General features: G+C 67.7%; 55 protein-coding genes (2 of these 55 cut by a window edge). 28 read left to right on the top strand and 27 right to left on the bottom strand.

The features are described from left to right. A protein-coding gene (locus QQA12_RS01995; protein WP_226050494.1) for a M13 family metallopeptidase crosses the window boundary here: on the top strand, positions 1–1,930 show its 3' portion. 173 nt of this gene lie to the left of the window's left edge; the window shows 1,930 of its 2,103 coding nt (coding positions 174–2,103); the start codon falls outside the window, past its left edge; the stop codon is at positions 1,928–1,930. Positions 1,931–2,014: 84 nt separating this feature from the next. On the opposite strand, the gene QQA12_RS01990 is transcribed toward QQA12_RS01995, so the two are convergent. Then, positions 2,015–2,938 (bottom strand): oxygenase MpaB family protein, encoded by a 924-nt coding sequence (locus QQA12_RS01990; RefSeq protein WP_226050495.1) that lies wholly within the window; start codon positions 2,936–2,938, stop codon positions 2,015–2,017. A 329-nt stretch (positions 2,939–3,267) separates the two neighbouring features. Between QQA12_RS01990 and QQA12_RS01985 the strand changes: the two genes are divergently transcribed. After that, positions 3,268–3,870 (top strand): hypothetical protein, encoded by a 603-nt coding sequence (locus QQA12_RS01985; RefSeq protein ID WP_054661868.1) that lies wholly within the window; start codon positions 3,268–3,270, stop codon positions 3,868–3,870. Positions 3,871–3,906: 36 nt separating this feature from the next. Here the strand turns inward: QQA12_RS01985 and QQA12_RS01980 are convergent, their stop codons facing one another. The 9 genes from QQA12_RS01980 to QQA12_RS01940 all read right to left on the bottom strand — a co-directional run bounded on the left by QQA12_RS01980 (position 3,907) and on the right by QQA12_RS01940 (position 11,347). Continuing rightward, positions 3,907–4,251, bottom strand: a complete 345-nt coding sequence (locus tag QQA12_RS01980; RefSeq protein WP_054661865.1) for a hypothetical protein — start codon at positions 4,249–4,251, stop codon at positions 3,907–3,909. Between the two features lie 33 nt (positions 4,252–4,284). Next, positions 4,285–5,058, bottom strand: a complete 774-nt coding sequence (locus tag QQA12_RS01975; protein WP_182212606.1) for a LytTR family DNA-binding domain-containing protein — start codon at positions 5,056–5,058, stop codon at positions 4,285–4,287. Continuing rightward, positions 5,048–6,334: a histidine kinase gene (locus tag QQA12_RS01970; RefSeq protein ID WP_056931063.1), complete on the bottom strand. Its 1,287-nt coding sequence runs from the start codon at positions 6,332–6,334 to the stop codon at positions 5,048–5,050. The genes QQA12_RS01975 and QQA12_RS01970 overlap by 11 nt, the downstream gene beginning before the upstream one ends. Positions 6,335–6,542: 208 nt before the next feature. Continuing rightward, entirely contained in the window at positions 6,543–8,192 is a 1,650-nt protein-coding gene (locus QQA12_RS01965; RefSeq protein ID WP_226050612.1) for a M28 family metallopeptidase, read from the bottom strand. Positions 8,193–8,327: 135 nt separating this feature from the next. Continuing rightward, complete coding sequence (locus tag QQA12_RS01960) at positions 8,328–9,581, bottom strand: RNA polymerase sigma factor (RefSeq protein ID WP_226050496.1); 1,254 nt, start codon at positions 9,579–9,581, stop codon at positions 8,328–8,330. A gap of 50 nt (positions 9,582–9,631) precedes the next feature. Next, positions 9,632–9,988, bottom strand: coding sequence for a DUF1428 domain-containing protein (locus QQA12_RS01955; RefSeq protein ID WP_054661853.1), 357 nt, complete (start codon positions 9,986–9,988; stop codon positions 9,632–9,634). 60 nt (positions 9,989–10,048) lie between these two features. Further along, a complete protein-coding gene (locus tag QQA12_RS01950; protein WP_054668538.1) occupies positions 10,049–10,459 on the bottom strand; it encodes a VOC family protein in 411 nt (136 codons plus the stop codon). Continuing rightward, positions 10,456–10,893 (bottom strand): VOC family protein, encoded by a 438-nt coding sequence (locus QQA12_RS01945; RefSeq protein WP_226050497.1) that lies wholly within the window; start codon positions 10,891–10,893, stop codon positions 10,456–10,458. Before QQA12_RS01945 ends, QQA12_RS01950 begins: the two co-directional genes overlap by 4 nt. Before the next feature lie 22 nt (positions 10,894–10,915). Next, entirely contained in the window at positions 10,916–11,347 is a 432-nt protein-coding gene (locus QQA12_RS01940; RefSeq protein WP_056931111.1) for a YciI family protein, read from the bottom strand. A gap of 167 nt (positions 11,348–11,514) precedes the next feature. On the opposite strand from QQA12_RS01940, the gene QQA12_RS01935 reads away from it, so the two are divergent. After that, positions 11,515–11,886 (top strand): YciI family protein, encoded by a 372-nt coding sequence (locus QQA12_RS01935; protein ID WP_054661844.1) that lies wholly within the window; start codon positions 11,515–11,517, stop codon positions 11,884–11,886. Between the two features lie 296 nt (positions 11,887–12,182). Continuing rightward, positions 12,183–15,287, top strand: a complete 3,105-nt coding sequence (locus QQA12_RS01930; protein WP_226050498.1) for a TonB-dependent receptor — start codon at positions 12,183–12,185, stop codon at positions 15,285–15,287. Between the two features lie 177 nt (positions 15,288–15,464). Here QQA12_RS01930 and QQA12_RS01925 read toward each other — a convergent pair whose 3' ends face one another. Further along, complete coding sequence (locus tag QQA12_RS01925) at positions 15,465–17,573, bottom strand: gluconolaconase (protein ID WP_226050499.1); 2,109 nt, start codon at positions 17,571–17,573, stop codon at positions 15,465–15,467. 93 nt (positions 17,574–17,666) lie between these two features. Between QQA12_RS01925 and QQA12_RS01920 the strand changes: the two genes are divergently transcribed. Further along, positions 17,667–18,131, top strand: coding sequence for a hypothetical protein (locus tag QQA12_RS01920; protein ID WP_226050500.1), 465 nt, complete (start codon positions 17,667–17,669; stop codon positions 18,129–18,131). A 28-nt stretch (positions 18,132–18,159) separates the two neighbouring features. Here the strand turns inward: QQA12_RS01920 and QQA12_RS01915 are convergent, their stop codons facing one another. Both QQA12_RS01915 and QQA12_RS01910 read right to left on the bottom strand, forming a co-directional pair. Further along, on the bottom strand, positions 18,160–19,233 hold the full coding sequence (locus tag QQA12_RS01915; protein WP_226050501.1) for a chitinase: 1,074 nt from the start codon (positions 19,231–19,233) through the stop codon (positions 18,160–18,162). A 245-nt stretch (positions 19,234–19,478) separates the two neighbouring features. Then, on the bottom strand, positions 19,479–20,381 hold the full coding sequence (locus tag QQA12_RS01910) for a hypothetical protein (protein WP_226050502.1): 903 nt from the start codon (positions 20,379–20,381) through the stop codon (positions 19,479–19,481). A 219-nt stretch (positions 20,382–20,600) separates the two neighbouring features. Here QQA12_RS01910 and QQA12_RS01905 point away from each other — a divergent pair, with 219 nt between their 5' ends. After that, entirely contained in the window at positions 20,601–21,443 is an 843-nt protein-coding gene (locus QQA12_RS01905) for an SAM-dependent methyltransferase (protein ID WP_056931056.1), read from the top strand. A gap of 9 nt (positions 21,444–21,452) precedes the next feature. On the opposite strand, the gene QQA12_RS01900 is transcribed toward QQA12_RS01905, so the two are convergent. Then, on the bottom strand, positions 21,453–24,122 hold the full coding sequence (locus QQA12_RS01900) for an EAL domain-containing protein (protein ID WP_226050503.1): 2,670 nt from the start codon (positions 24,120–24,122) through the stop codon (positions 21,453–21,455). A gap of 679 nt (positions 24,123–24,801) precedes the next feature. Between QQA12_RS01900 and QQA12_RS01895 the strand changes: the two genes are divergently transcribed. Together QQA12_RS01895 and QQA12_RS01890 are read left to right on the top strand one after the other, a co-directional pair. Continuing rightward, positions 24,802–25,047: a hypothetical protein gene (locus QQA12_RS01895; RefSeq protein ID WP_152984938.1), complete on the top strand. Its 246-nt coding sequence runs from the start codon at positions 24,802–24,804 to the stop codon at positions 25,045–25,047. A 246-nt stretch (positions 25,048–25,293) separates the two neighbouring features. After that, positions 25,294–25,581 (top strand): hypothetical protein, encoded by a 288-nt coding sequence (locus tag QQA12_RS01890; RefSeq protein ID WP_054661820.1) that lies wholly within the window; start codon positions 25,294–25,296, stop codon positions 25,579–25,581. Positions 25,582–25,600: 19 nt separating this feature from the next. On the opposite strand, the gene QQA12_RS01885 is transcribed toward QQA12_RS01890, so the two are convergent. From QQA12_RS01885 to QQA12_RS01870, 4 genes are all read right to left on the bottom strand, one after another. Next, on the bottom strand, positions 25,601–26,893 hold the full coding sequence (locus tag QQA12_RS01885; protein ID WP_226050504.1) for a diguanylate cyclase: 1,293 nt from the start codon (positions 26,891–26,893) through the stop codon (positions 25,601–25,603). Continuing rightward, on the bottom strand, positions 26,881–27,645 hold the full coding sequence (locus tag QQA12_RS01880; RefSeq protein ID WP_226050505.1) for an EAL domain-containing protein: 765 nt from the start codon (positions 27,643–27,645) through the stop codon (positions 26,881–26,883). The genes QQA12_RS01885 and QQA12_RS01880 overlap by 13 nt, the downstream gene beginning before the upstream one ends. Before the next feature lie 84 nt (positions 27,646–27,729). Continuing rightward, on the bottom strand, positions 27,730–28,395 hold the full coding sequence (locus tag QQA12_RS01875) for an oxidoreductase (protein WP_226050506.1): 666 nt from the start codon (positions 28,393–28,395) through the stop codon (positions 27,730–27,732). An 11-nt stretch (positions 28,396–28,406) separates the two neighbouring features. Next, positions 28,407–28,538 carry a DUF2256 domain-containing protein gene (locus QQA12_RS01870; RefSeq protein WP_198422024.1) on the bottom strand — a complete coding sequence of 44 codons (132 nt, stop codon included), beginning with the start codon at positions 28,536–28,538 and terminating at the stop codon, positions 28,407–28,409. 210 nt (positions 28,539–28,748) lie between these two features. Between QQA12_RS01870 and QQA12_RS01865 the strand changes: the two genes are divergently transcribed. The 4 genes from QQA12_RS01865 to folE all read left to right on the top strand — a co-directional run bounded on the left by QQA12_RS01865 (position 28,749) and on the right by folE (position 32,438). Next, a complete protein-coding gene (locus tag QQA12_RS01865) occupies positions 28,749–29,336 on the top strand; it encodes a lipocalin family protein (protein ID WP_225546673.1) in 588 nt (195 codons plus the stop codon). After that, on the top strand, positions 29,333–30,085 hold the full coding sequence (locus QQA12_RS01860) for a hypothetical protein (RefSeq protein ID WP_226050507.1): 753 nt from the start codon (positions 29,333–29,335) through the stop codon (positions 30,083–30,085). The genes QQA12_RS01865 and QQA12_RS01860 overlap by 4 nt, the downstream gene beginning before the upstream one ends. Further along, entirely contained in the window at positions 30,082–31,611 is a 1,530-nt protein-coding gene (locus tag QQA12_RS01855; protein WP_226050508.1) for a cryptochrome/photolyase family protein, read from the top strand. The genes QQA12_RS01860 and QQA12_RS01855 overlap by 4 nt, the downstream gene beginning before the upstream one ends. 107 nt (positions 31,612–31,718) lie before the next feature. Then, positions 31,719–32,438, top strand: a complete 720-nt coding sequence (gene folE / locus QQA12_RS01850) for a GTP cyclohydrolase I (protein WP_226050509.1) — start codon at positions 31,719–31,721, stop codon at positions 32,436–32,438. A 62-nt stretch (positions 32,439–32,500) separates the two neighbouring features. Here folE and QQA12_RS01845 read toward each other — a convergent pair whose 3' ends face one another. Together QQA12_RS01845 and QQA12_RS01840 are read right to left on the bottom strand one after the other, a co-directional pair. After that, complete coding sequence (locus tag QQA12_RS01845) at positions 32,501–33,169, bottom strand: ChrR family anti-sigma-E factor (protein WP_226050510.1); 669 nt, start codon at positions 33,167–33,169, stop codon at positions 32,501–32,503. Continuing rightward, on the bottom strand, positions 33,166–33,804 hold the full coding sequence (locus tag QQA12_RS01840; protein ID WP_056931109.1) for a sigma-70 family RNA polymerase sigma factor: 639 nt from the start codon (positions 33,802–33,804) through the stop codon (positions 33,166–33,168). Before QQA12_RS01840 ends, QQA12_RS01845 begins: the two co-directional genes overlap by 4 nt. A gap of 144 nt (positions 33,805–33,948) precedes the next feature. Between QQA12_RS01840 and QQA12_RS01835 the strand changes: the two genes are divergently transcribed. From QQA12_RS01835 to QQA12_RS01770, 14 genes are all read left to right on the top strand, one after another. Continuing rightward, positions 33,949–34,914: a fatty acid desaturase gene (locus tag QQA12_RS01835; RefSeq protein ID WP_226050511.1), complete on the top strand. Its 966-nt coding sequence runs from the start codon at positions 33,949–33,951 to the stop codon at positions 34,912–34,914. Between the two features lies 1 nt (position 34,915). Next, positions 34,916–36,163 (top strand): FAD-dependent oxidoreductase, encoded by a 1,248-nt coding sequence (locus tag QQA12_RS01830; protein WP_226050512.1) that lies wholly within the window; start codon positions 34,916–34,918, stop codon positions 36,161–36,163. Beyond that, the gene (locus QQA12_RS01825; RefSeq protein WP_056932868.1) at positions 36,160–36,936 is read left to right on the top strand and encodes a DUF1365 domain-containing protein; all 777 of its coding nucleotides are present in this window, start codon (positions 36,160–36,162) and stop codon (positions 36,934–36,936) included. The genes QQA12_RS01830 and QQA12_RS01825 overlap by 4 nt, the downstream gene beginning before the upstream one ends. A gap of 65 nt (positions 36,937–37,001) precedes the next feature. Beyond that, a complete protein-coding gene (locus QQA12_RS01820; RefSeq protein WP_082595151.1) occupies positions 37,002–38,186 on the top strand; it encodes a cyclopropane-fatty-acyl-phospholipid synthase family protein in 1,185 nt (394 codons plus the stop codon). Beyond that, positions 38,183–38,719, top strand: coding sequence for a DUF2878 domain-containing protein (locus QQA12_RS01815; protein WP_054661789.1), 537 nt, complete (start codon positions 38,183–38,185; stop codon positions 38,717–38,719). The genes QQA12_RS01820 and QQA12_RS01815 overlap by 4 nt, the downstream gene beginning before the upstream one ends. After that, positions 38,716–39,489 (top strand): DUF1295 domain-containing protein, encoded by a 774-nt coding sequence (locus QQA12_RS01810; RefSeq protein WP_226050513.1) that lies wholly within the window; start codon positions 38,716–38,718, stop codon positions 39,487–39,489. Before QQA12_RS01815 ends, QQA12_RS01810 begins: the two co-directional genes overlap by 4 nt. A gap of 22 nt (positions 39,490–39,511) precedes the next feature. Then, positions 39,512–40,591 carry a cyclopropane-fatty-acyl-phospholipid synthase family protein gene (locus tag QQA12_RS01805; RefSeq protein ID WP_226050514.1) on the top strand — a complete coding sequence of 360 codons (1,080 nt, stop codon included), beginning with the start codon at positions 39,512–39,514 and terminating at the stop codon, positions 40,589–40,591. Positions 40,592–40,971: 380 nt separating this feature from the next. Continuing rightward, on the top strand, positions 40,972–41,760 hold the full coding sequence (locus QQA12_RS01800; RefSeq protein WP_226050515.1) for a hypothetical protein: 789 nt from the start codon (positions 40,972–40,974) through the stop codon (positions 41,758–41,760). A gap of 139 nt (positions 41,761–41,899) precedes the next feature. Then, complete coding sequence (locus QQA12_RS01795) at positions 41,900–42,463, top strand: fasciclin domain-containing protein (protein WP_226050516.1); 564 nt, start codon at positions 41,900–41,902, stop codon at positions 42,461–42,463. Positions 42,464–42,756: 293 nt separating this feature from the next. Then, positions 42,757–43,473 (top strand): NAD(P)-binding oxidoreductase, encoded by a 717-nt coding sequence (locus QQA12_RS01790; protein ID WP_226050517.1) that lies wholly within the window; start codon positions 42,757–42,759, stop codon positions 43,471–43,473. Between the two features lie 417 nt (positions 43,474–43,890). Then, positions 43,891–44,187 (top strand): hypothetical protein, encoded by a 297-nt coding sequence (locus QQA12_RS01785; RefSeq protein ID WP_054661773.1) that lies wholly within the window; start codon positions 43,891–43,893, stop codon positions 44,185–44,187. Positions 44,188–44,433: 246 nt separating this feature from the next. Further along, entirely contained in the window at positions 44,434–45,525 is a 1,092-nt protein-coding gene (locus QQA12_RS01780; RefSeq protein WP_226050518.1) for a histidine kinase, read from the top strand. Then, complete coding sequence (locus QQA12_RS01775) at positions 45,516–46,262, top strand: LytTR family DNA-binding domain-containing protein (RefSeq protein WP_226050519.1); 747 nt, start codon at positions 45,516–45,518, stop codon at positions 46,260–46,262. Before QQA12_RS01780 ends, QQA12_RS01775 begins: the two co-directional genes overlap by 10 nt. Positions 46,263–46,908: 646 nt before the next feature. Next, positions 46,909–47,100, top strand: coding sequence for a hypothetical protein (locus QQA12_RS01770; protein WP_226050520.1), 192 nt, complete (start codon positions 46,909–46,911; stop codon positions 47,098–47,100). Between the two features lie 4 nt (positions 47,101–47,104). On the opposite strand, the gene QQA12_RS01765 is transcribed toward QQA12_RS01770, so the two are convergent. Beyond that, on the bottom strand, positions 47,105–47,662 hold the full coding sequence (locus tag QQA12_RS01765; RefSeq protein WP_226050521.1) for a hypothetical protein: 558 nt from the start codon (positions 47,660–47,662) through the stop codon (positions 47,105–47,107). A 525-nt stretch (positions 47,663–48,187) separates the two neighbouring features. On the opposite strand from QQA12_RS01765, the gene QQA12_RS01760 reads away from it, so the two are divergent. Together QQA12_RS01760 and QQA12_RS01755 are read left to right on the top strand one after the other, a co-directional pair. Further along, positions 48,188–49,672: a hypothetical protein gene (locus QQA12_RS01760; RefSeq protein ID WP_226050522.1), complete on the top strand. Its 1,485-nt coding sequence runs from the start codon at positions 48,188–48,190 to the stop codon at positions 49,670–49,672. Between the two features lie 233 nt (positions 49,673–49,905). Beyond that, positions 49,906–50,619 (top strand): MobA/MobL family protein, encoded by a 714-nt coding sequence (locus QQA12_RS01755; RefSeq protein ID WP_226050523.1) that lies wholly within the window; start codon positions 49,906–49,908, stop codon positions 50,617–50,619. 144 nt (positions 50,620–50,763) lie between these two features. Here the strand turns inward: QQA12_RS01755 and QQA12_RS01750 are convergent, their stop codons facing one another. The 6 genes from QQA12_RS01750 to QQA12_RS01725 form a co-directional block, all read right to left on the bottom strand. Beyond that, the gene (locus QQA12_RS01750; protein WP_226050524.1) at positions 50,764–52,224 is read right to left on the bottom strand and encodes a YfjI family protein; all 1,461 of its coding nucleotides are present in this window, start codon (positions 52,222–52,224) and stop codon (positions 50,764–50,766) included. Continuing rightward, entirely contained in the window at positions 52,224–52,580 is a 357-nt protein-coding gene (locus QQA12_RS01745; RefSeq protein WP_226050525.1) for a hypothetical protein, read from the bottom strand. Before QQA12_RS01745 ends, QQA12_RS01750 begins: the two co-directional genes overlap by 1 nt. After that, positions 52,580–52,927: a hypothetical protein gene (locus QQA12_RS01740; RefSeq protein WP_226050526.1), complete on the bottom strand. Its 348-nt coding sequence runs from the start codon at positions 52,925–52,927 to the stop codon at positions 52,580–52,582. Before QQA12_RS01740 ends, QQA12_RS01745 begins: the two co-directional genes overlap by 1 nt. Before the next feature lie 1,235 nt (positions 52,928–54,162). After that, entirely contained in the window at positions 54,163–54,960 is a 798-nt protein-coding gene (locus QQA12_RS01735; RefSeq protein WP_226050527.1) for a hypothetical protein, read from the bottom strand. A 2-nt stretch (positions 54,961–54,962) separates the two neighbouring features. Then, on the bottom strand, positions 54,963–55,175 hold the full coding sequence (locus QQA12_RS01730) for a hypothetical protein (RefSeq protein WP_226050528.1): 213 nt from the start codon (positions 55,173–55,175) through the stop codon (positions 54,963–54,965). Between the two features lie 69 nt (positions 55,176–55,244). Next, positions 55,245–56,008, bottom strand: the final stretch of a protein-coding gene (locus tag QQA12_RS01725; protein ID WP_226050529.1) for a DnaJ domain-containing protein. 1,024 nt of this gene lie beyond the right edge of the window; the window shows 764 of its 1,788 coding nt (coding positions 1,025–1,788); its start codon lies off the right edge, out of view; it ends in the stop codon at positions 55,245–55,247.

The following is a 56,008-nucleotide window of genomic DNA, read 5'->3' as shown; positions in this document are numbered from 1 at the left end:
CAGCGTGGCCGCCGGCGACAACTTCTTCGACTTCGCCAACGGCCAGTGGGTGCAGCGCACCGGGATCCCGGCCGACCGTTCCAGCTTCGGCAGCTTCAACATCATCTACGAGAAGACCCTGGGCGATACCCGCGCGATCCTGGAGGAAGCCACCCGCGCCAGCGACGGCGATGCGCGCAGGATCGGCGACTACTACGCCGCGTTCATGGACGAAGCCGGCATCGAGGCGCGCGGCGTGGCACCGGTGCAGCCACAGCTGCAGGCCATCGCAGCCATCGCCGACCGGCAGGCGCTGGCACGGACCCTGGGCGCCAGCCTGCGTGCCGACGTCGACCTGCTCAATGCCACCAACTTCTACACCCCGCACCTGTTCGGCGTCTGGGTGTCGGTGGACCTGCTGCAGCCGGACCGCAACGTGCCCTACCTGGTGCAGGGCGGACTGGGCATGCCCGACCGCGACTTCTACCTGGAGGGCGGGCGCATGGCCGAACTGCGCACGGCCTACGAGGGCTATGTCGCCCGGCTGCTGGAATTGTCCGGCGACAGCGCCGCCGCGGCCAAGGCCGCGCGCATCGTCGCGCTGGAAACCAGGATCGCGCGCGCGCATGCCACCCAGGAGGAGACCAACGACGTGGAGAAGGGCGCCAATGCCTGGAAACAGTCCGATCTGGCGGCGAAGGCGCCGGGCATGGACTGGGCGGCGTTCCTGGATGCGGCCGGGCTGTCGGCGCAGCAGGACTTCATCGTCTGGCAGCCCCGGGCGGTGGCCGGGTTGTCGAAGCTGGTCGCCAGCGAGCCGCTGGACACGTGGAAGGAATACCTGGCGTTCCACGCCCTGGACGAGGCCGCACCGTACCTGCCCAAGGCGTTCGCCGATGCGCACTTCGCCTTCCACGGCACCGCGATGAGCGGTACCCCGCAGCAGAGCGAACGCTGGAAGCGCGCGGTCAGCGAGACCAACAACGCCATCGGCGAGGCGGTCGGCAAGCTTTACGTCGAGCGCCATTTCGACGCTGCCACCAAGGCACGCGCGGACGAGATGGCCCGGAACATCATCGCCGCCTTCGCCAAGCGCATCGATGCGCTTGAATGGATGTCGCCGCAGACCAAGGCGCACGCACAGGCCAAGGTGGCCGGGCTCAAGGTCGGCATGGGCTACCCGGACAAATGGCGCGACTACGGCGCACTCGAGGTGAAGCGCGACGACGCGCTGGGCAACGCGCAGCGCGCGGCGCTGTTCGAGTACCGGCGCAACATCGCCAAGCTCGGCCAGCCGGTCGACCGCGGCGAATGGGCGATGCTGCCGCAGACCATCAATGCCATGAACGTGCCGCTGGAAAACCGCCTGGTGTTCCCGGCCGCGATCCTGCAGCCGCCGTTCTTCGACCCGGCGGCCGACGATGCGGTGAACTACGGTGCCATCGGCGCGGTGATCGGCCACGAGATCAGCCATGGCTTCGACAACGCCGGCGCGCTGTTCGACGAGACCGGCAGGCTGCACAACTGGTGGACGGCCGAAGACCTGAAGCAGTTCAACGCCGCCGGCGACGCGCTGGCCGCGCAGTTCAGCAGCTACGCGCCGTTCCCGGGCGTGCACGTCAATGGCCGCCTGACCCTGGGCGAGAACATCGCCGACGTGGCCGGGCTGGCGACCGCCCATGATGCCTACCGCATGGCGCAGCAGGGCAAGCCGGCGCAGGACCTGGAAGGCTTCACCCCGGACCAGCGCTTCTTCCTCGGCTTCGCCCAGGCCTGGCGCAGCAAGATGCGCGAGCAGGCACTGCGCAATTCGCTGCTGACCAACGTGCATGCGCCGGGCCAGTTCCGCACGCTGACCGTGCGCAATCTCGATGCGTGGTATCCGGCATTCGGGGTCAAGGAAGGCCAGGCCCTGTACCTGGCGCCGGACAAGCGGGTCAAGGTCTGGTAACGCGGCGCTGGTTGGCAGGCGCAGCACGGGGTCGGAGCCGGGTCGTGCGGGTGGCGATCCGACCCTGACCCCGGGCTTGGCCGGTCACGCTGGCCAGTGCAGCAGTGACTGCGGGTCGCGTCCCATGCGCTGGCAGGCGCGTGCGGCGATGCCGTCGCCCAGCGCGGCGCGGAACAAGGGCGCCGACCCGCGCAGCAGGCGTGCGGCGAGCGCCGCACGCAGGCGCTGGCCGCGGCGGTCACGGCCGAGCAGCGGCGGTGCCCAGTCCGGCAACAATGCCGCGCCCGCGGCCAGGAACAGGTCGCGCGATGCCCCGGGCAACGGTACCGGCAGGCGCACGCCCTCGAGCACCGCCAGCACCTCGCGCGAACGCGCGTCCATGTGCAGTTGCGGCTGCCGTGCGGCGAAGTACGCGCGCACCTGTGCCTGGCTCGCCGGTACCGCACGCGCGCCCAGCGCCTCGGCCACGCGCCGGTACTCGTCGTAGTAGCGGTCGGCGATGGGCTCGGGCACGTCGCGGCAATAGCGGCGGCAGCCCTCGAGGAAGCCGTAGGCTTCGGTGACATGCACCCAGGTGAGCAGTTCCGGATCGTCGGCGGCATAGGCGCGGCCATCGGGCAGGGTGCCGGCCACGCGCACGTGGATCCGCCGCACCCGCCCGACCAGTGCTTCCACCTCCGCCGCCGGCGCGTAGCTGGTGCCGGCCACGAACGCGGTGGTGCGGCGCAGGCGCCCGACCAGGTCCTGGCGGAAGTTGGAATGGTCGTAGACGCCGGCCAGCGCGCGCGGGTGCAGCAACTGCAGCATCAGCGCGCACAGGCCGCCGGCGAGCATGCCCGGGAATTCGGAGTGGATGCGCCAGGTCACGCTGTCGGGGCCGAACCAGCCCGGGTCGCCCGGCGGCGCGTCGTAATCGATGCCGCTGCGGTCGCGCGGGAAGGCATCGAGCACCCAGCGCCGGATCTGCGCGGTGGCGGCCGATGACACGGGGGCGGACAGGAACGACATGCGGATATCGTAGTGGAACGGCCGCGCACGCCGGCCGCGGCCGCGGCGGCGCGCAGCCGGGCGCGGCGCCCCCGGGTTGGCCGCCGGCCACCGCCCACGCCATGTGCGTCCGCAGCATGCCGATGCGCTTTCGATTTCTGATTCCGCCACTTGCACGATGACGCGCCGCAAAAAGCCGGGGCCATGCAGGCGCCCGGCAACGCCGCCGCGCAGGCGTCGTCGCATCGCGCCCATTGCCAAGCCGCATGAAAGTGCTAGAACTGGAACCGCCAGATCGTTCCACGCCGTATCCGTCGCTCGTTCCAGCCAGTATCTGCAAGGAGCTCCACATGATCGCGTTGTTCAAGGGTTTGGGTTTGTTGCTGCAGGACAATGAGCTGTACCGCAGTCCGTTCGAGAAGCAGGTCGCGCACTGGAAGAACCTCAGCGACGAACAGATACGCGACGAGGTGGCGGTACTGGCCAAGGCCAAGTGCCAGTGGCTGATGGCGTCCATCGTGCTCTGGCAGGCGGCGTCGCTGCTGATCCTCGGGCTGATCACCAACTACCTGTGGCGCGACGATTTCCATATCACCTTCACCCGCGTGGTGATCGTGTTCGGCTCGTGGGTGTCGATCCTGTTCGTGATCTGGTTCATGGCCAACATGTTCGACCATACCGCCGGCTTCGAGCGCTGGATGAAGGCCTTCAACAGCCGCGCACGGATCAGCTCCGACGCCGACAGCGTGGAAACCGTGGCCGAAGCGCTGGAGATGGCCCGGCACTACCCCGAAGTACTCGACTACAAGCAGGCGGTGGCGTCCCGGCGCGAACTGCGCCACGAGGACATCCGCATCATGCGCGAGCTGGGCCGCATGCGGCAGCATTCGGAACTGGTCGGCAAGCTCAACCACATCGGCGACGACGGGCTGCGCCTGCAACCGGCGTTCTGATCCCGCTGCCGCCGCATCGCTCCCGCAACGCCGCGCTCAGTCGCGGCGTTGCGCATTGCGCGCGCGCACCTGCTGGCCGAAGCCGGCCGGCAACCCCTGCACGTCGCGCACGCCGCCGACCACCAGGCTGAAATCGCCAAGCGCCTGGCGCTGGCATAGTTCGCCGCCGGGCTGTTCACGGCAGTGCTCGCGGTAGAGCCGGTAGAAGCAGTTGCCGCTTTCGCTCTGCAGGCACTGGAAGCGGGCGTGGTCGCCGGACACCGTGGTGCGGCTGAGCACGGCCTGTTCGCCGCTGACACGCACGATCGACGTGTGCCCCTGCGGTTCGCGGTAGCCCAGCATCGCCATCAGGCTGCCGAGCAGGAAAGTCAGGTACTGCATGGCACTTCTCCTTGTACGCCCGCAGGCAGGGACTCACATGCCGCGGAACAGGCTCATGAACGGTTGGCTGACCACCAGCGTCTCGCTGCGGTTCTTCAGCCGCAGTACGCCGCGCCCGCTGTCGTCGCGGCTCACCGCGGCCACCGCCTTCATGTTGACGATGCTGGAACGGTGCACCTGGCGGAAACACTGCGGGTCCAGCACCTGCGCCAGTTCGCGCAGCGAACTGCGCAAAAGCAGTTCCTCGTCGGCGGTGACCACCGCGGTGTACTTGCTGTCGGCGCGGAAATACAGCACGTCCTCCAGCATCACCAGCCGGGTCTCGCGGCCGTTGCTGGCGGTGATCCAGGCCGGCGGCGGCACGGCGCCGGCAACGGCCGGACGCCGCGCCAGCTGGTCCAGCAGCTGGTCAAGCAGCTGCCGGTCCGGTGCCCCGGCCTGCACCCGCGCGAGCACCCGCTGGCGGGTGGCCAGCAGGCGCTCGTCGGCCACCGGCTTGAGCAGGTAATCGACCGCGCCGCGCTCGAACGCATCGATCGCGTACTGGTCGTAGGCGGTGATGAACACCGCCTGGGTGCGCGGACTGAGCGTCTCCAGCGCGCGGGCGACATCGATACCGGTGACGCCGGGCATGCGGATGTCGAGGAAGGCCAGGTCCGGCCGCAGCGTTTCCAGCATTTCCAGCGCGGCGGCGCCATCCTCGCACTCGGCGACGATCCGCAGTTCCGGCCACAGCCGCTGCAGTTGCGCGACCAGCGCCTGGCGCAGCAGCGGTTCGTCCTCGGCGACCAGGGCATCAAGTTGCATGGGGCAGCTCCGGCACGTGGGTGGCGGCGACCGGCGCGGCCCGCGCCGCGGGCGGCCTGCGCGGCAGGGTGATGGTGGCCGCCGCGCCGCTGGGGAAGTTGGATACCAGGGCGAAGCCGGCCTGCGGCCCGCAGCTCAGGCGCAGGCGTTCGCGCAGGTTCTTCAGGCCGATGCCGGTACCGCCGCTGCTGCCGCCCACGCCCTGGCCGTCGTCGGCGACGGTGAGGTGGACCTGGCCATCGCTCTCGCGCGCGAGCACCCAGATCGTGCCGCCGCCGGGCTTGGGCTCCAGCCCGTGCTTGATCGCGTTTTCCACCAGGGTCTGCAGCGCCATCGACGGCAGCGCGACGTCCTGCAGGGAATCGGGCACGTCGATCCGCACCACCAGCCGCGCGCCCATGCGGATGCGCAGGATCTCCAGGTAGGCCTGCACCCGTTCCAGCTCCTGCCCCAGGGTCGACAACGACTGGTCGATGCCGGGCAGCGAGCTGCGCAGGTACTGGATGAGATGACCGAGCATGCGCTCGGCACGTTCGGGATCGGTGCGGGTCAGCACCTGCGCGTTGGCCAGGGTGTTGTACAGGAAGTGGGGCTCGACCTGCGCGTGCAGCAGGTTCAGGCGCGCCACGCTCAGCTCCTTCTCGGCCTCGGCGCGCGCGGCCGATTCGCGCTCGTCGCGGCGCTGCTCGGCCACGCGCTGGCTCATCGCGCGGCTGACCGCTTCGGCGTTCTCGCGGTTGCTGCCCTCGTCGGCCAGCAGCAGGTCCACCCAGGCACCGGCATCGGGCTCGAACAACAGCGTCACACTGCTCGTGCCCTGCCCCGGGGTGACCGTGGCCGAGACCCGGTCGTGCCGCACCGCCAGCCATGCCAGCGGGTTCCAGCGCGACGGCGGCGGCGCCTTGCCCGGGTCCGAGCGCGCGATCCGGGCCCGTACCTGCAGGCTGGCGGGCGAGCTTTCCACGTCCACCACCCGCGGCAGCCCGGCGACCACCGATTCGACCAGGGCGAAGGCCTGCGCGGCGTCGAACGGCAGTTCGATCCGGCGCTGCAGGCGGCTGGACAGGCTGTCGTGGTCCAGCCGCCCGGCCACCAGCTTGACCCGGCGCAGGTGGCTGGCGATGTTGACCGCGGCCATCGCCAGCGCGCCGATCACCAGCAGCGCGAACACCGTGCCCGGGCCACCGAACAGATGCCCCCAGACGATGGCCAGCGCCACCAGCGCCAGCACCCAGGCCAGCAGGATGCGGAGGCAGAACCACAGGCTGGCGATCATCGCGGCGTTCCCGGCTGGACAGTGCTGGCGAGCATAGGCGCTGGGCCGCGGCAGACAAGCGGCATGCGACGAAACCCGCGATCCGGGCGACGAAGGCCGCCGGCCGCGGCCGGAAACGGGCGACGCAAACGACGGACGCCGCCCATCACGGGCGGCGTCCGCGGAGCCTCCGCGCCGTTCCCGGCACGAAGGGCGCTGCCGGCGATGCTCAGCGACGCTGGTCGGCGCTGGCGTCGCGGGTGGCGCGGAACGGCTCGCCCACGCTCCAGTTCGGCCAGGCACGGGAGTTGGCCAGCTGTTCGCCGAGCGTGTACACCACTTCCAGGTCGCGCGCGGCGCCGGCGAAGGTCCAGTCGGGCTGCCATTCGTCGCCCTGCTGGTGGTAGCGCCTGGCGGTGTAGTCGTCGGCGGCCTTCTTGCCGGCCGCCACGCCGCCGTCGATCCAGTCCTGCCCGGCCGAATACGACAGCGCCGGCACGCCGCGCTTGGCGAACGGGAAGTGGTCGGAGCGGAAGAACAGGCCGGCCTCGGGCTTCGGGTCCGGGGTGTAGCGGATGTCCCAGCCCCTGGCCACGTCCTTGAGCTGGTCCAGCAGCTCGAAACGCGCCGAGCCGTAGATGCCGAAATCACGCGACGGCCCGAACGGCGCCATGCCGTCCATGTTGATCAGCGCGACGGTCTTGCCCAGCGGATACAGCGGGTGGCTGGCGTAGTACTCGGAGCCCAGCAGGCCCTTTTCCTCGGCGGTGACCGCCAGGAACACCACCGAACGCTGCGGGCGCGGCGCCTTGGCGAAGCCGCGGGCCAGCTCCAGCAGCGCCGCGGTGCCGCTGGCGTTGTCCAGCGCGCCGTTGAAGATGCGGTCGCCGCGCGCGTCCGGCTCGCCGACGCCGATATGGTCCCAGTGCGCCGAATAGAGCACGGTCTCGTCGGGGTGGCTGCTGCCTTCCAGGCGCGCGACCACGTTGTGCGAGGTGATGACCTCGGTCTTGACCGCGTAGTCGGCCGAGAACGTCTCGCCCTTCAGTTCCACCGGGCGGAAGTCGCGCGACTGCGCCTGCGTCTTCAGCGCCTCGAAGTCCAGGCCGGCGCGCTTGAACAGGTCCACCGCCAGGTCGCGCTGGATCCAGCCTTCCAGCGGCGGGTGCGCCGCGGCCGGGTTGTCGCGCACCACGTCGAACATGGTGTTGGTATTGGAACCGGCCACCGTCGCCCAGCCATAGGAGGCCGGCGCGGTCTCGTGCACGATCAGCACGCCCGCCGCACCCTGGCGCGCGCCTTCCTCGTACTTGTAGGTCCAGCGGCCGTAATAGGTCATGCCCTTGCCATCGAAATCGCCGACGCCGCTCTCGAAGTCCGGGTCGTTGATCAGCACCACCGCGATCTTGCCCTTCAGGTCCACGCCCTTGAAGTCGTCCCAGTTGCGCTCCGGGGCCTTCACGCCATAGCCGACGAACACCAGCGGCGCGTCCTTGATCGCCACCGCGCTGTCGCCATTCATGGCCGCGCGCACGGCGATCTCCTGGCCCTGGGTCAGCGCCTGCGGTGTGCCCTTGCTGGACACTGCCAGCTGCGGGGTGCCGACGATGTCGCCCTTGAGCAACGGCACCGCCTGGGTCCACAGGCGCTTGCCGTCCTTCAGGTCGCCACCGGGCTGCAGGCCGGCGTCGGCGAACTGGCGGCTCAGGTAGGCGATGGTCTTTTCCTCGCCGGCGGTGGCCGGCGAACGGCCCTCATAGGCGTCGGAGGCCAGCTCCTTCACATCGGCGGAAATCCGCGCGCCGTCGAACTTGGGCGGGGCGGCCATCAATGCGGTGGATACCGACATCGCCAGCAGGCTGATCACGATTCGCTTCACATCCATCTCCAGTGGGTCGAACAACCGGTGGAGTGTAGCCAGCGCCACGGCCACCCGGGCAGTGCCGTAACGCATGGGCAACGGCCGGTTCCGGCACAACAGCCGGCCACCGGCGGGCGCGGCACCGCACGGCGGCTACAGGTCTGCCGCGCGGGCGCGCAGCGCCTGGCGTTCGCGGGCGTTGCCGCTCAGCTCGGCGGCACGCTCGAATGCGCTGCGCGCCTCGTCGCGCCGGCCCAGGTGCTCGAGCAGGTCGCCACGTACCGCCTGCAGCGGCGCATAGTCATCCAGCCGGCCGTCCTGCTGCAGGGCCTCGAGCAGCGGCCAGGCGGCCTGCGGCCCCTGCGCGCGGGCCACCGCCACGGCGCGGTTGAGTTCGACCACCGGCGACGGCATGACCCGCGCCAGCCGCGCATACAGCTGCGCGATGCCGGCCCAGTCGGTCCGGTCGGCGCGACGTGCCCGCGCATGGCAGGCGGCGATGGCCGCCTGCAGCACATAGGCATCGTCCCCGCCGCCCAGCGCCAGCGCCTTCTCCAGCAACGCCTGGCCACGGCCGATCTGCAGCCAGTCCCAGCGGCTGCGGTCCTGCTCCATCAACAGCACCGCCGCGCCCTGCACATCGGTGCGCGCACCCATCCGCGACGCCTGCAGTTCCATCAGCGCCAGCAACCCCAGCACCGGCGCCGAAGCCGGCAGCAATGCCGCCAGCACCCGGCCCAGGCGCAGCGCCTCCTCGCACAGCGCCGGGCGCATCCAGTCCTCGCCGTGGCTGGCGGCGTAGCCTTCGTTGAAGACCAGGTAGACCACTTCCAGCACCGACCGCAGCCGCTGCGGCAGCGCCCGTCGCCGCGGCACCTCGAACGGGATGCCGCGCTCGGCCAGGGTGCGCTTGGCGCGGACGATGCGCTGGGCGATGGTCGGTTCCGGCAGCAGGAACGCACGCGCGATCTCGGCCGTGCTCAGGCCGCACAGCAGGCGCAGGGTCAGCGCCACCCGCGCGTCGGCCGGCAGTACCGGGTGGCAGGCGACGAACAACAGCCGCAGCAGGTCGTCGCCGATGGCGTCTTCCACTTCGCGCTCGTGGTCGCGCACGACGCTCCCCTGGTGGTCCGGCTCGCGCGCCATCGCCTCCTGCTTCCCGGCGTGCAGGCGGCGCTGGCGCAGCAGGTCGATCGCCCGGCGCTGGGCGGTGGTCATCAGCCACGCGCCGGGGTTGTCGGGCACGCCCTGCCGCGGCCAGTGCTCGAGCGCGGCGACCAGCGCGTCCTGGGCCAGTTCCTCGGCACTGTCCAGGTCGCCCAGCATCCGCGCCAGGCGCGCGATCAGGCGCGGCGACTCCATGCGCCACACCGTATCGAGCCTGCGCTGGATTTCGCGGGTGTCCATCCGCCCGCGATCACAGCACTGCATCGGCGGGGGCGCAAGCGCACCGCCGGTCACGCGTCGACGAAGGCCTTGAACCCACCCCAGAACATGCGCTTGCCGTCGAACGGGACATTGCCGGCGTTCATGCCGGCCAGGCGCGGATCGGCCATCGCCCTGGCATTGACCCGGTCGCGGTGCGCGCGCGAGCGGTAGACGATGTAGGCGAAGACCACCACTTCGCCGGGCTTGAGCTTGACCGCCTGCGGGAACGAGGTGTGCCTGCCCGGCTTGACGTCATCGGCCACCGCTTCCAGATAGGCCAGTGCGCCATGCTCCTTCCACACCTTGCTGCCCAGGCGCGCCATGCGCCGGTACTCGGCGAGCCGCTCCTGCGGCACCGGTATCACGAAACCATCGACATAACGCATCGCTGTCTCCTGCATGCAATGAACGGGCGGGGCGACCGCGGGCCCGCGGCCGCCGGGGGTTCAGCCGGGTTCGCCGTCCATGTGGGCGATTTCCCACAGGTGGCCGTCCAGGTCCTGGAAGCCACGCTGGTACATGAAGCCGTAGTCACGCGCCGGCATCGGCTCGTCCGCGCCGGCGGCCAGCGCCTTGTCCAGCAGCGCGTCCACCGCGGCGCGGCTGGGTGCCGACAGGCAGGTGATGACCTCGGTGTGGCTGCGCGCATCGCACAGCGGCCTGGGCGTGAAGCCGCGGAAGAACGGCTCCACCAGCAACATCACGTAGATGGTGTCGCTGATGACCATGCACGCCGCGTCCTGGTTGGTGAAGCGCGGGTTGAAGGCATAGCCGAGCGCGGTGAAGAACGCCTTGGACGCGTCCAGGTCGCGTACCGGCAGGTTGACGAAGATCATCTGCGGCGCCGCCATCGTCAGTGGCCCCCGTCCATCGGCTTCATGCAGTTGACCATCCACGGCTTGCCGTAGCGGTCCACCAGCATGCCCCAGCGCCGGGCCCAGAACGTCTCGGCCAACGGCATCTGCACCTGGCCTCCTTCGGCCAGCGCGGCGAACACGCGTTCGGCTTCCTCGACGCTGTCCACGTCGACGTTGATGGTGGTGGCGCACGGCCCCTGGGCAGGCGGGCCGTCGGCGGCCATCAGGATCGCGCCGCCGGCCTCCACCTGGCAGTGAGCGACGTGCTCCGGCCGCGGGCTGTATCCGCCGCAGGCGTCGCCCTCCATGTCGGGGCCGGGGGGCATGTCGGCGTACTTCATCTCCGATACCACCTTGCCGCCCAGTGCCCTGGCGTAGAACGCCATCGCCTCGTGGGTGTCGCCGTTGAAGCCCAGGAAAGGAATCAGTTTCATCGCATGTGTCCTCGGGGTCGGATCAGTCGTTGCGTTCGATGCGGTCGCGCAGACGTTGCTCCTGCGCGCGCAGTTCCGGAGTGAAGGCCTCGCCGAAGTCCTCGGCCTCGAAGACCGGGCGGATCTCCACCTCCACCGGCGCGGTGCCGTCGGCATCGAACGGCGCGCGTGCGAGCCACTCCACCGCCTCGTCCATGGAGCGGACCTGCCACAGCCAGAAGCCGGCGATCAGTTCCCGGGTCTCGGCGAACGGGCCATCGATGAGCTGGCGCCGCGCGCCGTCGAAGCGCACCCGCGCGCCGCGCCGGCTGGGGTGCAGGCCCTCGCCCGCCAGCATGATCCCGGCCTCCACCAGCCGCTCGTTGTAGGCGCCCATCGCCGCAAGCTCGGCCTCGGTGGGCATCACCCCGGCCTCGGTATCCGCCGTCGCCTTCACGATCACCATCACTTTCATCGCACTGCCTTCCACGGTTGCGGACCGGACGATCCGCTTCACACCTGGTACGACGAACCGGCGCCGACAGGATCGACAACGCCGCCGACCTTTTTCATGAACGCGTTAATGATTGCCGCGCCACCGCCCTGCGCCATCATGGGTCCTCATTCCAATCGGCCCCTGCCATGAAATTCCTGCTGCTGATCTACATCGACCCGGAGTTGCTGCAGTCGCTGCCGCAACAGGAGTACGACGCGCAGATGCGCCACTGCCTGGTGCACGCCGACGCCCTGCAGGCGCAGGGCACCTTGCTGATGTCGCAGAAGCTGCAGCCGCCGGCCAGCGCGCGCACCCTGCGCACCCGCGGCGGCCAGGCGCGGGTCACCGACGGCCCCTTCGCCGAGACCCGCGAGATCCTGGCCGGCTTCAACCTGATCGAAGCCGCCGACGCAGGGGAGGCCATGCGCATCGCCCGGCAGTTCCCGTGGGCGGCCTACGGCAGCATCGAAGTGCGCGAGGTGGAGGATCTGCAGGCCGAGCGGGTACGGCTGGGGTAGCCGGGGCCAGAGGCCGCCGCCGAGGGATGCCGGGCATTGGTGGCGGCGTCCCGTCCCGACCTTCTGTCAAGCCTTTTGGGCGGGACTTCGAGAAAAATGAACAGTGACAAAAGTCACATAAATTAAGATCGATACAAATCCAAGTAATTGAAAAACAACGGAAAATTTTTACTTGCATTCGAAACGACTTCCAAACCGTTAACTTTTGGCCAACCGAGGGTTATTGTCAGTTCACTTGGCATTCGGCTCTTGTTCATCTTCTGGTTTCCCGCCAAGGACTTCCACTGGAGAGAGAAATGGTCAAACGCAAGACGATCCAGCGCGCTGCATTGAGCGCGGCACTGAGTGTGTGCATTGCCGGCGGCGCCTATGCACAGAGCACCACCGGCAGCATCCACGGCACGGTTCCCTCGGCTTCGACGGGAACCACGATCGTTCAGATCACCAACAACAGCGGCTTCAACCGCACGGTGACGGCCGACGCCAACGGGCGCTACAACTTCAACGCCCTGCCGGTAGGCAACTACAAGGTCACCGTCCAGCACGACGGGCAGGTGGTCGGCACCCGTGAGGTGACCGTCATCGTCGGTGCCGGTACCGATGCCTCCTTCGCTGGCGCCGGCGGCACCACCTCCACCCTGGAGACGGTCAACGTCACCGCCACTGCGGCTTCCGCCATCGACCTGACCGCCGTCGATACGCGCACCGTGTTCACCGCCGAACAGCTGCAGCGCCTGCCGATCAACCGTTCAGCCGAAGCCATCGCCCTGCTCGCGCCCGGCGCGGTAGCCGGTGCAGGCGGCTTCTCGGCACTGTCCGGCCTGGTGTCCTTCGGCGGCTCGGGCGTTTCGGAAAACGCCTATTACATCAACGGTTACTTCACCGGCGAGCCGCTCTCCAACCTCGGTGGCTCGGGTCTTCCGTTCTTCGCGATCGCCCAGCAGGAAACCTACACCGGCGGCTACAGCGCCAAGTACGGTCGCTCGGACGGCGGCGTCATCAGCCAGATCGGCAAGCGCGGCACCAACGACTGGGAGTTTGGCGGCGAGATCCGCTGGGCACCCAAGGGGCTCCGCGAGAAGCGCAAGGACCTCTACCTGCCCAATCTCGATCTTCCGGATGGATACGACTACGAGGATCCGGAAATGGCCGGGACGATCTACTCCCGCGGCAAGGGCGAGGAGTCGAGTTCCACCACCTACAGCGCTTACGCCGGTGGCCCGATCGTGCGTGACCGCCTGTTCTTCTTCGCCGGCGCGGAAGTCGAGGACAGCAAGACCCTCACCAACCCTGACGCACTGAGTTCGCCGCGATCAACGCATGGCAAGAGCGACGACCACAACATCTACGTCAAGCTGGACTGGAACATCAATGACAACCATATGCTGGAAGCCACCTGGCTGAAGCAGAAGGACGACTACAGCGGCAGCTATTACTCGTACGACATCGATACCGGTACAGAAGGCAACAGGCTGGCCATCGTGCCTACGCCCATCGTCAAGGAAAACGATTACCGCATCTTCAAGTACATCGGCTACCTGAGCGACAACCTGACCCTCAGCGCCACCTACGGCAACAACGAGTTCACCAACCAGCAGATCAATCCGGGCATCCTGCCGGGCATTCCGTATGTAGCCGGCGCCACCAACCAGGACCCGTCGATCACCGGCGGCACGCCGATCCCGAACCGGCAGGGTGGCTACCAGAGCCGTGATGGCAAGAACAAGACCAATGGCCTGCGCGCCGATCTGGAATGGGTGGTCGGCGATCACACCCTCAGCCTGGGCCTGGACAACATCAAGTTCGAAGCCTCCAACGAAGGCACCGCGCAGGTAGCCGATTACTGGGAATACGGTCGCACCAGCAATCCCAACGGCAACCTGTCCGCCGCGCTCGGCGTCGGCGCACCCGGCGGCAACGGTTACTTCGTACGCCAGCTGAAGTACTTCAACAACACCAGCATGTCGCTGGATCAGAAGGCCTGGTACCTCGAGGACCGCTGGCAGATCACCGACAACCTGCTGCTGTCGCTGGGCGTGCGCAACGACCAGTTCACCAACAAGAACGACGTCGGCGAAGTCTACATGGACGCCAAGAACCAGTGGGCCCCGCGCCTGGGCTTCAGCTGGGACGTGTTCGGCGACTCCACGCTCAAGGTATTCGGCAACGCCGGCCGCTACTTCCTGGCGATGCCCAACAACGTGGCCATCCGTGGTGCCTCGGCCTCGACCTACACCTGGGAGTACTTCACCTATACCGGCATCAACAGCGACGGTCTGCCTACCGGCCTGACCGCCGTGCCGGGCGTGAACGGCGGACCGGCGCCGGGTCCCGTATCGTCCAACGGCGAATACGGCACTCCGGTGGATGTGCTGGCGTTCGCGCCGAAGGACCTGAAGAACATGTACCAGGACGAGTACATCCTGGGCTTCGAAAAGCAGATCAGCGAGCGCTGGTTTGCCGGTGCCAAGTTCACCTACCGTGACCTGAAATCGTCGATCGACGACATCTGCGACCCGTACACCCTGCTCGACCACATCGGTGCGGTGGACTATGAAAGCCAGGGCTCGGGCTACAACGCCGAACTGGCCGACGGCCGCCGCGTGTTCGTGAACTACTGCTACATGTTCAACCCGGGTGGCAGCAACACGTTCAGCTTGGCATACCTTGACGCCAATGGCCTGCCGACCGGCGAGCGTACCGACGTCAGGATGACCAGCAAGGACTGGGGCTTCAGCGAAGGTGTCAAGCGTACCTACAAGGCCATCGACCTGTTCATCGAGCATCCGTTCGACGGAACCTGGGAAGGCCGCGCGACCTACACCTACTCCAAGAGCCAGGGCAACAACGAAGGCCAGGTGAAGTCCGAGTTCGGCCAGACCAACATCTCCAAGACCCAGGATTGGGATGCGTGGCAAATGATGGAGTTCGCCAATGGCTACCTCGCCAATGACCGGCGCCATTCGTTGAAGCTGTATGGCAGCTACGCGCTTACCCCGGAGTGGACGGTCGCGGCCAACATGCGCGTGCAGTCGGGTACGCCGATCAGCTGCCTGGGATGGTACAACCCGGATGGCACGATCGACGAGAACTCCGACGAAGCCGATCCGATCGGCTACGAGGCGGCTTACCACACCTGCTTCGGCAAGGTCGCCACGCCGGGCTCGCAGCGCACGCCGTGGACCCGCAACGTGGACATGAGCGTCACCTGGCGCCCAGAGTTCATGGACAAGCGGCTGGCGCTCAGTCTGCAGGTGTTCAACGTGCTCAACAGCCAGGACCCGACCCAGGTGGACGTGACCTCGGAAACCGGTCCCTACACCGTGTCCAACACCTACCTGCTGCCGATCGCCCGGCAGACGCCGCGCTATGTGATGTTCTCGGCGTCGTACAACTTCTGACGGCGCAGCCGTTGTAAAAGCGCTCTGCAACGTGGAGACGCACTGGACCCCGGCCGCATGGCCGGGGTCTTTTTTTGCCGCGGGCCGGCCCCACACCCGGACGACAGACCGCACGCCAGATCGCAGGCAGGGGCAGGACCGGGACCCACATCCCCGGCCATCCCGGCCCGTTCCGGCCTATTCGGCGGCCGTTGCGCCGGAAAGGAGGCGCACGTGCAGGTCCCTGCCCGTCGTGGCCTCGTTGCCACTGTGGTCACGCGCCAGGATCCGCACGATGTAGTCGCCATCGGGCAGGTCGCCGACCTGCAGACGGCCACGGGCAAGGCTGCCGTCGCGCACCGTGTTGGTGAGCACGTAGCGGAACCGCGTCACCGCGCTGCCGTGGACGGTGATGCCGCTGTCTTCGGCATAGGCGACCTTCACCGCCTCGGACTGCGGTGGCATGCGGTTGAACTCGATGTTCATGCGCGGCTGTTCGTGGCCGGGCAGCGGCTGGCCCGCGGCGTCCAGGATCTGGTAGCCCAGCGCATACAGGCCGAGGCGGCGGCGCGGCAGGTTGTCGTCCACCTGGTCCCAGGCCTCGACCACCAGGTGCAGATCGCCGCCGTCGCGCGGCACCAGCAGGCGACCGTCGCGGCGCTCACGCAGCCGCTGGCCCCCGGCATCGAGCAGGGCGATGTCGTCGATGCGCGGCGGCACGTGGTCGGCGTAGTTGGCGAAACCCAGCCGCACGGCGTTGCGCTCGTAACCGGAAGGGCCGACCACCAGGTGCACGTGCGCCTGGCTGTTGATGCTGCCCAGCGCATCACCGGGATCGAAGCGGGTACCGCGGCGCACGCGCACCCGCACCAGCCGCCCGTCGTCGTCGCGCACCTGCTGGAAGCGCACCGGGTCCAGCGGGCGGTTGGACGGATCGCGGCCGACCTTCATGTGGATGTAGTCCACGGTATCCAGCGACAGGCCCTCGGCCTGCCCGCCCGGGCTCCAGCTCGCGGCCGGACTGCTGACCTTGGCCGCGGCGATCGCGAGCACGGTCTGGCCGACATCGCCGCGCACGTCGAAGCCTCCATGCAGGTGGTGGCGGCTCTCGCCGCTGAAGTTGCCGCGCACTTCGCCCAGCGTGCCCACGACTTCGTGCCAGCCGTGCTGCGGCGCCAGCGGCCAGCGCCCCTGGTTGCGCGGCAACGGGTTGTCCATGGACGGCCCGACCGGCGCGTCCGCCACCGCCGCGCCCGCCACCGGTGGCCGCAGGTGGTGGATGCGGTAGCCATCGGCATCGCCGAGCAGCAGGCTGCCATCGGGCGCCAGTGCGATGCCCGCCGGGCGCGCGAAACGCTGCGCGTCGCCGGCCACCGCCACCACATGCCCCGCCGGCGACACCTGCACCACGCGGCCGGTGATGCGCTCGCCGACGTAGGCCACGCCGTCGTGGGTGAGCACCAGCGTCATCGGCCCCCACAGCACGCGCTGGCCATCGGGGCCGCCGATGCGGGTGGCGACCCGGCCCGAGGCATCCACGGTGCGCAGCGCATCGTTGTACAGGTCCGCCACCCACAGCGTGCCGTCGGCGGCCAGCTGGACGTCGGTCGGGGTGTCGAACCGCGCCGCGCCGCCCTGGCCGTCGGTCCAGCCGGGGCGGTCGCCGCCGGCCAGCGTCCACACCCGTCCGTCGGGCTCGATCACGCGGATGCGGTCGTTCCAGGTATCGGCCACGTAGACGCGCCCGGCCGCATCCACCGTCACCCCCATCGGCCCGTCGAAGCGCGCCTGGCGCCCGACCCCGTCGGCGAAGCCGGCCACGCCGTCGCCGGCCAGCGTGCTGACCTCGCCGCGCGGCGTGACCCTGCGGATCGCATGATTGCCGGTGTCGGCGACATACAGGTTGCCGTGCCGGTCCAGCGCCAGCCCGGAAGGCGTATGAAACGCGGCAGCCGCACCGCGGCCGTCGGCGAAGCCCTCGCGGCCACCGGCCAACAGGTGGAAGTCACCGTCCAGCCAGCGATACAGGATGCGGTTGTTGGCGCCCGCGTCGGCCACGTACAGCGTGCCGCCGGTATCCAGGGCCACGCCCCAGGGATCGCTGAAGCGGGTGCGCTGGTCCGGGCCCATCGCATCGCCCTCGACGCCATCGCCCCCCAGCAGGTCGACCTGCGCGCGCCAGCCCAGCGGCGTCGGCACCGGCACCGGCGCCGGCGCATCCGGCGCGCCGGGCGCCCACAGGTAGCTGGCCGCCAACGCGCCGCCCGTCAGTGCCGCCACGACCATCACCCAATGCCTGCGTTCCATGTATATCCCACCCGCTTCGGACCCGGCACCATAGACGCTCACCGGCCCGCGCGTAACCACCCGTTGCCGGCCATGCCACCCCGGGAGCAGCGCATGAACCTGCAACTGCATCTGCAAGAAACGGCCATCCGCCTGCAGGCACCCCATGCCGCGGCGGTGCTGCTGCCGTTGTCGCTGGACGATCTGCTGGCCGCGGGACTGTCGCGCCTTCCACCGGGCGAGGTCGCACTGGAGCAGGCGATCCAGCGGGTCGAGGACGCGCTGATGCCGGCCATTCCCGCCCTGCGCCAGCCCCGGGCGACAGGGCTGGAATGCGCGGACCCGGTGCTGGCGCCGCTGCTGGCGGCCAGCGGGCGCGCGCCGGGGACGGCGGCCACGCTGTCCATCGACGACGTCGAGGAGGTGTTCAACCGCCTGGCGCGGGTGGCGGCCGGGGTGCCCGCGCACAGCCTCGGCCTGCCCGCGCACCCCGGCTTCGCCGCGGCGCTGGTGGTGGTGCGCGAACTGCTGCACCACGTCGGCCTGCCGGCGCTGCGGCTGCTGCCCGCGACGGCCTGAGGCCGGGCGCCGCGGCGCGCCGACCCGGTCATTGCCCTGCGCGTGCCTGGCGCAGGTGCGTGCCGACGGGCACCGAGAACGCGCCCTGGTCGGCCACGTCCCAGTTGATCGACCAGGCCATCACGCCACGGAAGTCCGGGTATGGCCGCGCCGGCTTCAGCGCATCGCAGCCGGTGGCGCGGGTCAGGCAGTCGAAGGCGCGGATGATGGCCGCCGGCGGGGCATGGCCGCTGCCGGCCGCGCGTGGACCCGAAGGCAGGGCCAGCGCCACCTGGTCCGGTCGCAGCCCCTCGAAGCGGCCCTTGCCGCCGGCCAGCTCGAAGCCTTCGATCAGCATTCTGGCCGAGCCCACCATCATGTCCACGCTGCCGGCAGGCAGCGGGTCCGCGTGGTAGGGCGTAGGCAGCCCGCCGTTGTTGTAGAGCTGTACGTGCAGCAGGTCCAGTTCGTCGCGCAGCCCGTCGATCAACGGCAGGTAGGCGCCCCAGATACCCTCCATCGACACCCAGCCGCCCTGCACGTAGGGGTGCTCAGGCGCCATCGACACGTACAGGTTCGGATACATGGCGTGCAGGCGCTTGACCGCCGAGACCAGGCGCGCGGCGACCGGCGCGCCGTGCACGACGCCGGCGATCTTCTCCAGGTCGATGTCGATGCCGTCCAGCCCGTACGCATCGATGGCCTGCGCGGTGGTGCGCACGAAGTTGTCCTCGTCGCGCTGGGTGCGCAGCGTCACCGTCCCCAGTTCGCCGCCAAAGGACAGCACCACGATGCCGCCGGCGGCGCGGCGCGCGGCGATGTCGGCGACCAGCCGCGCCCGCTCCAGTCCCGGCGCCGGGTTGAACGCGATCCTGCCCTCGCCCATGTCGTCGGCGAACGCCAGCACGATCACGTCCCAGCTCCCGTCCACCTGCCCCAGCGGCAGCACCCCGGACCCGTTGTCGAAGTTGTGCAGGTAGCCGACCAGTGCATGCCGCGGCAGCGGGTGGCTGTAGCCGGGCGCCACCCCGACCCGCGGCGCGGCCGCCTGCCCGGGCTGCGCCTGGCAGCCGAACGTGGTGAAAAGGGCGAGGGCATACGACAACAGGCTGACCGGCTTCATCGCGATCCCATGCGGTGGTGGAACCCGATTCTAGGCAGCCCCCGGCACGGAAAAACCTTTCAGGAACATCATCCTGCACAGGTTGTCCGCTGATGGCCGGGGAAGTCCTGGCGGTGGCCGGTACAGGTGTGGAACAGGTCTCCGGCAGCTGTCCCGGGGTGGCCGTGGCGGTGGGGGCCGCGACAATGCGCGCCCGCCACCGGCGCCATGCACCGCGCAGCGTTGCCTGCCGCTGGCGCCACCGCTCAGCCGCAGGTCTTCATGCGTCGCTCCGCATCCCACAGCGCGCGACGTGCCAGGTCATAGGCGCTGTCGGCCGCCGACGGCAGCGTGTGTTCGGCTTCGACCGGGTCGGCGCCATGCCGGTAGCGGTACTCCAGCCGCTCCAGCGCGTCCAGGTGCTGCAGCGCGTTGCCGAACCAGCGGCGGCGCACCTCGTCGCCGCAGCGCGGGTAGCGCCGTTCCAGCTCGCCGATGGCGGTCCGGATGCGACGGCTGGCCTCGCCGTCCAGGCCGGGCAGCGGCTCATGGCGGATCGGCGCGGCCTTGTAGGCATCACCGGTGGCCTCGCTGCCGAGGTCGGCGGCGCGTGCGTGCAGCGACGGGTTGAACGCCACGTCCGGCGCGCGCCGTGCCTGCGCCGGCTGGATGTCCTCACCGTAGACCCACTTCTCCCTGCGTGACTGCCGGGTCCCGGCTGCACGCTTCGAGAACAGGCCGGCGGTGGCGCGCTCGCCGACGCCCGTCGCCAGTTCATCACGATGCTCGAACACCCGCTCGTCGGTGCCGCGCGTGCGGCCGTCGCCGTCAAGTTCGCCGGGCAGGGCGATCCCGCCCTGGCCGTCGTACAGCCGCCGCGACCAGTCCGCGGCAGGGTCTGCAGTGGCCGGTGCGGATGCGGCGGCTGCCGGCCGCGGCTCCGATGCGTGCGGCGGCGGCAGCGCGGCGTGCGCCTGCCCTGCCGGCACCTCGGGTGTGTCCGCCGCCGCCGGCGGCAACGGCGGGGCTTCGCCGTGACGCGCCAGCCAGCGCACCTGCAACCGCTGCGTGCGACTCTTCGGATCGGGCTCGGGCACCTGCCAGAGCACGCGCGCGAACAGGCACAGGATCGCCGCGGTCGCCAGGCCGGCACCGACGCGGTGGGACAACGGTTCTCGACTACGTGAATCCTGCATGCCTCTCCATCGCCGGGTATCTGCGCAGGGCCACGCGCGGACCCGCCGTGGTGCGACCATGCCAGCAACAGACCGGTGGCGGCGCGGCGAGTTCCGTGGTCCGGGCCGGGCGCGGCGACGGCGCGCGACCGGACCGGGTTACGATGGCGCCCCCTTCCGTCACCGGCGCTCGTTCGCGGGCCCGCTCCGCGCATGCCCCACTACTCCGGCCCCCTGCTTACCCGCCCGTTGCTGGACGCCATGCGCGAGGCGCAGCGCGGCGGCAGCGTGGTCTGGAACGGCTCGCTCGACCTCGGCCGCGGCACCGACGAGGTGCGGCTGGAGGCCGATCGCTGGCAGTGGCGCGGCCACGGTTATCCCTGGCCGGAACGGCTCAAGGACCGCACCGTGTACTACTGGGACGGTGGGGATTTCGCGCCGGCCTCGCGCTTCGGCAATGGCCTGTACAAGCTGGTGCCGACCGAGTGGGGCGTGCCCACCTTCGAGATCGACGGCATCAAGATGCTGGTCAGCGCGCAGTTGTCGCCGATGGAGGACGCGCGCCGCAAGGTCGCCCTGGTCGCGCCGCGCGGCAAGCAGGTGCTCGACACCTGCGGCGGCATGGGCTACTTCGCCGCCTGCTGCCTGGAGGCCGGGGTGACGGCGGTGCGTTCGTTCGAGAAGAGTCCGGAAGTGCTGTGGCTGCGCACCCTCAACCCCTGGTCGCCGGATCCCGGGTCGGACGCAGCGGGCGGACGCCTGACGCTGACGCACGGCGATATCTCGCTGGCCATCGCGGACATCGCCGATGCCTCGGTGGACGCCGTGCTGCACGATCCGCCGCGCTTCGGCATCGCCGGCGAACTGTATTCGCAGGCGTTCTACGACCACCTGGCGCGGGTGCTGCGCCGGGGTGGCCAGCTGTTCCACTACACCGGCATGCCCAACAGGCTGACCAGCGGCCGCGACGTGCCGCGCGAGGTCGCCACCCGCCTGGCCAGGGCCGGCTTCCGCGCGCGCCCGGAACTGGACGGGGTGTTCGCGGTCCGCAGCTGAACGGCGCCGTCACCGCGCCGGCGGCTGCCCGGTGTTGTCGCGCTGGAACAGCACCCGCTCCGGGCGATGCAGGGCGAAGCCCTGCGCACTGTCCACGCCCAGCTCGCGCAGCAGGTCCAGGGTGTCCAGGTCGTCCACCCACTCGGCCACCACCTTGGCCCCGCGCTGGTGGCCGATGCGGGTAACGGCATCGATGATGGTCCGGCTCATCGGGTCGTGGCCCAGGTCGCGCACGAAACTGCCGTCGATCTTGATCACGTCCACCGGCAGGTTCTTCAGGTAGCCGAACGAGGCCATGCCGGCGCCGAAATCGTCCAGCGCGATGCGGCAGCCTGCCGCGCGCAGGCGCTCGATCACCCGCACCACGCGCAGCAGGTCGCGCACCGCCACGGTTTCGGTGATCTCCAGGCACAGGCGCTGTGGCGGCACGCCATTGCGGGCGATCGAATCGAGGATGAAATCGGCCAGCCCTTCATCCTCGAGGCTGGCACCGGAGAGGTTGATGGCGCAGCTCTGCAGGCGCCCGCCACAGGGGTGCAGGGTGTTGAAATTGGCCAGTGCGGTGCGGATCACCCAGCGGTCCACCGCCGGCATCAGGCCATAGCGCTCGGCCGCCACCATGAACACGCCCGGCGCGATCACGCTGCCATCGTCGGCGCGCATGCGCAGCAGCAGTTCCACCCGCGTGACCGGCTCGGCGCCGGCCGACAGCGGCACGATCTCCTGGTAGTCCAGCAGCAGGCGGTCCTGCTCCAGCGCGCGGCGCAGCTGGCTGGCCCATTCCATCTCGCCCATGCGGCGGGTGGCGTCGGCATCGTCGCGGTACACCCGCACGCGGTTGCGGCCGTCTTCCTTGGCCTGGTAACAGGCGGTGTCGGCCCAGGCCAGCAGGTCCTTGAGGGTACATCCGGGCTGGTCGACCAGCACCAGGCCGATGCTCGCGCTCACCGTGTAGCTGCGTCCCAGCCAGCAGAAGGTCGAGCGCTCGATGCAGGCGCGCACCTGCTCGGCCAGCCGGTCGGCCTGGGCCTGGTCCACGCCGAACGCCAGCAGGCCGAACTCGTCGCCCCCCAGGCGCGCCAGCAGGTCGCCATCGCGGATGTGGCGCCGCATCGCCTGCGACAGCTGCACCAGCAGCTGGTCGCCGGCGGTGTGCCCGGACAGGTCGTTGATCAGCTTGAACTGGTCCAGGTCGATGTACATCAACGCGAACGACGCGACGCCGGCGGCATCGCGATCGAGCAGCGCCTGGCGCAGGCGGCGTTCGAATTCGCGGCGGTTGCACAGCCCGGTGAGCTCGTCATGCGCGGCCTGGTAGCGCAGCCGTTCGGTCATCTCGCGCTGCGCGCTGGTATCGCCGGCCACCATGAGCAGGTGGGGCACATGGTCCATCTCCAGCATCGCGAGCGAAGCGTTCACCCACAGCGCCGCATCGGCGCCGCGCACCACGAACGCCTCCTGGCTGCTCCATGTCCCCACCCCGAGCGTGGCGGCAACCGCCTCCCGGCCCTGCACCGCATCGGCGAACAGGTCCTCCAGCGGCGTGCCGGCGACATTGCCCAGTTGCGACCTGGCCGCGCGGTTGGCATAGGTGATGCGTCCGTCGCGGGCATCGGCCACCAGCACCAGCGCCGGCAGCATTTCGTTCAGGGCCTGGAAACGGGCCTCGCTCTCGCCGAAGCGGGCGCTCATCCGCCGCGCGAGCTCCAGCGCGCGGCGGTGCACGGTCGCCTGCGACCACAGGAACAGGGCCAGCAACACGCTGATCGAGCTGCCACCGATCACGATCAGGCGCAGTTGCGCCCACTCCCCCATCGCCGCACGCGGCCACAGCCGCAGTTCCCACGTGCGCCCGCCGAATTCCATGCGCCGCAGCTGCAGTGCCGCCGGATCGGCCGGCAACGGCGCGCTGGCGAACACCTGCGCATGCGCGGGCAGGGCGCCGAGGTCGCGGATCTCCACGTCCATGTGGTCGAGGATGCGGCCGTACAGGGCCTGGCGGACCATCGGCTCCAGGCGCACGCTGACCGCCAGCGCGCCCAGTTCGCGCGCGCGCCGTTCCTCGACCGTGGTCGGCATGGCACCCGGCGTGTACGCCGGCAGGCGCACGGTGAGGCCCATGTCGCCGGCCTGGCGCTGCCCGCGGAACTGCAGCAGCGGGAACGGCGCGGACATGGCCGCCGTGTCGGCGTCGCGCGCGCGCCGCAGTGCCTCCATGTTCTCCGGTTGCCGGGCCACGTCGAAGCCCACCAGGACCTCGTTGCCCTGCAGCGGCGCGACGTACTGGTAGCGGTAGGTGACCTGGCCGTCGACGCCGACTCCCCGCTGCGCGAACGCGATCAGCACGTAGCCATGGATCCACTCCTGCGAACGCAGGTTGCGCTGGTAGCTGTCGAAGGTGTGCTGGTCCAGCTGCGCGGTGCCGGCCAGCAGCACGGTCTGCATCGCCCGCAGGCCCAGCGCGGCACCGGCCAGCGGTTCGCGCAGGCGCGCAGGCGCGGCATCGGCCAGCGAGCGCTGCAGGGCCTGCACCCGGTCGCGCTCGCCCCTCCACTCGCCAAGCGCCATCCAGGCCGTCAGCGCCAGGCCCGTGACCAGCACCAGCAACGCCCACAGCGGTGTGGCGAAGATGTAGCGCGGCATGTCGCCGCCACGCGGTGCCGGCGCGTCATCGCGCATGTGCGCCCCTGCCCGGAACCGCATGGGCGAAGCGCCGGCCACCGGTGGCCACCGCCCTGCCGTGGACTGTCAACGTCCCGCTGTCGTCCATATGCCCCGCCCCATGTCCGGACTGAATCCCAGTTTGCCGGCGGCAGCTGTCGGCCCCGGCAACGCGCACCACGAACGGCCTTCCCGCCGCACCGCCGGGCGCCAACGCCACCGGCAGCATCCTGAACAACACCCGGGCGATTCTACGCGCCGCGACGCGCGCGCGACCGTCATCGTGCATGCCGCCGTCCGCCGGGGAAACCGGCACTGCCGCCGCGCAATGCCGGCCACAACCCCGCCTGTGCGCCTCGCACGCGGCCTTCACCTCGATGCAACGACTGGCCGGGCCATCCCTTTCTCTTAACACCTGGCCCTGTATATCTCGACGCCGGATCACCCCTCTCCACGACCGGCGCCGCCGCACAGGCAGGCCACCGGCCCTACATCCACCGCCGCTGCGGCATGCCGCAGCGCACGGCCGTCCACCTGCAGCGCATGGTCCCGCGCAAGGCAGGCACGTCCCACCAGAACCGATGCAAGCCCCGTTCCCGTCGCCGGGATCCGGGAGCGTCGCCGCGCGCCCGCGCGACAGCCGAGCACTGCATCGCCACCCAGACCCGGGGCCCGTCGCCCCCCAAGGAGAGTGCCCTTGAAAGAAGTGAAAACGTTCCTGCTCGGACCGGGGGCGGAATGCCGCCCGGTCACCGTGCTGGCCACCGAGAAAGTGGCGCTGGATACGCTGCTGTGCCATGCCCCCAACGCGGGGGCCGGCGTGCTGGTCGACCTGCACGTGCTGGTGGACAGCCAGGGCAACATCGCGCGCCAGATCGACCATGAGGGCCTGCGCTACCGGTTCAGCGGGTCGAACACGACGTGGGTGCTGGTGGTCAGCTGAAGTAGGCCGCAGCGGGCGTGAAATCGCCCTGGCAGCCGTCGACGTCCGGCTAACGAAGGGCATCGGTACCCTGACCCGTGGCGGCAACCGGCCGGCCCCTGCAATGGCGCCGGAAGCCCGCGACGACGCCGTGTGGCGGAGCCCAGGTGCGCGCGGCAGCGCACCGTCCCCGCACGGCGGACGCCAGCACCTGGCGCCGTACCCGTCCGGCCGGGCCGCCGCAAACGCCACACCAGGACCCTGCCCATGACCAAAGCCGTTCCGAGCCGCCTGCCACCCCCGTTCCACTGGGTCGAGGAACCCGACCGCAAACGCCTGTGCCTGGGCGGCATCAAGGTGCTGGAAATCTGCAGGCGCAACCTCGGCTGGATCGTCGAGGTGTACCTGCACGAGCCATCGCGCCCGTTGCCGATCATCGCCGTGCGTTCGGCCAGCGCCGGCATGCGCTGGGGTGCACGTTGGGCCAAGCAGCACCTGCGCATGCTCACCCAGCTGGCACGCGACCAGGGCGGGCCCGGCCATCCGGCCGGCTGAGCGGCGGCTGCGGCGCGGCTCAGGACCTGACCGCGTTGCGGCCCTGGCGCTTGGCGCGGTACATCGCCAGGTCCGCACGCCGCAGCAACTCCGATGCGCTCTCGCCAGCGGCCATTTCGGCAACGCCTGCCGAAACCGAAAGCGAGAACAGGCCCATCTCGTTCACCCGTGCCGCGCCGACCTTCGAGCGCAGGCGCTCGGCAAGCTCCATCGCCTGGGCCAGCGCGACGCCGGGCAGGACGACCAGGAACTCCTCACCGCCCCAGCGGATCGCACGGTCGCCGGCGCGCACGCAGGATTTCAGCACCCGGCCCACGCACACCAGCGCGTCGTCCCCGGCCTTGTGCCCGTGCACGTCGTTGATGGCCTTGAAATGATCGATGTCGGCCATGATCACACTCAGCGGCCGCACCGATGCCTGCGCCTGCCCGACCAGCCGGTAGAGCTGCTCGGCACCGGCGTGGCGGTTGAGCAGGCCGGTCAGCGAGTCGATGGTCGCCATCTCCATCAGCCTGGATTCGCGCTCGACCCGTTCGCTGACATCCTTGCCGGTGCTGATGTAATGCGAGATGCGGCCGCGGCCGTCGCCCACCGGCGCGATGCTCTGTTCGACGTGGATCGGGCGGCCGCTCTTGTGGCGATAGGTGAAGGTGGCACGGAACGGCTTGCCCTCGCGCAGGCACACGCGCAGGTTGCGGTAGAACAGCGGGTCCTGGTGCGACGGGTACAGCATCCGCGCCGACTGGCCGAGGATTTCCTCCGGGGTGTAGCCGGTAAGCCGGGCAAAGGCCTCGTTGACGAACACTACCCGGGTATCGCGCCCGGTGATCAGGATCGGGTCGATCGCGGCATCCAGCGCCTGCAGCAACAACCGGCGCTCCTGCTCGGCGGCGATCCGCGCGGTGATGTCGCTCTGTACCGAGACGAAGTATTCGATGACCCCGGCCGCATCGCGCACCGGCGAGATGCTCCACTCCACCGTATAGGCGCGGCCATCGGCCGCATAGTTGACCGTGCTGCCGGCAAACGGCAGCCCCTGGCGCAGGTGCTCGCGCAGCGAGGCGATCAGCGCGCGGTCGGTGAGCGGCCCCTGCAGCAGGCGCGGGCTGCGGCCGACCAGCTGCTCCGGCCGGTAACCGCTCATCCGGCAGAACGCCGGGTTGGCATAGACGATCAGCGGGCCGCCGTCCTCGACATTGGCATCGGTGATGAGCACCGCGCTGGTGCTCTGGCTGACCGCATGGGCAAGCACCGCCGGGCGGGTGGGACCCAGCAGGTCCAGCGTCAGCCCGGCATCGCTCATGCTGCCCATGGGATCTCGTCCTCATGCATGATCCGCTCGAACTGCGGCCGTGCGAACCAGTAGCCCTGCATCAGCGCGATGCCCAGATCGGCCAGGCAGCGTGCCTCGTCCGCGGTCTCGATGCCTTCGGCGATCACCTCGATGTCCAGTTGCCGGCACATCGCCACTACGCCGGCGACGATCGCGCGCCGCGGCCGGCTCTGGTCGATCGCGCGGATCAGCGCCATGTCCAGCTTGACGATGTCCGGCTGGAAATCGGCCAGCAGGTTGAGCCCGGCAAAGCCGGCGCCGAAGTCGTCGATGGCGGTCTTGAAGCCGATCCGCCGGTACTCGCTCAGGATCTCGGCCAGCCAGTTGCCATCGCTGACCTGCTCGCCCTCGACGGTCTCGAAGATGATCCGCTCGACCGGGAAGCCGTGGCGGCGTGCGGCGCGCAGCGTGGAACGGATGCACAGCTCGGGCCGGTAGATGGCGTTGGGCATGAAGTTGATCGACAGGTGCGAGGGCATCTGCAGCCGCGAAGCAGTCTGTATGACCTTGTCGCGGCAGGCCTGGTCGAACGCGTAGCGGTTGGCCGGGGTGATCCGCGACAACACCGAGCCGGCCGGTTCGCCCGCGGTGCCGCGCACCAGGCCTTCATGCGCGAATATCCGCCGCGCATGCACATCCACGATCGGCTGGAACGCGTAGCTGAACTCGAAATCCAGCGGCGGGGCGTCGATGCACAGGGCGCAACCGGCGCGCTTGTCGGTGGAGTTCATGCAGTGTGTTCTTGGCGCCGGGAATCGGGGAAAAAGGATAGCGGCTGCGCGCGAAGCACGGCCAGCGGCGGCGGCAGGCACCGGTCAGCCGCCACCCGCAGCGATGTCGGCATTGTCGATCACCGCCGGCCGCGGGCCGGTGGCCTGAACCAGGCGCAGCAGGCAATGGCCGATCGCCGCGGTGGTGGTGAATACCCGCGGGCCGGTGCCGCCCAGCAGCGCCAGCAGCGGGTCGCCCAGCGCATACAGCCCACGCCGCAGCCGATGCGGCGACACCTCGCCAAGCACCGGGCGGACGATGCCCGGGCGCAGGCAGGTGAAAGCCAGCCCACAGCGGGCCACCACCTGCTCGGCCTCGCCCTTGACCCGCAACGGCATCAGCGCGCTGCCGGGATCGGCGCCCTTGCCGGAAATGTAGGCCACGAAGCCGTCGGGATTGGCGCCGGCGTATGCCGCCAGCACCCGCTGCAGCGTGGCCACGGTCGCCTCGCGGTAAGCCGCCTCCGACATGCCCACGGGCAGCGGGCCGGCGCAGTACAGGCAGGCGTCGTGCCGGCGCAGGTCGAGCGCGGCCAGCGCCTGCGTGGAAAAGCCGTCGGCCAGCAGCACCTGCACGCGGGGATCGGGCGATGCCGGCGGGCGCCTGGCCAGCACGCTCACCGCTTCGACCAGGTCCGACTCCAGCAGCACGCGCTGCACGCCCTGGCCGACCAGGCCGGTGGCGCCCACCAGCAGAATCCGCTTGCCCATGATCTCGTTCCTCAGTTGCGCCCGCGGCAACGCCGCGAACAGTAGCGCACGCTTTCCCAGTCGCGCGCCCACTTGCGTCGCCAGGCGAACGCACGCCCGCAGGTCGCGCACGTGCGCTGCGGCAGGTCGGCCTTCCTGCGCATCCGCGGCATCAGCGGTCCCTCGCCGGCAACGGCGCCGTGATGCCAGGCGGCGCAGGATCGGCCGCCGGGGCAACGACGGGCGGATGCGTGGACATGGCGGTCAACCCTGCAGGCGGCCAGGCAGTCACGGTGTTGTACGCAGGCGGCCGGCAGCTGGATGCATCCATGGGGGACGCTGCTGCGTAAACCATGGCATCTCCCCGATCGCCGATGCCCACCATGCACCTTGCCCGGCCCTTCGTCCTGCCGCTGCTGATGGCCGCCCTGCTCGGCGGCTGCGCCCAGGCCAAGCCCGCCCCGATCACGCCGGTGACCTCCGTGGACCTGCCACGCTTCATGGGCCGCTGGTACGTGATCGGGATCATTCCCACGCGCCTGGAGCGCGACAGCCACAACCCGGTGGAAACCTACCGCCTGGACAGCAAGGGGCGGGTATGCACCTGGTACCGCTACCGCCCCGGCGGGTTCCAGGCACCGGTGAAGCTGCTGGCATCCACCGGGCTGGTGCAGCCGGGCACCGGCAATGCCGAGTGGAAGGTGCGTTTCTTCGGGCTGTTCAAGGCGCAGTACCTGATCGGCTGGCTGGCGCCCGATTACAGCCAGGTCATGGTGGTGCGCGATGCGCGTGACTACCTGTGGTACATGGCGCGCACGCCCAGCGTGCCGGAGGCCGACTACCAGGCCATGCTGCAGCGCGCGGCGGCACTGGGCTACGACACCACGCGGATCGAACGGGTGCCGCAGCGCTGGCCCGAGACCGGCCAGGACAAGGACACCTTCCACGGAGAATGCCGATGAGATGGCTGGTACTGCTGCTTGCGCTGTCGATGCCGCTGGTGGGATGGCTGTCCAACAGCGGCCTGTTCGGCCCCACCAACGGCGAGATCTCCGCGCGCTACCCGACCCTGATCGTCGCCGCCGGCTACGCGTTCGCGATCTGGGGCCCGATCTTCGCCCTGGACGTGGTGTTCGGGCTGGGGCAACTGGTCAGCGCCGAGGACAGCCGGCGCCTGCGCCTCATCCGCCGGTTCACCGCCGCCGGCTTCGCCCTGACCTCGCTGTGGATGGTGGTGTTCACGCGGCAATGGTTCTGGCTGGCGCTGGCGGTCATCTGGCTGAGCCTGGGCTGCCTGCTGGCGGCGGCATGGCTGGCCTCGCACACCCGCCGCCACGTCCGCCAGCCATGGTGGCAGTGGCTGCCGCTGTCGTTGCATGCGGGCTGGGTTTCACTGGCCGTGTTCCTCAACGTCGCCCAGGTGATCGTGGCGTTCGAACTGCTGCCGGTCGAGGACATGCTGCCGTGGACACTGCCGCTGTTCGGCTTGGCCGCGGTGCTGCTGCTCGGCATGCTGGCCACCCTGCGCGGCAATCCATGGTACGCCCTGCCCGCGGTGTGGGGGCTGATGGGCGTGTACGTGCGCCAGATCCAGTCGCCCCTGGCCGGTGCCACCGTGGCGGCGCTGGTCGCGCTGGCGCTGGCGGTGCTGCTGGTCGGCGTCGCATTGAAGTACGCACTCTCCGCGCCACTGCCACGGGACCCGGCGTGACCTGCGTGCGGCTGCTGCTGGGCGACCAGCTCAACCCGCGGCATCCGTGGTTCGCCCGCACCGATGCGGACGTGCTGTACGTGCTGATGGAGGTCCGCCAGGAAACCGACTACGTGCTGCACCACGCGCAGAAGATCCTGGCGATCTTCGCGGCGATGCGGCGCTTTGCCGCACAGCTGCGCGCGGCAGGCCACCGGGTGGGTTACCTGGCCATCGACGACGACGCCAACCTCCAGTCCCTGACCGGCAACCTGGACCGGCTGCTGGCCGTGCACGCGGCCACCACGCTGGAGTACCAGCAACCCGACGAGTGGCGGCTGGATGCGCAGCTGCGCCACTACGCGGCCGGGCAGTCGATCCCGGTGCGCTGCGTGGACAGCGACCATTTCCTGGCTGGACGCGAGGAGGCGGCACGCTTCTTCGGCAGCCGCGAGCGCTGGACCATGGAGCCGTTCTACCGGCACATGCGGCGGCGCCACCACGTACTGCTGGAACCCGACGGCCGGCCCCTGGGCGGACGCTGGAACTTCGATGCGGAGAACCGCAAGCCCTGGCGCGGCGATCCGCCGGAACCGGCGGACACGCGGCCGCGGCACGACCTGCGCGCACTCTGGCAGTGCATCCAGTCCGCCGGCGTCGCCAGTTTCGGCGACCCGCAGGCGCAGGCGCTGCGCTGGCCGCTGGACCGCGCCGAAGCGCTGCAGCAGCTGCAGGCCTTCCTCGACCACGGGCTGGCGCATTTCGGCGACTATCAGGATGCGATCAGCGCCCACGCGCCGCGGCTGTTCCATTCGCTGCTGTCGTTCGCGCTGAACGTGAAGATGCTCGACCCGGCCGAAGTAATCGCGGGCGCCGAAGCCGCCGCACGCGACGGCCGCGCGCCGCTGCCCGCGGTGGAAGGCTTCATCCGCCAGATCCTGGGCTGGCGTGAGTACGTGCGCGGGGTGTACTGGGCGCAGATGCCCGGGTACGCGCAGCGCAATGCCTTCGGCCACGACCTGCCGCTGCCGGACTGGTTCTGGACCGGCGATACGCACATGGCCTGCGTGCGCGGCGCCATCGGCCAGTCGCTGGCCAACGCCCATGCCCACCACATCCAGCGGCTGATGGTGATCGGCAACTTCGCGCTGCTCGCCGGGCTCGACCCGCAGGCGCTGCACCGCTGGTACCTGGGCATCTACATCGACGCCTTCGAATGGGTCGAGCTGCCCAACACCCTGGGCATGAGCCAGTTCGCCGACGGCGGGCTGCTGGCCACCAAGCCGTACGTATCGGCGGCCGCCTACCTGCACCGGATGAGCGACCACTGCGGCCAATGCCGCTACCGGCGGGATCTGCGCACCGGCGCCCGCGCGTGTCCGTTCAATGCGCTGTACTGGGATTTCCTTGCCCGGCATGCGCCGCGCCTGCAGCACAACCCGCGCCTGGCCCTGCCCTACCGGCAACTGGCACGGATGCCGGCCGGCCAGCGCCAGGCGCTGGCGCAGCAGGCCGGGCAGCTGCGGGCGCGACTGGACGCGCTGTGACCATCCGCACATCCAAAGCGCCGATGCCCGCGTAAGCACGACCATGCCCCGGCCCCGGCGGTGCCTGCCGGACCGGGCCTCCCCCGTCCCGTTACCGAGCGCTCCCCATGTCCCAGCAACCGAACACCCCAGCCCTGCTCGACACGCTGCTGCCTCTGCCGGCGTCCGAGCGCGTCCGCCAGCGCCTGCTGCGCGCGGGTCAGCGCTTCCATGCCAACGACAACATCGCCGACTACCTGCATGACGGCGAGCTGGCCGCGATCGAGGACGAAGTCGCCGGCAAGGCGCAGGAGCTGCTGCGCGCGCTGGTGATCGATACCGACAACGACCACAACACCCGCGACACCGGCCGCCGGCTGGCGAAGATGTTCGTGCGCGAACTGTTCGCCGGCCGCTACCAGCCGGCACCGGCGGTGACCGAGTTCCCCAACGCCGAACGCCTGAACGAGCTGATGATCGTCGGGCCGCTGCGGGTGCGCAGCGCCTGTTCGCATCACCTGTGCCCGATCATCGGCCACGTCTGGATCGGCGTGCTGCCCGATGCCGGCTCCAACCTGATCGGCCTGTCCAAGTACGCGCGGTTGATCGAGTGGATCATGAGCCGGCCGCAGATCCAGGAAGAAGCGGTGAGCCAGATCGCGCATCTGCTCGAACAGCGGCTCAAGCCCGACGGCCTGGCGGTGGTGATGGAAGCCGACCACTACTGCATGCACTGGCGCGGAGTGAAGGACGACGGCTCGAAGATGACCAACAGCGTGATGCGCGGCAGGTTCCTAGACGACCCGGCGCTGCGTCGCGAGTTCCTCTCGCTGCGCCATCGCGGCTGAAGCTGCCCGGGGCGCATGCGATGCCGGGCCGGATGCCGCCCGGCACCCGCCCGGCTGCCCGGTTACAGGCCGACCATCGGCTGCATCTTGCGCGCCAGCCAGCCACGGAACCGCAGCGGGCCGTCGAGTGCCGCCACGCAGATGCACGGCACCCCCGGCGAGGTGATCGGCCGGTGCTCGATGTCGCTGTCCAGGTCGGCCATGTCGCCCGGGCCGAAATGACCCAGTTCGTCGTCGTACGCGCCCTGCAGGATCTGGGTCAGCTCGCTGCCGTGATGGCTGTGCAGGGGAATGCTCTTGCCCGGCGCGATCTTGAGCATGACCAGGGTGTCGCCGCTGCTTCCGGCGGCCCGGACCAGATGCACGCCGGGGGCGACCCAGCGCCAGCGCAGCGCTTTCCAGGTCCGCCCGAAGTAGGGGTGCAGCGCCCGCGGCAACAGTTCGGCAGGGCGATGCAGCGGCGTCGGTGCCGGTTCGGGCGCGGCCGCCGGCAGCGGCTGCTGCAGCCGGGCCAGGATGTCCCCGCGCAGCTGCGCCTCGCGCGCCGAGGCCACGGCCGGCTGCTGCTGCTGCAGCAGCGCGCCGCCGACGTGCTCGGCCTGCGCCAGTTGCCGCCGGCAGTGCGGGCAGGCTTCAAGGTGGGTGGCCGCCACCGCCGCCATGGCCGGCGACAGGGCGCCGGCTGCATGGCTGACCAGGGTCGCCGGGTCCAGGTGATGGCGCGGGCTCATGCGGCCCCCTGCACGCTGGACTGCAGTTGCTGGAAGGCGCGCCGGATGTACGACTTGACCGTTCCCAGCGGCATGCCCAGCTCGTCGGAGATCTGCTGGTGGGACTTGGCTTCGAAGTAGGACATGCGGATCAGGCGTGCTTGGATGGCGGACAGGCGTTCGATGCGTTCGTTCAGATCTGCATGGGCCGCATAGCTCTCGGCCGAGGAAAAGCCCGGATCCTCGGTTTCCTCGCACAGCTCCAGGCCGTCATCGGTCTCGATCTCCACCGCCGTCCAGTGGTTCTCGCGGCGCAGGCGGTCGATATGCAGGTTGCGCGCGACCCGGAACAGCCAGGTCGACAGGGTACTGCGCGCCGGGTCATAGCTGTCGGCGCGCTGCCACAGGCGCAGCAGCGCCTCCTGCGCCAGTTCCTCGGCCACCATCTCCGGCGCCCCCAGACCGCGCAGGTACAGCCGCACCCGCGGCGCGAAGTGATCGTAGATGCGCATGAAGCAGCGCTGGTCGCGCTGCACGGCGACGGCCTGCATCTGCGCGGACCAGTAACCGGGGTTGCCCAGGCTCGTTTCTGCGATCGACATGACTCTGGCCGCCTCGAAGGGCGACAGGTCTCCAGGGTGGGCGTCCGGGCACATGGTAGGGCAGTTGGCAGGCGGTGCGGTCATCTGCCTGCTTGTACGCGGCCGGCCCCGGTTTGGATGCACGCCGGTGACCGCGGCGACTGCATCCAATGGGCCGGCGATACCGTATAGAAAGCCATACCCCGCGGACCCCCGGCAATGCCCCTGCACCAAGCTCCTCCCCCCGCACCGCCCGCCCCCCCGGCACCCGCACGCGTCCTGCGCAGCCTGCGCCTGTGGTTCGACAGCGCCGCCGCGGCGCCTGCCAACGATGCCGATGCCGACCGCGTCGACTGGCTGCGCGTGCTGCCGTTCGTGCTGCTGCACCTGGGCTGCGCCGGGGTGATCTGGGTCGGGGTCTCGCCGGTGGCGCTGCTGGTGGCCGGGGCGCTGTACGCGTTGCGGATGTTCGCGATCACCGGCTTCTACCACCGCTATTTCTCGCACCGCAGCTTCCGCACCTCGCGCGGGCTGCAGTTCGTGTTCGCGCTGATCGGCGCGGCCAGCGTGCAGCGCGGCCCGTTGTGGTGGGCCGCCCACCACCGCCACCACCACCGGTACGCCGACCAGGCGCAGGACCCGCACTCGCCGCGGCATGGCTTCTGGCGCAGCCACATGGGCTGGTTCATGACTCCGCGCGCATTCGCCACCGACCTGAGCCGGGTGCAGGACCTGGCGCGCTATCCGGAGCTGCGCTGGCTGGACCGCTACGACGTGGCGGTCCCGCTGGCCATGGCCATCGCGCTGTACGCGACCGGCGCGCTGCTGCAGCACCTGTGGCCGGCGCTGGACACCAGCGGCGCGCAGCTGCTGGTGTGGGGATTCTTCATTTCCACCGTCGTGCTGTTCCATGCCACGGTGACCATCAACTCGCTGTCGCACCGCTTCGGCAGCCGCCGCTTCGAGACCGCCGACGACAGCCGCAACAACTTCCTGCTGGCGCTGCTCACCTTCGGCGAAGGCTGGCACAACAATCACCACTTCTATTCCAGCAGCGCCCGCCAGGGGTTCCGCTGGTGGGAGGTGGACCTGACCTGGTACGGGCTGCGCCTGCTTGCGCTGCTGGGCCTGGTGCGCGACCTCAAGCCGGTACCCGCGTGGGTGCTGGAACAGCGGGAGCACTGACATGCGCATCGCCGTCGTCGGTTCCGGCATCGCCGGCCTGGCCAGCGCCTGGCTGCTGTCGCAGGCGCACGAGGTGGTGCTGTTCGAGGCCGCCGACTACCTGGGCGGGCACACGCACACCCACGACGTCAGCGTGGGCGGCCGCCAGTACGCGGTGGATACCGGCTTCATCGTCCACAACCCGGACCACTATCCGCTGCTGACCCGGCTGTTGCAGGCGCTGGACGTACCCACCCAGCCCACCACCATGAGTTTTTCGGTGCACAACGGGCGCAACGGGCTGGAGTACAACGCCACTTCGCTGGACGCGCTGTTCTGCCAGCGCCGCAACCTGCTCTCGCCGCGTTTCCTGGGCATGGTGCGCGACCTGTTCCGCTTCTACCGCCAGGCGCCGGCGCTGCTCGACGGCGAGGGCCCCGGCCCCGGGCTGGGCGATTGGCTGCAGGCCAACGGCTACGGCGCGGCCTTCCGCGACGAACACCTGGTGCCAATGGCCTCGGCGCTATGGTCCTCGCCACCGCGGCAGATCCTGCAGTTCCCGGCGCGCTATCTGGTCCAGTTCATGGCCAACCACCAGATGCTGCAGGTCAGCGGACGCCCGCAGTGGCGGGTGGTACGCGGCGGCTCGGCGCGGTATGTCGATGCACTGCGTGCGCGCTGGACGGTACACGAGCGCCTGTCGTGCCCGGTGCTTGCGGTACGCCGCCACGGCGACCGGGTAAGCGTGGACAGCGCTGCCGGCAGCGAGGCGTTCGACCAGGTGGTGCTGGCCTGCCACAGCGACCAGGCGCTGGCGCTGCTGGCCGACGCCAGCGACAACGAGCAGGCGATCCTCGGTGCGATCGGCTACCAGCCCAACGAGGTGGTGCTGCATACCGACGCGTCCGTGCTGCCACGCCGGCGCAAGGCGTGGGCGGCCTGGAACGCGTTCGTCCCCGGCGACGGCGACGCGCCGTGCACCGTCAGCTACTGCATGAACCTGCTGCAGGGCCTCGACGCTCCCGAGCCGCTGGTGGTGACGCTCAACCGCAGCGAGGCGATCGACCCGGCCCGGGTGCTGCGCCGGCTCGTCTACCAGCACCCGGTGTACACCCCGCAATCGGTAGCCGCGCAGCAGCGCCGTGCCGTCATCCAGGGGCAGAACCGGACCTGGTTCGCCGGCGCCTACTGGGGCTGGGGGTTCCATGAGGACGGCATGCGCAGCGCGGTGGACGTGGCCGCCGGCCTGGGCGTGGGCTGGCCGTCATGAAACCGTCCCTGCACAGCGCGGTCTACGAGGGCATGGTGCACCACCGCCGCCATCATCCGCGCACGCATGCCTTCAGCTACGCCATCGCCCAGCTGTACCTGGACCTGGACGAGCTGGACCAGGTCTTCGCCGGGCGCTGGCTGTGGTCGGTGGGCCGCCGCAACCTGGCCGCGTTCCACCGCGGCGACTTCCTCGGCCCGCCCGCGCGGCCGCTCAAGGAGGCGGTCAAGGACCGGGTCGAAGCGGCCACCGGGCAGCGCCCGGACGGGCCGGTACGGCTGCTCACCCACCTGCGCTATGCCGGTCTGAGCTTCAATCCGGTCAGCTTCTACTACTGCTTCCAGGCCGACGGCCTGACCCTGCACAGCATCGTGGCCGAGATCACCAACACCCCGTGGCGCGAGCGCCATGCCCATGTGCTGCCGCTGGCGCAGGCACGGCAATCCGGACGGCTGGCGGCATGGACGTTCGACAAGACCTTCCACGTGTCCCCGTTCATGGGCATGCAGCGGAACTACGACTGGCGTTTCAGCCTGCCCGAGGCGCGGCTGCTGGTGCGGATGGACGTGTCCGACGGCACCCGCCGCGAGTTCGACGCCCACCTGTCGCTGCGCCGCCTGCCACTGGACGGCCGCTCATTGGCCCGCGTGCTGTGGCGCTACCCGCTGATGACCGCGCAGGTACTCGGCGCGATCTATTGGCAGGCGCTGCGCCTGTGGCTCAAGCGCACGCCCTTCCACCCCCACCCCAGCGTTTCCGGAGATCCCCCTTGAACAGCATCGTGCAGACCGCTACCGCACCCGGCTTCGGCGCCCTCGACCGCTTCCTGCGCCAGCGCATGCACCAGCAGCTGGCCGGCTTCGGCCACGGCCAGCTGGTTGTCGAAGACCCGCTGGGCACGCTGCGGATCGGCCAGGCCGGCAGCGGCCCGGCCGTCACCCTGCGGGTCCTCGATCCGGGCTTCTACCGCGCACTGGCCACCCATGGCAGCGTCGGTGCCGGCCAGGCCTACATGGACGGGCTGTGGCAATGCAGCGACCTGGTCGGGCTGATCCGCCTGCTGGCGCGCAACCGCGACCTGCTCGACGGCATGGAGACCGGCAGCGCGCGCCTGGGCGGGCTGGCGATGAAGGCGCTGCACGCATTGCGCCGCAATACGCGCGAGGGCAGCCGCCGCAACATCGCCGCCCACTACGACCTGGGCAACGCGTTCTTCGGCCTGTTCCTGTCACCGGACCTGATGTACTCCTCGGCGTGCTGGAGCGGGGCCGACGACACCCTGGAAGCGGCATCGACCCGCAAGCTGGAGCTGATCTGCCGCAAGCTCGCGCTCGGCCCGGACGACCACGTGCTGGAAATCGGCACCGGCTGGGGCGGCTTCGCGCTGCATGCGGCACGCCACCATGGCTGCCGTATCACCACCACCACCATCTCCCGCGAGCAGCACGACCTGGCCGCCGCGCGCATCGCCGAAGCCGGGCTCGGCGATCGCATCACCCTGCTGCAGTCGGACTACCGCGACCTGCACGGGCAGTACGACAAGCTGGTTTCGATCGAGATGATCGAAGCGGTGGGCGCCGATTTCCAGGACAGCTACTTCGGCCAGATCGGACGCCTGCTCAAGCCCGACGGGCTGGCCCTGGTACAGGCGATCACCATCGAGGACCACCGCTACGCGCAGGCGCTGAAGTCGGTCGATTTCATCAAGCGCCACGTGTTCCCCGGCTGCTTCATCCCGTCGATCAGCGCGATGCTGGCTTCCAAGACCCGCAGCAGCGACCTGGCGCTGATCGCGCTGGAGGACTTCGGGCTGTCCTACGCACGCACCCTGCAGGCGTGGCGCGAACGCTTCCTGGCGCAGCTGCCGGCGGTGCGCGCGCAGGGCTTCGATGAGCGCTTCATCCGCCTGTGGGAGTTCTACCTGGCCTACTGCGAAGGCGGCTTCCGCGAACGCTCGATCGGCGTGGCCCACCTGCTGTTGGCCAAGCCCGGCTGGCGCCCGGCCGATGCGGTGCCGGCATGAACGCGCTGGCGATCGCGCTGGCCTACCAGGCGACCTGGTTCGCAGCGGTGATCGGCGCCGGACGCGGGCTGTGGTGGCCCGGCGTGCTGGCGGCCACGCTGTTCGCGCTGTGGCGGCTGGCGGTCTCGCCCTGCCGCGCACTGGAGCTGCGCCTGCTGCTGGCGGCGCTGGGTATCGGCCTGCTGCTCGAATCCCTGTGGGTGGGCAGCGGCCTGCTCGGCTATGCCGCGGCCTGGCCGTGGGCCGGTGCGCCGGCATGGATCCTGGCGCTGTGGTGCGCGTTCGCGCTGGTGGTGGTGCCGCTGCTGGGTTACCTGCACCGGCGCCCGTGGCTGGCCGCCGCATTCGGCGCGATCGGCGGGCCGCTGGCGTACCTGGGCGCGGCCGGCGGCTGGAACGCGGTGCACTTCGCGCAGCCGCGCTGGCACGGGCTGCTGGCGCTGGGCGCCGGCTGGGCACTGGCGATGCCGGCGCTGGCCACGCTGGCTTCGCGCGGTCTGCACGGCCACCTACCGGGAGTACACCGCTCATGAACCTTGGCAGCCAACTGCTGGTGATCGGCGCATTCGCCGGCGTGCTGATGGTGTGTGGCTGGCACTGGCAGCGCCGCCACGACAACGCCGGCATCGTCGACGTGTTGTGGGCCGCGGGCCTGGCGGGCGCGGCGTTGTGGCTGGCATTCACCGGCAGCGGCGCCATGTCGGCACGCGTGCTGGTCGGCGTGCTCGGCGCGGCCTGGGCCCTGCGCCTGGCACTGCACCTGTGGCGGCGCGTACGCAGCGAGGCCGAGGACGGCCGCTACCGGGCGCTGCGCCGGCACTGGGACGGCGACCAGCGCAGGTTCCTGGCTTTCTTCCTGTTCCAGGCCCTGCTGGTGGTGCTGTTCTCGCTGCCGCTGGCGGCGGTGGCCGCGCATCCGCAGCCTGCGCCGCTGCAGCTCGGCGCCGCGGCGCTGGTATGGGCGGTGTCGGTATTGGGCGAATCGCTGGCCGACGCGCAGCTGGCACGGTTCCGCGCCGACCCCGGCAATCGCGGCCGCACCTGTGACCGCGGCCTGTGGCGCTATTCGCGCCATCCCAACTACTTCTTCGAGTGGCTGCACTGGTGCGCCTGGGCGATCGCCGCGGTCGGCGCCCCGCAGGCCTGGCTGGGCCTGCTCGGGCCGGTGCTGATGTACCTGTTCCTGCGTTTCATCAGCGGCATTCCGTTCACCGAGCAACAGGCCCTGCGCACGCGGGGCGACGACTACCGCGCGTACCAGCGGCGCACGTCGATGTTCTTTCCCTGGTTCCCCAGATCCTGACCGCATTGCCGAGGACCACGCCATGACCACCACCGCCCTGGATCGCAACGAACTGCCGCACGACCAGCCCGCCCCCGGCCTGCTCGGCCTGGCCGAACGCGGCTGGGTGCCGGACACCATCCTGCGTGCCGGCATCCGCCGCCTGTGCGCGCAGCGCCTGCGCGACGAGCTGGCCGGCGGCGTGGAGGCGCAGTCGCAGCGTCAGCGCGAGCGCCTGGCGCAGCTGCGCCATAGCCCACTGGCGATCGAGACCGATGCCGCCAACCGCCAGCACTACGAACTGCCACCGGCATTCTTCGGCCACTGCCTCGGGCCGCGGCTGAAGTACTCCTCCTGCTATTACCCCAATGGCGACGAGACCCTGGAACAGGCCGAAGAAACGATGCTGGCGCTGTACGGCGAACGCGCCGGGCTGGCCGATGGCCAGGACATCCTGGAACTGGGCTGCGGCTGGGGTTCGCTGACCCTGTGGATGGCCGGGCGCTATCCCAACGCGCGGATCACCGCCGTGTCCAACTCCAACGGCCAGCGCGCCTTCATCGAGGCCCGGTGCCGGGAGCGTGGCCTGCACAACGTGCGCGTACTCACCCGCGACGTGAACACCCTGGCGCTGCCCGCGGCGGCTTACGACCGCTGCGTCTCGATCGAGATGTTCGAGCACATGCGCAACTACGACAGCCTGCTCGCACGCATCGGCAGCTGGCTGCGCCCGGGTGGCCGGCTGTTCGTGCACATCTTCGTGCACCGCAGCCTGCTGTACCCGTTCGAGACCGAGGGTGCGGACAACTGGATGGGCCGGCACTTCTTCACCGGCGGGCTGATGCCGGCCGCCGACACCCTGCTGCACTTCCAGGGCCCGCTGTCGATCGTGCAGCAGTGGCTGGTGGATGGCACCCACTACCAGCGCACCGCCAACCACTGGCTGCAGCGCCAGGACGAACAGCGCGACGCGGTGATGGCGATCCTGCGCCAGGCCCATGGCGACGCGGCCGCACTCTGGTTCCAGCGCTGGCGCATGTTCTGGATGGCCTGCGCCGAACTGTTCGGTTACGCCGGCGGGCAACAGTGGATGGTGTCGCACTACCTGTTCGAACGGCGCTGAGCAGTGCACGCGGATGACGCCGCGAAGACCGGCGCCATCCGCTCACATACGGCGGCCACGCGCGACCGATGCGCACCCGCAGGCCGCCATTCCGCAAAGCGGCGTGGCCACCCGCCTGTAGCGGCCGAACCATGCCGCACGGCGCCTGGCGACAGCACCCGTGACGGGGCATGCGCCTGTACATTCCGCATCGCGCGAAGCGTTCGTTGCCATTGCCACCTGCGCGCAGTCATCGCATGTGTACGCCGCGTCAACGCCATCCTCTATTTTCATCGGATTTTCCAGACAAAAACGCGATCTGCGTGCATCCAGGCGCAGGCGTTCTGCGTATCGGAAAACGCATGACCCCGTGCGTTTCCCACTCAGCCTGGAGAGCCCCAATGAAGTCTGCTGCCCTTGTCGTTCTCGCTGCCGGTCTGGCTGCAACCACCACCGTCCACGCATCCGGCGTCGAAGCCGGCAAATGGAGTTTCTCCGCCTTCGGTGGCGTCGACATGCCGACCAGCGGCGACGTGCACGGCGGTGCCATCGCCCCCGTGCCCGACCTCGGCCCGCTCAACCCCGCGCTGGCCGGTGTGAATGCCGAGCTGCGCATCCAGTCACGCAGCCATGACCGCATCTACGGCCTGGCCGATACCTATGGCCTGGAAATGGGCTATGGCCTGAGCGACCGTGCCGAACTGTTCGGGCAGGTGCGTTACAGCCATGCCTCGCCCGGTCGCGTGCAGGTCGGCGGCGCCTTCGTGCCGGCACTGGACACGGAGCTGCCGGTGTATGGCCGCTTCAGCGCCTACAAGAGCTACGGCGCGGAGTTCGGCTACCGCTACTTCTTCATGCAGCCGGGCGCGGTGCGTCCGTTCGTCGCCGCGCGCATCGGCGCCACCCGGACCGATGCCATCACCGCCTCGTTCGACATCCCTGACGCGGCCATTTCCATTCCCGATGCGCGCTTCACCAAAAAAGCCTGGTCGGCATCCGGCGGCGTGGACGTGGGCGTGATCATCCCGGTCGGCGAGAGCTTCAGTTTCACCGCACAGGCCGGCGTGCGCTACGTGGACAAGCTCAGCGGCGACGACGCCGATATCGGCGGGCTCGGCCTGGGCGGCATCAACAACGATGCCAAGCGCATCTCGGTGCCGATGAGCATCGCCGCCCGCTGGGACTTCTGAGCAGCACCGCATCTGCACGGCCGCCACGCCCATGCCGACACGGTGGCACGGACGTGGCGCGACCGGTCGCCGAAAACCGCAGCCAACCCTGCGTTCACCCTGGCCTCCGCCCGGAGGCAACATCCATGAGGACATGACCATGCGTACCCAGATCCAGCGTCTTGCCATCGCCGCCGGCCTCGCGCTTGCCAGTGCCGCCGCCACTTCCGCTTTCGCCGCCGGCAACCCCGCGATGGGCGCACCTGCGATGGATGCGAACAAGACCATCGTCGAGAACGCTGCCAACGCCAGCGACCTGAGCACCCTGGTGGCCGCGCTGAAGGCCGCGGGGCTGGTGGACACGCTTGCCGGGAAGGGCCCGTTCACCGTGTTCGCCCCCACCAACCAGGCGTTCGCAAAACTGCCGAAGGGCACGGTGGAAACCCTGCTCAAGCCGGAGAACAAGGCCACCCTGACCGGCATCCTGACCTATCACGTGGTCCCCGGCACCCACCCGTCCAGCCAGCTGGTCGCGGCCGCGCACAGCCATGGCGGCCACAGCACCCTGAAGACGGTCCAGGGCGAGGAACTGACCGTCGAGCTGAAGGACGGCAAGGTGTGGGTGGTCGACGCCAAGGGCGGTAAGTCCGCGGTCACCACCGCCGACGTCATGCAGTCCAACGGCGTGGTGCACGTGATCGACAGCGTGTTGATGCCCAGGTAAGGCCGTGTGCGGCCGGGCCTGCGGCATCCGCAGGCCCGCGCCGCGGGCGGTGCAGGCTGCGACCGGCACCCGCGCGAGACCTGTCGGTATACGCGCGGACGGTGAGAATGAACCAATGCGCCCCGGAACGACGCTCACCCCCTTTCCGGTGCGCTTCGTCACCGCCGGCTTGAACACGCTGGGATGAGGGATAAATCATCGCGGCATCGCGGACACGGCGGCCAGCCCGTTGCACCCATGCCCTGTCGAAGAACCGAATCGGCCTGCCTGGCAACCGGCCCGGGGGTCGCGTGGTGAGGCTGCTGGTGGTCGGTGCCAGTGGTGCCACCGGGCGTCGCGTGGTGCGGCTGATGCTCAGGCACGGACATCACGTCATCGCGATGCTGAGGCCGGGCGCGACTCCGCCGCCGGAGCAGTTCCATCCCCGGCTCACCGTGGAGTACGCGAGCCTGCTCGACCTCGGTCCGTCGCAGCTCGCCGGATACGTGCGGGACTGCGACGCGGTGGTCTCCTGCCTGGGCCATACGCCCACCTTCGCCGGCATCTTCGGACAGCCCCGCAGACTGGTCACCACGGCAACGGCACGACTGTGCGCGGCGATCGGGCAGAGCGGACAGGGCCAGCACACCCGATTGATCCTGATGAACTCGGCGGGGACTCTCGACCCCGTCGAAGGGGAGGCGCATACGCTCATGGAGCGCGGCCTGGCCGGTGCGCTGCGTCTGCTGCTTCCGCCTTACCTGGACAACGTCACGGCGGCGTCCTACCTGCGCAATGAAGCATCGAAGAACGAAGCCGGGATCGAATGGGCCGTGGTCAGGCCCGACAGCCTGCACGATGGCGACAGTGCTGCCGAATATTCCGTTCATGCATCTCCGGTCCGCAGTGCGTTCTTCAATCCAGGGAAGGTGAGTCGCGTCAACGTGGCCCGCTTCATCTGCTCCCTCGCGTCCGATGAGCAGGCGTGGCGCCGGTGGCGGAGAAGAATGCCGGTCGTCTATGACCGGTGATGCCGCATGCGGGCGCGACCACGGCCCGGGACATCGGCAGCCGGCGACCGGGTACCCGATCACGCGCTGCCAGCACCTGTCACGCGCCATCGTGCAATCGGCTGGCACACCGCGTCCCCGCTAGCCGATGGACCGCTCAGGCCGTACCTGCTGCATCGGCGATCCAGCAGGGCGCGCCATCGCGCCCGTGCCCTCGCGCCGCATGCCGGCACCGACCGGCCGATGCCCACGGAACGCATGGGTCCCGCTCGCTGCCATCCGCACCCATGTCGTTGGTCACCGCATCGGTGCGGTCCATCCCAATTGCCTTGAGCGGTGACGACGCCCGATCCGAAGATCGGGCGTGCCCCGCCGTTCGATCGATGCTTCCGCCCGGCGGGGCGCATCCGGAGTTTTCCACCTCTTCAAGGAGTTCCCATGAAGTTCAAGCCCGCCCTGCTGGCTGCGTCGCTGCTCGTCCCCTTCATGCTCGCGGGTTGTTCGGCCGTGGCCAGCAAGACCAACACCCTGTCCGACGAACGCATTCTCTCGGAGACCAGCGGCGTGCTGGGGATGTCGCCGTCCGACCTGACGCTGCTTGAGCGTCGCACCGAGGGTGTGAACACCTACGTGACACTCAAGGCCAAGAGCGGCAAGACGTACGCCTGCACCGTCAATGGCGGCAACCTGCTCTCCTTCGGGATGACCAACCCGCCGGTCTGCAACGCGCGTTGAAGCAGCACACCGGACGCCACGGATACCGGGAACGCGCTCCCCCCGCGCACCGGTGACGGCCTGCGGGTCCGCCACCGAGGCGGGCAACGCGCCGGCGGCAACGAAACACCCCGCGCGCATGCGCGGCCCAGCCACGCAACAATGCGGCTCTGACCGGTGAACGGGGAGCCGAAGCACCCGATGCAGGACCGCGCTGCGACCTACCGATCCAACCCGCCAGGCCAACCACGGTGGCGGCACCGGCGCATGGCACTGCTGGTGATGGCCATCGCGGCCTGGTGGCTGCTGTATGGCCTGATGCTGGCAGGCCAGCTGGTGGACATGCGCTCGGCCGACGGCGAAGTGTTCACCTGGCGGCGCGCCCTGCTCCATGCCACCGGCAGCACCGCACCGTGGGTGCCGATGACGCTGCTGGCCTACCTGGTCGTGTCACGCTTCCCGGTGGGGCGCGCGCATTTCTGGCGGCACACGGCCATCCACCTGGCCCTGGTCGCCGGTTTCATCGTCTTCAAGGCCGTCTACGCGCTGGCGACCAACCCGGTCTTCGACTGGTATCCGGTGCTGCCGCCACTGGAAGAGGTCCTGGTCACCAGCATCGGCAACAATCTGATCCTGGGCATCACCGTCATGGCGATGCTCCACGGCATCGTCTACTTCGAACACGTGGAGCAGCGCGAGCAGCAACTGGATGCGCTGGAGAAGAACCTGGCGATGGCACGGCTGGAAGCGGTGAAGGCACGGCTGAATCCGCACTTCCTGTTCAACGCGCTCAACTCCGTGGCCGAGCTCATGCAGGTGGACGTGGAACAGGCCGACCGCATGCTGATCGCCATCTGCGACATGCTCCGCGACGGCCTGCGCGCCGACCAGCTGCAGGAACGGCCGCTGCGCGACGAGCTCAGGCACGTCACCAACTACCTGATGATCGAACGGATCCGGCTGGGCCGGCGGATGAGTTCCGACGTCCGCGTCGACGAAGCCTGCATGGACATCCCCGTGCCCACCCTTTCACTGCAGCCGCTGGTCGAGAACGCGGTCGTCCACGCCATCGCGCGATCGCGCGTACCCGGGTGGCTCGCCATCCGCGCCTGGACGCAGGGCCAGCACCTGCACCTGTCGATCGAGAACTCACGCGCCGCGGAAGGGGCACGCAGGGACGGCAATGGCATGGGTCAGCGATCGGTCAGGGAGCGCCTGCACCTGCTGTACGCAGACCGTGCCCGGCTGGAAACGTTCGATGCCGAGCCCGACATCTACCGCGTGCGCCTGCAGGTGCCGCTGCCCGGCACCGCGGTCCCGCCTGCAGCACTTGCTCAAGGCCCGGGCGCATGCCGTTGAATGCCGTCATCCTCGACGATGAGCCGCTGGCGCGGCAGCGCCTGCGGCGGCTGCTGGGCAAGGTCGCCGGTGCCGGCGTGCAGGTCGTCGCCGAATGCACCGACGTCGACGAACTGATGCGCCTGGCCCGGCGCACCCGGGTCGACGTCCTGTTCCTGGACATCGAGCTGCCCGGCGGCGACGGCTTCACCGCGCTGCGGCGCTGGAACGGACCGCCGCCGAGCGTCGTATTCGTGAGCGCCTACGACCAGCACGGCGTGCGCGCCTTCGAAGACCGCGCGGTCGACTACCTGCTCAAGCCGGTGTCCGCCGAACGCCTGCGCGAAACCATATCGCGCCTGCTGCCGGCCGACCCCATCGCGGCCGCAACCCCGCCCGATGCCCATCGCCGCAGGCTGCCGCTGCAGCTGGGCCGCCGCACCATGATGGTGGACGAGGCCGACATCCAGGTCATCCGTGCACGCGGCAACTACGTGGACGTCGAGACGAAGCGGGGGACGTTCACCTTCCGCTGCACCCTTGGCGAGTTCATCCGGGAACTCGACGCGGACACCTTCCTGCGCGTGCATCGTTCGTGCGTGATCCGGATCGCCGCCGTCATCGAAGTCATCACCCTGGGCTCGGGCCGGTACCGCCTCACCCTTGATTGCGGACGGCAGGTGGTGACCAGGCGCCAGTACCGCGAGCACGTCCAGCGCAACCTGATCGGCAGGCCTTTCGGCTCGGCATGTCCATGACGCCCGCATGGCCCGGCGCGCTCGCGTCCGCATGGACACGCCTGTCCGGGCTTCAGCCTGTGTGACCGGGCGCACCGCCGAGGGGACTGGCGTCATTTCCGCGGCCGTTGATTTGGCACTCCCTCCGCACAGAAAGTGCCCCCTCCGGCGAGCGCGCCTGCACCCACTGGATCACTTTCATCAAGCGGCCGGGCAGCCCGCAGGAGGCGAGCGATGCGTAATGTGGCTTCTCCCCTGGCTCCATCCATAGGCCCGCAGCCGGTGTGCGAAAGCACACCGGCAACCCTTTCGCCTCGTGCGGCTCCATTATCCCGTCGGCGGCCAGCACCGCGAAGTCCTGGATACAGAGCGTGCTGTCGGCGAGCCGCAGCGTGATGCCCTGGAACCAATGCCACGGGATTCCCCTGCGCGCTGCAGCGCGCGCATCCGTTCCGCATACACCGCCTCGGTCTTGTTCATTACGCCGCCCTCGAGCCTGCCCAGGTTCAGATGTCCCCGGCTCCTGCAGCGTGGGACCACCGATTCCTCTCCTGAAGATCACACGATATCGCTGCGCTCACCTCATGCGGCACCGCAGATTGAACGGTGGCGATTCCACATGTAGCGTCAGACGCGCCCTGTTCCGGGCAGACAAAGGACTGACGTGATGATCAAGAAGACCTTGAAGACCGTGCTGTTCTTGTTCGTTGCTGCATCTGGCATCGCCTCCGCGCAGCTCACTCCATGCTCCATGTGCGACGTGAGTCTCCATCGCTGCCTGACAAACGGCGTGATGAGTGAAGCGCAGTGCTACCAGATCTATGCAAACTGCCGTGCCGAAGCCTGTCCGGCGCCATAACACCTCAACATTGGCCTGCCCGCGCCCAGTGGGCAGGCCTCGCCGGCCACGATCGGCACACGCCGATCACGGCCTGGCATGCGCGGATCTGGTCGTCGGCGTCCCGTCCGACTCGAACGCGATCGCCCCGATCCGTTGCTCGTAGCTCGGCGAGCGCATCACATTCGGCGGCGCTGGCTGCGGATTCGGACACGCGGTTGGCTTCACACGCTGCCCACTGCCGGCGCAACCGGACATCGCCAGCATGCACGTCAGCAACAACAGCAACAGGGACTGCCTCGGCTGCCTCCCAGTCTTCTCCCTGTGTCGCTCCGATCCTGGCCAGTTCTTGGTCCTTGGCCTGTTCCAGCGCGCGGGCGCCCTGTTCTACCTGCACCTGGCTGGTGAGCTGTTTCACTTCCGGCTTGCCGGCGGCAATGTCCGCACTACGCACCATGTAGGCACCGCACCGGGCCGCCTTCGAGGAGAACAGAAAAGGGCCTGCATCGCTGCAAGCCCTTGTTTCATCTGGTGCCCACCAGCACTCGCAATCCCGACATATCATCTTGATTTCAAATGCCATCTTTGTTCTGACCTATCAAATCGACTCACACTTCGACTCACTTCTGAGTCGACTTGCAACGGACATACTTGAACATCCTCGGAGCATCTGACAGTACCCGACACCAAGCTGCCGCCAGGTCGAGCAGAGGATCGGACTACGCTGCGAGGACCAAGTTGCACCCTCGCGGCTCAACCGCCTCCAGTTACATGCACAGCTTTTCGATCCGTTTAGGGCGATCCTGCTGCGCTCCGATTCTATTGAGACACCTTTGAATGCCAGGATCCGGTCAGAACCACGTTTGGGATTTGCCAGCCTTGGCGCCTACTGGTGTACTAGAAACGACAGGAGCAGCTCCAAGGCACGACTAGTTCCCAGCAATGAGCCCCCCTTGGCGGGCTCCGAGACTCGAACGCACCACGCTCGCGGTTGACTGGGGCAACTGACGTTGGACTTCGATGGCTTCTTCCGGCCTTGCTTGTCTGCATTGCCAGCTCTCCGCTATGTAACTGATTGAACATGAACGAAAATAGGCGAACCCGGCCCGTGAACTCAATCGATGCCCATGGCGATGTACAGCGTGCTGCCGTCTCATCCCCAAGGACTGCCTCAGGGCCCCTAGCCCACGAACCTCGCTTCGACTTCGGGATCGGAGTTGCCTCAGCGGAAGACCAAACTTCAACAATCAAAGAACTACTGGCTGAGCTCAACCATGAACGTGAGAAAACCGATAACAGCGGCTCTCATTACGACATCAAGAACCTGAGCACGGTGCTCCGCTTTGTTTCTTCGATCACCGGCAGGCAATACCGGCGAAAAACAGAAGAGCATCCGCTTTCGACGCTGAGGACAATCAAGCTTCTGCATCGGGCGTCTCGGCACATAGATGCCCACCTCATCAAACTGATTGAGTTTCCGAAGGGCGACTCACATGGAACCTTGGACTTCCTGACGATGCCATCTTCTCCAGAGGGAGAGGATGTGAAGCGCAAGATACGAGATGTCATCACGGACCTTGAGAGAGGTGTTGACTCAACAGAGGCGGCCTTGATCCGATTGATCGCCGATCCCGCTTGGGGACGGGGTCAGTACCGAAGCGAAACAAATGAACGCGTGGATGAGGTGCTCTGGGAAAGCATCCACGTCGACGATGAACTATTGAAGGATGCCGACGAATATCTGGCGAATCAGACACGCCAATTCTTGGCCGCGATACAGCCAGTTGAACGTGAACCTCGAGCACAGGTCGCCACCTGCGTCTATCTTCATCTGATCGAGTACATCCACTGGCTTCACTTCGAGCTAGTCACGCAGCTTTCGATACCGAATGACCACCCTATATCTGACATTGGCGTCGGGATGGAGGACATCTGTGCATCCGCCTCAGAACAATACGAACGTGACATCCAGGCGGGCACAAACTTCCTCGCCATAGACGAAGTAGGTGACTTTTGCGAGCGGCACGTCAGCCAACTCGCGGAACTCGTATCCAGTGTCGTGAGGAGCGACTACGATAATCGTGCATTAAGGCAGGATATCCGTCGCGCACGACTACTTCTCTGCATCTACCTTCTGGAAGCCAAGGTCCCATTACAGTCATTCAATCGTCCAATCGGGATTGCACATCTCGCTGCAGCCTTCGCATCAGTCTTGCACCAGCGAAATCACAAGGTCGCCTTGGTCAAGAAGTCGGTCAAGTACGGCCCCAGATTCTCTGACCCTCAAAGGCAGTTGGATCAGTACGTCAAAGGAGAGACCAGATACATTCCGTATACAACCCAGCACCTCTACATGGCGAGGATGAAGTGGTACCTCTGGGTCTTACTTGGTCGGAGGGACAAAGCTGAATCCCATAGGTCGTATCTGCTCGCACAAACCGAGTTGATGAGAGAGATTTTCATGTCGCTATCGCCCGCAGTGATATCCCAATACATCGACGCATACCGTGAGTGGATGCTGCATGCTGCCAATGACTTCGTACGCGCCCATGGAGACGATCAGTTCAGCTACGTGCCCTTAGTTCGCTACTAGTCGATCAACTGCACTATGTATTTTTTTACAGTCTCCCAATATTTATGGAGATGGGCAGACTCACACCTAGCAAAGCTGATCACTTAACGAACAGCATAGGGCGGGGGAATACGAGACGCGCACTTACCGTTTCTTCCCAAAGCACGATAAGACTAATCGAGACCCATCTCCACGCAGCCGACGGAAGCAACGCCGTCGGCTTTTCATTAAACAAGGAGAAAGGGTACACGTTTATGGCCAGCTTCCACCACTGCATCAAGAGCGGCAAGAAGGGAAACGCACGCGAACACGCTGCCTACATCGAGCGGCACGGCCGCTACGAGAATCGTGGCGAGGATCTGATCCATTCGGCTTACGGCAACATGCCTGCATGGGCCGCAAGTAATCCAGCCCTGTTCTGGCGCATGGCCGACAGACACGAACGCGCAAATGGCGCGGCCTATCGAGAGCACGAGATTGCGTTACCCAACGAACTGGGTATCGGACAGCTGGTCGCGCTGACAGAAAGGATAGTGCGCGAACTGGTCGGGAACAAACCGTACCAATACGCGATCCACGCGCCTGACGGTTCGTTAGGGGCAATCCCGAACCCACACGTGCATCTGATGTACTCGGATCGGATGCCCGATGGAATCCAGCGCGAACCGGAGCGGATGTTCTCGCGCTACAACCCGAAGAACCCAGAACTGGGAGGCTGTCGAAAGGATAGCGGCGGACTATCTCCTCTGGAACTCCGAGCCAACGTCATCCACATGCGCAAAACCATCGCTGACCTACAGAACAAGGCCTTGGCCGATGGCGGCCACGAAGCCCGCGTCGATCACCGCAGTCTGCGAGAGCAGGGTCGTGAGCGCTGCCCTGAGCGCCATCTGGGCCCCGCTCGCATCCGGGGCATGTCCACAGATGAGAAGGCCGTCTACGCCGTCCACCGCAACGGTGAGCCATGACCAGGGCACCACCTTGTGTCCAGATGCTCCGAAGTAAGTTGATTCTGCGATCTTGTCGCAGAATCGCTAAGGATTTCACGATTGCAGTACTATAAAAGGCCCCGACTTGCGGTCGGGGCCTCGGGGCGTGCTGCGATCGGCCGATCAGATGACAATGTTGCCGAAGTAGGCGTTGAACAATCGGACATAGGACTTCTTGTCCTTCGGCGCCACGCCCACTTGGATAGCGCCCCATATTTCGATCAATGCCAGCGCGGCGTTGAGTCGGGTGCGATCACGAACTGGGCCATTGCGCAGCACGTGGTTCTTGGGGATAACTGTGTCCGAATTCGGACCGAGCCATAACCGAGTGCGCAGGTAAGCCACGACAGCTTGAGCATCCACCTGATCCTGAGGCATGACGAACTGGCGCGAAAACAGGCGCTTGAACTGGTCGACGTGCCACCGTACCAGAGCAAAAGCGCGCTCCAACGTATCAAGCGTGATCTTTCCGACCTCGCCATTGAAGTAGTGCAATGCCGCCGCGAGGCGGCCCAGTATCTCCATCAGCTTCGAGGCGAAATCAGTGATGTCACTCAGGTACTCGCCCTGGCGCAACATCTGCTCGGTCTGAATCGCCAGATCGAACCACCGCGATTTCGCATCGTCCGAGAACTCGATGATCTCGCGCGTGACCTTCCCTGGTTCGATCATGGTCCGGTACTGCTCAAGCAATTCGCCGACGCGTTCATGGAACTTCGGCAGGTGCTCCCAGACCAGTTCGTTCTGATTCACCCAGCGCGAGCCCTGCTTCGTTGCCGGCCAGCCGACCAGGTAGCGCGCCCAGTGGCCGCTTCCCTTGGCAACCGAACCACGCTTCTCCATGTATGCCCTAAGCGGCGCCGATTGGGTCATGATACTCACAGAAACGCGCGGATTCATCGCCAAGATCTGATCGCCACCGGCGCGATCCAGTGGCAACACCTCCGGCGAATCCCACAAGCGGTTGAGCAACCCTAGGTGGGACATCGCCGCGCTCTGGAACAACAAATGGCCCTCGTCGGTGGTGATGGCAATCGACTCGCCATCACCCTGCAAGGCCTCCATAATCGCCTTCGCCGTGATGTCCTGGCGTAGGAAGCAGCGCAGGCGCGGCATTTTCGGCTTCACCTCAGCGTGCGCCAACAGCTGCTCATTCAGTTCAACGGTGGATTCGCTCTTGCTGGCGGCCTTGCTGATGGCGCGACTGAGACCCTTGTTCTTCGCGCGCCACGCATCAAGCTCCCCCTGATACCGTTCCATCTTCGTCACGAACGCGCGCTGGGCGTTCGTGTCCCATTCGCTGAACGGCCTGTGCAGCAGCGAATACACCGTTGACTTACGCTCGCCGGATTCGGCCACGATCAACAGGTTCTGCGACACCGGTCGCACTTGTCCGTTCGGCAACTTCACGTCGATCAAACTTTGGCAGGCCAGTGAAATAGCGCTGATCAGCCCCATGCCGATTAGCGCGTCCGGTGCCTGCACGTTCTGAATCAGCTCGAAGCCAGCTTCACGGACAATCACCGGGAATGCATCCATTGGGTACGGCGGAAGCGCTCGCGGATCGGAGAACATGCCGTTCATTATTCACCCTCCTGCTTTTCATCCACTACCTCCGCCACATACACGGCGGAGTCCAAGGGGCGATAGCACGAGGCACAGACCGCCACTTCGCCCGATTCAGCGCGACGCTTGCGCTCTGCGATCAGTAGCTTGCGGAAGCGCGGCGCGTGGACCGCGTATCCATAAGCCTCTGCAAACAGCTCGATCACACGACGCAGCGGTACTTTGCGGGCTAGGTGCTTCTCGATATTCGGATATGCCTGGACAAAGTCGTCAACCTTCCTCTGTCTGCCGCCCGCAGGTTCATTTTCTAGCGCAAGCTGGAGCCTCTTGAGCGCGCTATCATTGGCAGGCGCAGGTACATTCTCGATACTCATCAGTTCTTACCTTTGATCTTGTCCATGAACTGGGCGCTGCGTCCCTCAAGCCAGGCAACGGCCTCGTGCCTCCAGTAGCCTTTGGGTGAGCGGGGGGTGTCATACAGAGGAAAGCCAACCGGGAAGGTCGGGTCGAACCCCGGATCTTTCGGGTTCATCATTGCGTAGGCCTTGCTCCTGCCTACTCTCGTGAGCTCCAGGAGGTCAGGGAATCGCAGCACGAGACCAGCCGACACCCCGATCTGCTCGTCGGTGTTCGTCCTAGTACGCTGCAGGTTCCTTTCGCCGATGTTCCGTTCCCGGGGACACATCGGCATCTTCGTTTTCGATTCTTTGTGGGCGAGCATGGTCATCTCCTTGTAAGTGTCGGTCTTCAGCGACCGATGCCTACGGTATGCACTCGCTCCAATCGGGTCAGTGGAAAATTTTTTGGGTTTTCTGCAACCCTCTCCCTGGTTCTGGCCCGCCCATGACGGGCTCCCCCCCTCCCATATCTCGTTAGGAGTGGGTATACGGCATGAAGTCCGTCTTACCGCCCAACGCATTCGTGAGGTGGATGGAGGACGACGCTCGGGAAAATATCCTTGCTGGCGCGCGACAGACCCAAGGTCCAGATGGTCGTAGAGGTAGACGGCCTGCAGCGGGCACGTTTCCGCGAGCGGCCGCCCTGGATCTGGCCGGCGGCGATCGGTCGGATGCCACTGCCCTGATCAAGGCCGCCCGGCGCGTGCGCAACAACCTATTTCACGGCGGCAAGGAAGAGCCGGGCGATCAACCGTTCGATGGCGATGACGACGAATGGGGCCGCGCCGCCCTGGACGTGGCCGAGATCTTGCTGGATCTAGTAGACAATGACGCCTTTGGCCCACCCAAGCCTCGATCCCTCACTGTGGGTCAAACCACGCTCGCAAACGCTCATGAAGCTGATTGCCCAGGCCAACGTCAAATTCGGCCGCGGCGTGAGGGGCATGGCGTTATCGACCTAGCGATCTTGGAAACCCACGCTGACCAAACAACGCCTGCATGCCCTCGTTTCCCAAGCTGAAACGCGTCTTTAGCGCTCCATTGACTGCCTGATGGAACGTATGAGATACGACGGGCTACCGCGCTCAATCACTAAAAAGGAAAAAGAAACCAGCTCCAGGAGGGGGGGGCCGAAGCCCCCCTCACAACACGGTGTGCTCCCTCATGGGTCATCCAAGGTCTTTGACCATGCGAGCAACCTTGGCTTCTAACCTGTCCTCGAGCCTGGACGACCGCATCTTAGTCGGTGATCCGCTGTCCTCAACCGCTAGATGTGTAAACCCAGCACATCCTTTTCTAGTTCCCCGAAAGCTCCGTTGGCAAAACCTTGGCGGGCGGCTTCGTCCAGTGCTGCCTGGTCATAGGCTCCACAACGTCATCCACATCGATCCACTGACCGCCACCAACGTCTAAGCCACCACTGGCCCGGGCTGCAACACAGATCCGGGCCATGGAGAGCTTCTAAAGAGAAGCAAAGACTGCACAAAATTGCCTTGTGGATTGAACTCAGACAATCGAAAGGCACCATTCGCTCAGATCAGGAGGTGGCGCCCCCGATTTAATGGAGCAGCTTGAGCTTGCCGTTGTGCAGCAGGTACTCGCTCTTCTGCTCCAACGTGGGACAGCAATGCGGATCATCCGGTCCGAGCGTCAGGGACGTCAGCTTAATCACCTCATTCTCGATAACGATATCGCTGTTGGAGCTCCCAGAGCCGCCCACGGGCAAGGCGTTGGCAAACTTCAGCGACCCATCGGCTTCCCGTAAAAACACAGCCAGATATTGTGTCGACCTGTTCTCCGAAGGGATCTCAATTGAGAACAGGACTGCCGCATCATCGACCTTGTCACCATTGATGTCCCCAACTACCACCTGGCGGGCCTCCTTGAACTCATCACCCATTACCGTACTCGATGTGACCGCAATGGCACCCTCTATTACAGCACCATCGGATGCACTGACAGCATTAGCGGGCACCTGTTCCATCATCGGCACTGGAGCTTCGGCTTGTGGATTCGGCGCAGGCGAATCAACCGCCGCACTCATCGTCGCCACGCTCCCAGGATCTTCGATACCCAATCCTTTCATCGTAGCCGGATCAAGACCGCTGCACTGGGCCGCGGCGAGAATCGTTGCCTCACCGATATCTGGAGGAATTAATTTGTTGTCCCGCATCGCCTCCAAGGCATCTACTCCATACTTGTCCTTCATCTTCCCGTAGTAGCACGTGCAACTCTTCTTCGCTCCTCCCCCGTTCACACATGCCGCAACTATTTCACTTCTGATCTTTCCATCACAGGACGCCAGTACGATGCAGGCCATGATGAGCAACAGGCCACTTGACCATTTGTTGACCATGATCAGCTCCTCCTCGTGACAATGAATCCGAGGACCCCCAGCATCAGCAGGCCACCAATGACCTTTCCGAGTCCTGGGAAGAGGATGATCGGCCAGAATATGGCGCCCCCCAGGTTGTACATGAAGCCCCTGTAAGCTTGATCGCCCCACCAGTTTCCATAGATGGCGAACACGAAGATCATCAACACATATAAGCCGATCACCAAACCACGCATCACATCTCCCCTGTTTATGTTTGATTGAACGAACATGCCTGATCTAGCACCATGCCGGATCACTCGCGATCAGTTCCTGTCTTGCAGATACCGGTTCACGGCCCGAAACAGTTGTCTGACGTCACGCTCGTCGGGCATGTTCAACTCGGCGAAGCGCCGGCCCTCGATGTAGACGTACTTACCTTCGGCCGCGATCTCCGGTACATCTTTCCAAAGGCGCGCATCGGGCGCCTCGAACGCCGCCCTGTACCGGATCTCCATCTCAGTGATCAGCACGCCATCGGCCGCCCCACCGAACACGGTGTTGTCGATCAGCGCGACTACCTCTTTCGGATGCAGTCCTCCACCGTAGCTGTCTAAAGCGCCGTTGAGCTTCTTCAACGGAATGTTCGGAGCCACGAACACTCGTTCGAACGGTTCTGCGTTGAACCGCAGCCCTTGCAGCGCTTCCCGGAGCATCGATCGCGGCGGCGACTGTGGACGCGGGGGCGGCTCAGGACGAGCGGACTGCCGTGCCTTTACGCGCTCGTAATGGGCTCTTTCTTGCGGGTCCATCTCCGCGACGCAAAGCGCTTCAAGCCACTCCTCGGTAAGGCCCTCAAACTTCTCGATGAGCCCCTGGCTACTCGTCTGCGACAATCCCATTTTGGACAGCACCATAAGCAGCGCGTCCTTGCGGGGCACCTTCAGATCGAACCCACCCACTGCGCCATCACGGTGAAAGAACACAAACGACATCATCCGGACATCTTCTTCCCCCATCTCGCACTCCCGTCCAAATACTTGGGAGAACGCCCTCAGGAACTCGTCCTTGTAAACCTCGCTGACCTCAT

Source organism: Stenotrophomonas sp. 17(2023) (genome assembly GCF_030345315.1).
GTDB lineage: Bacteria > Pseudomonadota > Gammaproteobacteria > Xanthomonadales > Xanthomonadaceae > Stenotrophomonas > Stenotrophomonas acidaminiphila.
The sequence above is the reverse complement of the archived record's forward strand: the minus strand, read 5'-3'. Positions and strand labels throughout refer to the sequence as shown.

Bases quoted from the DNA above. Each gene is read 5' to 3' on its own strand.
- QQA12_RS01990 (WP_226050495.1), bottom strand. From the start codon at position 2,938: ATGTCGTTCCTGTCCGCCCCCGTGTCATCGGCCGCCACCGCGCAGATC.
- QQA12_RS01985 (WP_054661868.1), top strand. From the start codon at position 3,268: ATGATCGCGTTGTTCAAGGGTTTGGGTTTGTTGCTGCAGGACAATGAG.
- QQA12_RS01980 (WP_054661865.1), bottom strand. From the start codon at position 4,251: ATGCAGTACCTGACTTTCCTGCTCGGCAGCCTGATGGCGATGCTGGGC.
- QQA12_RS01975 (WP_182212606.1), bottom strand. From the start codon at position 5,058: ATGCAACTTGATGCCCTGGTCGCCGAGGACGAACCGCTGCTGCGCCAG.
- QQA12_RS01970 (WP_056931063.1), bottom strand. From the start codon at position 6,334: ATGATCGCCAGCCTGTGGTTCTGCCTCCGCATCCTGCTGGCCTGGGTG.
- QQA12_RS01960 (WP_226050496.1), bottom strand. From the start codon at position 9,581: ATGGACACCCGCGAAATCCAGCGCAGGCTCGATACGGTGTGGCGCATG.
- QQA12_RS01955 (WP_054661853.1), bottom strand. From the start codon at position 9,988: ATGCGTTATGTCGATGGTTTCGTGATACCGGTGCCGCAGGAGCGGCTC.
- QQA12_RS01945 (WP_226050497.1), bottom strand. From the start codon at position 10,893: ATGAAACTGATTCCTTTCCTGGGCTTCAACGGCGACACCCACGAGGCG.
- QQA12_RS01940 (WP_056931111.1), bottom strand. From the start codon at position 11,347: ATGAAAGTGATGGTGATCGTGAAGGCGACGGCGGATACCGAGGCCGGG.
- QQA12_RS01935 (WP_054661844.1), top strand. From the start codon at position 11,515: ATGAAATTCCTGCTGCTGATCTACATCGACCCGGAGTTGCTGCAGTCG.
- QQA12_RS01930 (WP_226050498.1), top strand. From the start codon at position 12,183: ATGGTCAAACGCAAGACGATCCAGCGCGCTGCATTGAGCGCGGCACTG.
- QQA12_RS01925 (WP_226050499.1), bottom strand. From the start codon at position 17,573: ATGGAACGCAGGCATTGGGTGATGGTCGTGGCGGCACTGACGGGCGGC.
- QQA12_RS01920 (WP_226050500.1), top strand. From the start codon at position 17,667: ATGAACCTGCAACTGCATCTGCAAGAAACGGCCATCCGCCTGCAGGCA.
- QQA12_RS01915 (WP_226050501.1), bottom strand. From the start codon at position 19,233: ATGAAGCCGGTCAGCCTGTTGTCGTATGCCCTCGCCCTTTTCACCACG.
- QQA12_RS01905 (WP_056931056.1), top strand. From the start codon at position 20,601: ATGCCCCACTACTCCGGCCCCCTGCTTACCCGCCCGTTGCTGGACGCC.
- QQA12_RS01900 (WP_226050503.1), bottom strand. From the start codon at position 24,122: ATGCGCGATGACGCGCCGGCACCGCGTGGCGGCGACATGCCGCGCTAC.
- QQA12_RS01890 (WP_054661820.1), top strand. From the start codon at position 25,294: ATGACCAAAGCCGTTCCGAGCCGCCTGCCACCCCCGTTCCACTGGGTC.
- QQA12_RS01885 (WP_226050504.1), bottom strand. From the start codon at position 26,893: ATGGGCAGCATGAGCGATGCCGGGCTGACGCTGGACCTGCTGGGTCCC.
- QQA12_RS01880 (WP_226050505.1), bottom strand. From the start codon at position 27,645: ATGAACTCCACCGACAAGCGCGCCGGTTGCGCCCTGTGCATCGACGCC.
- QQA12_RS01875 (WP_226050506.1), bottom strand. From the start codon at position 28,395: ATGGGCAAGCGGATTCTGCTGGTGGGCGCCACCGGCCTGGTCGGCCAG.
- QQA12_RS01870 (WP_198422024.1), bottom strand. From the start codon at position 28,538: ATGCGCAGGAAGGCCGACCTGCCGCAGCGCACGTGCGCGACCTGCGGG.
- QQA12_RS01865 (WP_225546673.1), top strand. From the start codon at position 28,749: ATGCCCACCATGCACCTTGCCCGGCCCTTCGTCCTGCCGCTGCTGATG.
- QQA12_RS01860 (WP_226050507.1), top strand. From the start codon at position 29,333: ATGAGATGGCTGGTACTGCTGCTTGCGCTGTCGATGCCGCTGGTGGGA.
- folE (WP_226050509.1), top strand. From the start codon at position 31,719: ATGTCCCAGCAACCGAACACCCCAGCCCTGCTCGACACGCTGCTGCCT.
- QQA12_RS01845 (WP_226050510.1), bottom strand. From the start codon at position 33,169: ATGAGCCCGCGCCATCACCTGGACCCGGCGACCCTGGTCAGCCATGCA.
- QQA12_RS01840 (WP_056931109.1), bottom strand. From the start codon at position 33,804: ATGTGCCCGGACGCCCACCCTGGAGACCTGTCGCCCTTCGAGGCGGCC.
- QQA12_RS01835 (WP_226050511.1), top strand. From the start codon at position 33,949: ATGCCCCTGCACCAAGCTCCTCCCCCCGCACCGCCCGCCCCCCCGGCA.
- QQA12_RS01830 (WP_226050512.1), top strand. From the start codon at position 34,916: ATGCGCATCGCCGTCGTCGGTTCCGGCATCGCCGGCCTGGCCAGCGCC.
- QQA12_RS01825 (WP_056932868.1), top strand. From the start codon at position 36,160: ATGAAACCGTCCCTGCACAGCGCGGTCTACGAGGGCATGGTGCACCAC.
- QQA12_RS01820 (WP_082595151.1), top strand. From the start codon at position 37,002: ATGCACCAGCAGCTGGCCGGCTTCGGCCACGGCCAGCTGGTTGTCGAA.
- QQA12_RS01815 (WP_054661789.1), top strand. From the start codon at position 38,183: ATGAACGCGCTGGCGATCGCGCTGGCCTACCAGGCGACCTGGTTCGCA.
- QQA12_RS01810 (WP_226050513.1), top strand. From the start codon at position 38,716: ATGAACCTTGGCAGCCAACTGCTGGTGATCGGCGCATTCGCCGGCGTG.
- QQA12_RS01805 (WP_226050514.1), top strand. From the start codon at position 39,512: ATGACCACCACCGCCCTGGATCGCAACGAACTGCCGCACGACCAGCCC.
- QQA12_RS01800 (WP_226050515.1), top strand. From the start codon at position 40,972: ATGAAGTCTGCTGCCCTTGTCGTTCTCGCTGCCGGTCTGGCTGCAACC.
- QQA12_RS01795 (WP_226050516.1), top strand. From the start codon at position 41,900: ATGCGTACCCAGATCCAGCGTCTTGCCATCGCCGCCGGCCTCGCGCTT.
- QQA12_RS01785 (WP_054661773.1), top strand. From the start codon at position 43,891: ATGAAGTTCAAGCCCGCCCTGCTGGCTGCGTCGCTGCTCGTCCCCTTC.
- QQA12_RS01780 (WP_226050518.1), top strand. From the start codon at position 44,434: ATGGCACTGCTGGTGATGGCCATCGCGGCCTGGTGGCTGCTGTATGGC.
- QQA12_RS01775 (WP_226050519.1), top strand. From the start codon at position 45,516: ATGCCGTTGAATGCCGTCATCCTCGACGATGAGCCGCTGGCGCGGCAG.
- QQA12_RS01770 (WP_226050520.1), top strand. From the start codon at position 46,909: ATGATCAAGAAGACCTTGAAGACCGTGCTGTTCTTGTTCGTTGCTGCA.
- QQA12_RS01765 (WP_226050521.1), bottom strand. From the start codon at position 47,662: ATGGCATTTGAAATCAAGATGATATGTCGGGATTGCGAGTGCTGGTGG.
- QQA12_RS01755 (WP_226050523.1), top strand. From the start codon at position 49,906: ATGGCCAGCTTCCACCACTGCATCAAGAGCGGCAAGAAGGGAAACGCA.
- QQA12_RS01750 (WP_226050524.1), bottom strand. From the start codon at position 52,224: ATGAACGGCATGTTCTCCGATCCGCGAGCGCTTCCGCCGTACCCAATG.
- QQA12_RS01745 (WP_226050525.1), bottom strand. From the start codon at position 52,580: ATGAGTATCGAGAATGTACCTGCGCCTGCCAATGATAGCGCGCTCAAG.
- QQA12_RS01740 (WP_226050526.1), bottom strand. From the start codon at position 52,927: ATGCTCGCCCACAAAGAATCGAAAACGAAGATGCCGATGTGTCCCCGG.
- QQA12_RS01735 (WP_226050527.1), bottom strand. From the start codon at position 54,960: ATGGTCAACAAATGGTCAAGTGGCCTGTTGCTCATCATGGCCTGCATC.
- QQA12_RS01730 (WP_226050528.1), bottom strand. From the start codon at position 55,175: ATGCGTGGTTTGGTGATCGGCTTATATGTGTTGATGATCTTCGTGTTC.